Here is a 57,671-nt window from a genome sequence, read left to right on the forward strand (position 1 = left end):
GTACACTAGCCACTGAAGAGACAGCCAACACTTCTCGCCGTCGTAATCGCCGTGCATTGGGTGATGCCAATGATCCAAACTTGATTGGGGATGATGTTGAAGATGCAACTTCAACTCCAAAAGTTGAAAAACCTGGCTTTACAACAAATGTTGATGCCAAATCTATGGCTAGCCAGATCTCATGGTTGGACTTTGGAGATGTAGCTAACTGGACAGGAACTACTACAGTATTAGTTCCTAAAAGTGAAGTTAAACCAACTGAGAACTTAGAAGAAAAATTGGCTCTTCAAGTTGGGTCTACCTATACCAAGGAAATCATGCCTGGTTATGTAGTGACTGTAAAAGTCAAATCCTTGAAACCATTCCAAGCGACTGAAATCTATAAGAAACGGATGGAAAATCAAGGGGCTACAGAAGCAGAAAAAGCAACCTATGATCCAAATGCAAAAAATGGTTATGTAAGTGGAGTCACTTCAAATGCTGCTAAGCAAGCTTTTAACAATGGTGAAGAGGCCAAAATCGTTGCTGATGCGCAAAATAATTGGACTGAAATCAGATTTGAGAATATTGATACGAAAACCAAGAAGACTACCATAAGTTCAGCTTTGAATGGTGGAAATATTGGAGTTCAGTTTGAAATCTCTGCAACCTTCCGTGGTAAGACAGTTAAGCCAGCTATTGTTATGGCTGATGGGGAGTCTGCTAACCCAGGTGAATTAGTTATGTTTACTACCAATGGAGAAGGTTGGCAGCATATTGGAGAATGGAAAAAGTTTACCAGACCAACTACTTCTGTAACATATTCACCACAAGATACTGAAAATCTTTTTGGACCTAATCCTAAATTTAATAATACCAACTTAAACCAACTTCGTAGATCCACTGAAGTTGGACCAGAAAAGAAACCAGTAGCTTGGAAGTATTTTGGAAATCCTGACCAAGTTACAGGTGGTCTAGGAACTGGTATCTTTGGACCAAACATTTCTGAAGGTAATTATACTGTTCCAATCGTTATGACGCGTGGTGCCTCTGAAGTTGGACTTTATGTCGCTTCAGGTGGTAAGCAGTCAGCAATGCTAGGATTCTTCCCAATTGATGAAGGGGATGCTCCTGAGTCATACGGAAAAGCTATGCATACCATTGCAACTGTAGATGGTGTAACTGGTGCTAAAGTAAATCAACCATATATTGGTAATGTGAGCCCAGATATGGATGAGAATACTGTTCTTGACTGGTTCGGTGATGATAAGGCGACTACGGCCGATGAAGGAATTGACCAATTGCTTCCAGATGAGCTTAAAGGTACAACCAATGAGATGATCAAGATGGATCGTACACGCCCAGGTAACTACAAGCTGTCAGTTCAAGCCCATTTGGATGGAGCCTCAGAAGCACATATCTATGGTTGGGTAGACTTTAACCAAAATGGTAAATTTGATGAGGATGAACGCTCAAATCTCGCTACAATCACACAAGATGGCACTGTTGAGTTGACCTTTGCAAACAGCAAGACTTATATCGACCCTAGCGTTAAAGAACTAGGTGCACGTGTTCGTATTGCCAAGAAAGCTACCGAGATTGAGAGCCCAACTGGTATGGCCTTCTCAGGGGAAGTGGAAGACTTCAGAACTCAAATTACGCACCCACCAAAAGGAGAATTCAAAGAAACAAGTGGTCTTCAAGGGGCGAAGCAAACTGCAACTGTAACTTTTACAGCACGTGGAGAACACAAGTATGAGCTTAATTCTAGTGCCGTTATTGACGAAACGGTAGAACCATACATCGTTGATAGAGATGGCAACCGAGCAACTCTTGATGCGGATGGTTACTATGTCGTTCCAGGACAAGGTAAGTACAAGATTACTGCCAACGGTAAGGACGTAGACGTTGAATTTATCCCAGAAGATAACTTCCTAGGAACAGCTGATGGTATTTCTATCCGTCGTTCAGATAACAACGGTTACGATACTGGTTGGTCAACCAAATTCCCAGACCAAGAACCAAACATTGATGGTCAGTTGAATACTATGGATGGTCAATACGTTCCAACAGTCACTCCAATTGAAATCGAAGGAGTTGACAAAACTTCAACTGATGTTCAAGGTGCGACTCAAAAAGAAACTCCGACCTTTAACACAACTGCGACTAACGCAAATGGGGAAAAGATTGCAATCACTCCAAGTGCAGAATATCCTGCTAAGTTGGTGGATCCTGCCACAGGTCTCACTACTGACGCGTCATCTGTAACAGTTGAAGGCGAAGGAACTTATACGATTAATCCTTCAACGGGTGAAGTAACCTTCACTCCAGACCCAAGCTTTACTGGTACAGCCAAAGGTGTGGATGTTTCATTGTCAGCACCAGTTGGTAGAAACAAAGATGGTAAGATCCAACAGGACTACATCAAGACTGCAACAGCTAAGTACACTCCAACTGTCACACCAATCACAGTGACTCCTACAGACAAGGTTTCTGCGGATGTTCAAAATGTTCCTCAAACACAAACACCAACCTTTGATTTGAGTAACGACAAGACTGCTGAAATCACAAGCAAGAAATTGGTGGATCCAGCAACTGGTCAACCAACTGATGAAACAACAGTGACAGTAGCAGGTGAAGGTAGCTATACTATCGACCCTACTACAGGAGCGGTGACTTTCACACCTGAAAAAGACTTTGTTGGTACTGCAAAAGGAGTAACTGTTCAGGCAACTGCTACTATTACAAATGCTAATGGTAAGACTGCAACCATTACTTCAGATGCGACCTACACACCAACTGTTGTGCCAGCAGTTCCAACTGCAAACCCTGCAACTTCAAAAGATATCCAAGGTGCGACTCAAACCGGTACACCAACCTTTGCAGGAACAACTGTTCAAGTAAATGGTGAAGATAAAGCTATTACCATTAAAGACAATAGCTACACATTGCTAGATAAAGATGGTAACGAAGTTTCATCGACACCAGCTTATGCCGCTGATGGTACAACTGAAATTGGTACTTACTCAATTGATTCAGCCACTGGTCAAGTAACTTTCACACCGACTGATAAATCATACACTGGTGCAGTCACACCAGCCAAGGTTCAAGCTGAAAGCTCAAACGGAATCAAGGTGGATACAACTTACACACCAGAAATCGTACCGGTAACACCGACAGCAACACCAGCTGAAACAACTGATATCCAAGGTGCTACTCAAACAGGTAAACCTGAATTCAAGGGTGGAACTGTAACGGTTGATGGCGTTGAGAAGAATGTTGAAATCAATGAAGCTGTTCCAGCAACATTTGACGATGGCTCAACAACTAAGACCGTTGAAGGTGTTGGTACTTACACAGTAGCAGCAGACGGTACTGTTACATTTGTACCAGAAAAATCATTCGTTGGAACTGCACCAGCAGTGACGGTTGTTCGTGAAGATAAGAACGGAACAAAAGCCTCTGCAACTTATACACCAACTGTGACACCAGTAACTCCAACTGCAACACCAGTTGAAACGACAGATATCCAAGGTGCTACACAAACTGGTAAACCTGTATTTACTGAAGGTGATAGCCGTGTGCCAATGAACGATGATGTTCCAGCAACATTTGACGATGGCTCAACGACTAAGACAGTCGACGGTGTTGGTACTTACACAGTAACAGCAGATGGAACAGTAACCTTCGTGCCAGAAAAATCATTCGTCGGAACTGCTCCAGCAGTGACGGTTGTTCGTGAAGATAAGAACGGAACCAAAGCCTCTGCGACTTACACACCAACTGTAACACCAGTCACACCGACAGCTACACCAGTTGAAACAACAGGTAAACAAGGTCAAACCCAAACAGGTAAGCCTGAATTTACTGAAGGTGATAGCCGTGTGCCAATGAACGATGACGTTCCAGCAACATTTGACGATGGCTCAACGACCAAGACAGTAGATGGTGTTGGTACTTACACAGTAGCAGCAGACGGAACTGTAACCTTTGTCCCTGAAAAATCATTCACAGGTAAAGCACCAGCCGTAACGGTTGTTCGTGAAGATAAGAACGGAACCAAAGCTTCTGCAACTTACACACCAACCGTAACTCCAGTAACTCCAACTGCAACACCAGCTGAATCTACTGGACCTCAAGGTTTGGTTCAAACTGGAACTGTAACCTTTACTGAAGGTGACCCAGTTGCACCAATCGATAAGGACACCATTACTCTTCTTGATGAAAATGGTCAACCAGCAGCATCAGTAGAAGCGAAATCACCAGCAGGTGATGTGATCGGTACATACACTGTTGATAAAGAAACAGGTGTTGTGACCTTCACACCAACAGATAAATCTTATTCAGGTGATGTGGTTCCAGTTAAGGTTCAAGCAGCTGATACAAATGGAACATCTGTAGAAACAACTTACACACCGAAGATTACTCCAGTCGTTCCAACTTCTGAAGATGCAACATCGACAGATATCCAAGGTCAAACACAATCTGGTAAACCAACCTTCACCGAAGGAAATCCAAATGTTCCAATCGATGAAGATACACCAGCTACCTTCGAAGATGGCTCAACGACTAAGACTGTCGATGGTGAAGGAACTTACACAGTTGCTCCAGATGGAACCGTAACCTTCGTTCCTGAAAAATCATTCACTGGAACTGCTACAGGCGTAACAGTGAAACGCGTGGATAAGAACGGTACTGAAATCACAGCCAAGTACACACCAACTGTGACACCAGTAACTCCAACTGCAACACCAGTTGAGACTACAGATATCCAAGGTGCTACACAAACTGGCAAACCTGAATTCACCGAAGGCGATAGCCGTGTGCCAATGAACAATGATGTTCCAGCAACATTTGACAATGGTTCAACGACTAAGACTGTAGACGGTGTTGGTACTTACACAGTAGCAGCAGATGGAACAGTAACCTTCGTACCAGAAAAATCATTCGTCGGAACTGCACCAGCTGTAACAGTGGTTCGTGAAGATAAGAACGGAACCAAAGCTTCTGCAACATATACACCAACTGTAACACCGGTTACACCAACTGCAGAAGATACAACATCTACTGACAAACAAGGTCAAACGCAAACAGGTACACCAACCTTCACACCAGGTAATCCAAATGTTCCAATGGATAATGATACACCTGCAACATTTGAAGATGGCTCAACAACCAAGACAATTCCAGGTGAAGGAACTTACACAGTTGCTCCAGACGGAACAGTGACATTTGTTCCAGAAAAATCATTCACTGGAGAAGGTACAGGCGTAACTGTGAAACGTGTCGATAAGAACGGTACTCCAGTTACTGCTAAGTACACACCAACTGTGACACCAGTAACTCCAACAGCAACTCCAGCTGAATCAGAAGGACCTCAAGGTGTGGTTCAAACTGGAACTGTGACCTTCACAGAAGGTGACCCAGTTGCACCAATCGACAAGGATACCATTACTCTTCTTGATGAAAACGGCCAACCAACAGAATCTGTAGTAGCTAAATCACCAGAAGGTAAAGAAATTGGTACTTTCACAGTCGATAAAGAAACAGGTGTTGTAACCTTCACACCAACGGATAAATCATACTCAGGTGATGTAGTTCCAGTTAAAGTTCAAGCTAAAGATACAAACGGAACAGTTGCTGAAACAACTTACACACCGAAGATCACTCCAGTTGTCCCAACTGCTGAACCTGCAACATCTACAGATATCCAAGGTAAAACACAAACAGGTACACCAAGCTTCACACCTGGTAACCCTGCAATCCCAATGGATGATGATGTGCCAGCAACCTTTGAAGATGGTTCAACTACGAAGACCATTCCAGGAGAAGGAACTTACACAGTTGCTCCAGATGGAACAGTAACCTTCGTACCAGAAAAATCATTCACAGGAACAGGTACAGGCGTAACAGTGAAACGTGTTGATAAGAACGGTACTCCAGTTACTGCAACTTACACACCAACTGTAACACCAGTAACCCCAACTGCTGAGCCAGCAACTTCAACTGACAAGCAAGGTCAAACTCAAACAGGTAAACCAACCTTCACAGCTGGTCATGAAAATGTTCCTATGAACGATGCAGTTCCAGCAACCTTTGAAGATGGTTCAACTACTAAGGAAATTCCGACTGTTGGTATCTACACAGTAGCAGCAGATGGAACAGTAACCTTCACACCAGACCCACGCTTTGTAGGTGAAGCACCAGCTGTAACAGTTGTTCGTGAAGATATGAACGGAACAAAAGCTTCTGCAACCTACACACCAACAGTAACTCCAATTACTCCAACAGCAAAACCAGCTACATCAGAAGCACCTCAAGGAATTGTTCAAACAGGTAAACCAACCTTCACAGAAGGGGATCCAATTGCGCCTATGAACCCTTCAACCTTGAAACTTTACGATGATTCTGGTAACCCAACTGATCAATTGAATGCCTTCTCACCTGCAGGAGATATCATCGGTATCTTCACAGTAGATAAAGAGAAAGGTGAAGTGATCTTCACTCCAACTAACAAAGCTTACTCAGGTGAAGTTCTTCCTGTAGGCGTTTCAATGGAAGATGCAAATGGTACCTTTGCACGTACAACGTACACACCATTCATTACTCCAGTTGTTCCAACAGCAAAACCAGCTACATCAACTGATATCCAAGGTGCAACTCAAACAGGTAAACCAAGCTTCACTGAAGGAAATCCTGCAGTACCAATGGATAATGATGTACCTGCAACATTCGTTGATGGCTCAACTACTAAGGTTGTTCCAGGTGAAGGTACATACACAGTTGCTCCAGACGGAACAGTAACCTTCGTACCAGAAAAATCATTTGTTGGAACCGCAGCAGGAATCGTGGTTCAACGCCAAGATAAGAATGGTACAGTTGTGAAAGCTAAGTACACACCAACTGTAACACCAGTTGCTCCAAAGGGTGAACCAGTAACTTCAATTGGTAAGAAGGGTGCTACTCAAACAGGTAAACCAAGCTTCACAGAAGGTGATAGCCGTGTACCAATGAATGATAAGGTTCCAGCAACCTTTGAAGATGGTTCAACTACGAAGACCATTCCAGGTGTTGGTACTTACACAGTGGCAGCAGATGGAACTGTAACCTTCACTCCAGAACCTGAATTTACTGGTACTGCACCAGCAGTGACAGTGGTTCGTGAAGATGTGAACGGAACAAAAGCTTCTGCAACTTACACACCAACTGTTCTTCCAATCACTAAGTTTATTGATAAAGAAGGTAAGGAAATCCCAGGATACCCTACAGTTGATGGAGAAGAGCCTAAAGCTGAAATTCCAGGTTACCGCTTTGTGGAAACGAAGAAATTGCCTAATGGTGATACTGAACACGTCTATGAAAAAGTTACAACTTCATACGTAGACGAAAATGGTAATCCTATCCCAGGTAACCCAACAGAAGATGGGGAACAACCGAAGAAAGATATCCCAGGTTATGACTTCGTGAAGACTGTTGTAGATAAAGATGGAAACATTCAACATATCTACAAGAAGACTGTGACACCAACTCCGACACCAGAGCCACAGCCACAGCCACAGCCTACTCCACAGCCGCAACCACAACCTACTCCACAACCAAAACCAGAAGAGCCAACGATTCCTGTCGTTCCAGAAACGAAAGAAGAAGTGAAGTATATCGATCCACAAAATCCTACTGCACAACTTCCAAATACAGGAACAAAAGAATCTTCTACTGCTGGTCTTGCAATCTTTAGTGCTTTAGCAGGTCTCTCATTGTTTGGATTTGCAAAACGCAAAAAAGAAGACTAAGCTAACTTGTGGCTAAGAAAAACCGCGAAAATCTCGCGGTTTTTTCTGTTTGTATTTGAAAAAATATCCTCCAAACTAGATAGTTGAAATCAGTCTTTTATAAGAAAATTTGATAAAATAGAAGTATCAGTGTAAAGGATGAGAGAATGAAAAAGATTATTGGTATCTGGGCTCAAACTGAAAATGGCATTATTGGAAAGGACCAAATCATGCCTTGGCATCTGCCAGCTGAGCTTCAGCATTTCAAAGAAACGACCATGGGACAAGCAATTCTTATGGGAAGAGTGACCTTTGATGGTATGAAAAAACGGGTTCTACCAGGTCGTACTAGCATTATCTTAACGCAAGATCAGGCTTATGATGCTGAAAATGATGCTGTACTCGTCATGCATAGCAAAGAAGAAGTCTTAGAGTGGTATCAGAATCAAGAGAAGAATCTTTACATTATTGGGGGGAGTCAGATTTTAAGGCTTTTCTCTGATCAGTTAGAAGAGTTGATTCAGACCATGATTCATGCAACGATTGATGGCGATACATTGGCACCAAAATTTGAAGAGAACCACTATGAAAGAGTCCGTCAAGTTCCCCATCTGAAAGATGAGAAAAATCCATATGATTTTAAGGTCAACTATTATAAGAGAAAGGATTTAGACTAATGGAGCGAAGTGTCTTTGGTTTTTTTACAGCTGTCCTGTGTGTCATCTGTTTGATTTGCGCCTTACAAACCTTTCGTAAAAAACGGTTCGGCCTCGCTATTTTATTCTTACTAAATGCTTTTACCAATCTTGTGAATTCCATTCACGCCTTTTACATGACCTTATTTTAAACTAAATAGAAACAGAAAATGACAGAAAGAGGAAATACATGCCAACGAATCAAAACAATGATATGATGGTTTATTGTTCATTTTGCGGAAAGAGTCAAGATGAAGTCCAAAAAATCATTGCAGGAAACAACGCGTTTATCTGTAATGAATGTGTAGAGTTAGCACAAGAAATTATCCGTGAGGAGCTAGCAGAAGAAGTTCTTGCAGACCTTAGCGAAGTTCCAAAACCAATCGAATTGCTCAATATCTTGAACCACTATGTGATCGGTCAAGATCGGGCTAAACGTGCCCTTGCTGTAGCGGTATATAACCACTACAAACGCATTAACTTCCACGATACGCGCGAAGACGAGACAGATGTTGAATTGCAAAAATCAAACATCCTCATGATTGGACCTACTGGTTCAGGTAAGACTTTCTTGGCCCAAACCTTAGCACGTAGCTTGAATGTCCCATTTGCTATTGCTGATGCAACAGCCTTGACAGAAGCCGGTTATGTGGGTGAAGACGTTGAAAATATTCTCTTGAAACTTCTTCAGGCGGCTGATTTCAATATCGAGCGTGCTGAACGAGGCATTATCTACGTCGATGAAATTGATAAGATCGCTAAGAAAAGTGAAAATGTCTCTATCACGCGTGACGTTTCTGGTGAAGGGGTACAACAAGCCCTCTTGAAAATTATCGAAGGAACTGTCGCTAGTGTTCCACCTCAAGGTGGACGCAAACACCCTCAACAAGAGATGATCCAAGTGGATACCAAGAATATTCTCTTCATCGTAGGTGGAGCTTTTGACGGGATCGAAGAAATTGTTAAGCAACGTCTCGGTGAAAAAGTCATTGGTTTCGGTAAGAACAATAAAGCTATCGATGAATCCAGCTCTTACATGCAAGAAATCATTGCAGAAGATATTCAAAAATTTGGAATTATCCCAGAATTGATTGGACGTCTTCCAGTCTTTGCGGCTCTTGAGCAATTGACGGTTGACGACCTTGTCCGTATCCTAAAAGAACCACGTAATGCCTTGGTAAAACAATACCAAACCTTGCTCTCTTATGATAATGTTGAATTGGAATTTGATGATGAAGCCCTTCAAGAGATTGCGAATAAAGCTATCGAAAGAAAAACAGGAGCTCGAGGACTTCGCTCGATTATCGAAGAAACGATGATGGATGTCATGTTTGAAATTCCAAGTCAAGAAGATATCAAACTTATTCGAATCACAAAAGAAGCTGTAGATGGAACTGAAAAACCAATTCTTGAAACAGCCTAGAAAGATAAAATATGGAAATTAACACACATAATGCGGATATCCTCTTAAGCGCTGCAAATAAGAGTCATTATCCTCAAGATGAGATTCCAGAAGTTGCACTTGCCGGTCGATCAAATGTCGGCAAGTCTTCTTTTATTAATACTCTCTTAAATCGAAAAAACCTGGCCAGAACATCTGGTAAACCAGGAAAAACCCAATTGCTAAATTTCTTCAATATAGATGATAAACTCCGTTTGGTAGACGTACCTGGTTATGGCTATGCACGTGTCTCTAAAAAAGAGCGCGAGAAGTGGGGACGGATGATTGAAGAATACCTCACCAGTCGTGAGAACTTAAAAGCAGTGGTTAGTCTAGTCGATTTTCGTCATGAACCTTCTGCAGATGATGTTCAGATGTATGAATTCTTAAAATATTATGAGATCCCTGTGATCTTAGTAGCGACCAAGGCAGATAAGATTCCACGTGGAAAATGGAACAAACATGAATCCATTATTAAGAAAAAACTGGATTTTGATCCAGCAGATACTTTTATTGTCTTTTCTTCGGTAACCAAGGAAGGACTAGAGAAGTCATGGGATGCTATTTTGGAAAATGCGTTTTACGAAATAAATTGAAATGACATGAAAATGTCATTTTTGTTTTGGATTTATCTCGCAATTGTAATACAAGTGTAATATAAGTAGCTTTGTTTTCTTCTATTTATATGATATAATCTCTATAAAGATAAAAGATGATAAAAAATTAATTGGAGATAAATTGTATTATGAAAAATAAAATACGGAATAAAACGAAATTTTTTGGTTTGTTCGTTTCTGTATTAGCAGTGGGGACATTTGCTGCTGCTATGAGCGAGCACGTAACATCTGTTGGTGCTAATGATGGAACTTACCAAGCATACTCAGACCCAACTGAAGCTTTCATCTCACAAATTGGTGAGTCAGCTCGTCAGCTTGGTCAAGAGAATGATTTGTATGCTTCCGTTATGATTGCACAAGCGATCTTGGAAAGTGGATCAGGTCAGTCTGGCTTGTCTTCTTATCCACATTACAACCTTTTTGGGATTAAAGGAAGTTATGCTGGGCAATCTGCAGTGATGCAAACTTGGGAAGATGATGGTACTGGAAATGCCTATACCATTAATGATGCTTTTCGTTCATACCCATCTTATTATGAATCATTGCAAGACTATGTAGCAGTTTTGAAACAAGGACATTTTGCAGGTGCTTGGAAGAGTAACACATCAAGTTATCAAGACGCAACAGCAGCTTTGACAGGTGTTTATGCGACAGATACTAGCTACTACGCAAAGCTCAATCATATCATTGAAACCTATAATTTGACTCAATATGATTCACCAAATGTTCAGGGTGGTATTACTGGTTCGGTATACAATCCATATCGTCAACAGTTCACTTCACAAGAAATCTTGAATTTGGATATCGCTTGGGCGAACCGTTTAAATTATTAAAAAGGAAAAGCAGGCAAATGCCTGTTTTTTATTATTTCCCGGTATATGATTTAAAACGTATATATTGAATTTAAGAATTCTTCCTGAAAACCTTTTCAAACTGTTTTGTCTATGATATAATGATTTTATTCACAAACATTATATAAGGAGAATATTATGTCTGAATCTAATTTTATTCAAAAAGTGGGAGCGGCGTGTAATAAGAAAGAGGATCTTTATCAGAAATCTAAAACTCGCTATGCAGTCCGTTCTATTTTTGCTGGAGGATTTCTTACTTTAAGTACGGCAGTCGGAGCAGTTGCGGCAGACTTATTAAATACTTTTGTACCTGGATCTGGTCGTTTTCTATTTCCATTCATCTTTGCCTGGGGCTTGGTTTACCTCTTATTTTTAAATGCAGAATTAACCACCTCCAATATGATGTATTTGACGGCGGGTACCTATCTAAAGAAGATTCATTGGAAGAAAGCGCTGGAAATTCTTCTTTATTGTACCTTCTTTAACTTAATTGGTGCTTTAATCGTCGCTTTTCTGTTCAATCAAACCACAGCCTTTGCACATATCGATCCAAAAGGATTCCTAGCCACGGTGGCAGAAAATAAACTCCAACGGAGCAATCAAGTGGTTTTCTTTGAAGGTGTCATTGCCAATATCTTTGTAAATATTGCTATTCTTTCTTATCTATATTTCAAAGATGAAACAGCGAAGGTGCTCTTAGCCCTATCTGCTATTTATATGTTTGTCTTTATGACCAATGAACACTTGGCGGCTAATTTTGCTTCTTTCTCATTATTAAGCTTTAATTCAGTATCTAGCCAATTGCCACATTTTGAATTTTTAAATATTTTACGTCACTATGGTGTGACCTTCTTTGCCAACTGGGTAGGAGGAGGAGTCCTAATGGGACTAGCCTATGCTTGGTTGAATAATATCAAGGGTCTTTACAACGATTAAAAAATATAAAAAAAGTTTGCAAAAGTACTTGCATTCTTTTTTTATATGTGATAAACTAGTCTACGGTTTGAAAAAACTGCCTAAGACAGTAGGGGAGCTCGACTCATAAAAATCCTACCGAGGACAAAACGTATCAATTAAAAGAAGCGTATTGTACTTTCGTGTCTAGGTTTGGGCGCGTTTTTCTTTTGGAAAAATTCCCCAAGCAAAATAATTACGGAGGTGAACACACTAATGAGTGAAGCAATTATTGCTAAAAAAGCGGAACTAGTTGACGTAGTAGCTGAAAAAATGAAAGCTGCTGCATCAATCGTCGTTGTAGATTCTCGCGGTTTGACAGTTGAGCAAGATACAGTTCTCCGTCGCAACCTTCGCGAAAGCGAAGTTGAGTTTAAAGTTATCAAAAACTCAATCTTGCGTCGTGCAGCTGAAAAAGCTGGTCTTGAAGATCTTGCATCTGTATTCGTTGGACCTTCTGCAGTAGCATTTTCTAACGAAGATGTTATCGCACCTGCGAAAATCTTGAACGATTTTGCAAAAGACGCTGAAGCACTTGAAATCAAAGGTGGTGCAATCGAAGGCGCTGTCGCATCTAAAGAAGAGATTCTTGCACTTGCAACTCTTCCAAACCGCGAAGGACTTCTTTCTATGCTCCTTTCTGTACTTCAAGCGCCAGTGCGCAACGTTGCTCTTGCAGTCAAAGCGGTTGCAGACAACAAAGAAGACGCAGCTTAATCTTAAGCTACGCAGCGTAGCCTAGCTATAAAAAATAAAAACATAAAATTAAAACTTATTTGGAGGAAATAACAATGGCATTGAACATTGAAAACATTATTGCTGAAATTAAAGAAGCTTCAATCCTTGAATTGAACGACCTTGTAAAAGCTATCGAAGAAGAATTTGGTGTAACTGCAGCTGCTCCTGTAGCTGTTGCTGCAGCTGGTGCTGCTGACGCAGGTGCTGCTAAAGATTCATTCGATATCGAATTGACATCTGCAGGCGACAAGAAAGTCGGCGTTATCAAAGTTGTACGTGAAATCACTGGTCTTGGTCTTAAAGAAGCTAAAGAACTTGTTGATGGTGCACCTGGCGTTATCAAAGAAGGTGTTGCTACAGCTGAAGCTGAAGAAATCAAAGCTAAATTGGAAGAAGCTGGAGCTTCAGTTACTCTTAAATAATAGAGTTTCCAATCAAAATAAAAACCGAGGTTTAGGCCTCGGTTTTTTTGTGCATTCTTTCTTTTATACTTTTTACAAACCCTGTATCATCAAATATTTCATTGAGATATGACAAGATTGTTGCTATAATCAGTTTATCTACGAATAAGGAGAAGATATGAAAAATTTTAAACAGATTCTTTTGCCTTTAGTTGCTGTTTTTGCAGCAGTTCTCTTGGTAGCCTGTGGTCCAAAAAGTGATAATGGGACTTAAGTATTCGAACCCACAACAGAAGAAGTGAGGGAGATGCTACCAAGTGAAGTTGCTTATATTATTTCAAATGATTATAAATTTAGGGTTTCGATTATCATTAAGGACAAAGAAGGCGTTATGAAGGTTCAAATAAAATCAAACGTTCAAAATACCAATCAATCCTATGATTTTAAGGTTGACCAAAAACACAAAATATTTGTAAAGAAGAATGACTACAGTGGGACAAAGTTGACGTATAAAATTTCTAATCATATGCTAACCTTTATGGATGTGAAAGAATCAAACTCGAGTAGTCTTGATATTTTTGTAAACTATATAAAAATGGCTAAGTTTAAAAAAGTTAAATAATTTAGCGAAGGTAGGTACGGATCCTGCCTTTTTAATCGTTTAATATTGGTTGATAAATATATTACAAGAGTATTACATTTGTAATATTTCATTGCCGTGTGTCTGAATTGTTGTTATAATAGGATTAATCTAACTAAAAAGGAGAAGTTATGAAAAACTTTAAACGTATTCTTTTGGCTGTAGTAGCAGTTTTTGCAGTAGTCCTCTTGGTGGCATGTGGTGCTAAAAGTGATAACGGGACTTATGTCTACAAACCATCAAAAACTGAAGTGAAGGAAATCCTTGGAGAACAAGGTGCATCAGACTCAACTATTGAAGCTGTCCTTGATCAAGTTAAATTGGAAGTTACGGTTACTATTAAAGATAAAAAAGGTAGCCTTAGCATCAAAGGGGAAGCAATGGGCAATAAGATGGACCAATCTTATGAAGTGAAAGTTGACCAAAAGGCTAAAACATTCCAATCTAAAACGGGTGACGGTGAAAAAATTAAATACAAAGTTTCAGGCGATGTGTTTACTTTTGATTTATCTGGTGAAGAAAGTAAAGATCACGCAGCAGCTTTGGAAATGTTCAAAAACGCTAAATTCAAACGTACAAAATAAACTAAATGAAGAGCAGGAAAACCTGCTCTTTTGCTTTACTTTTATGACTGGTTTGGTATAATGAATGAGACTACAGATGGGACTGGGGCAGGAATGATTTTCTTTGAAAATAATTTCGTCTCGCTCCCTCTTTTCTGTGTGATCTAGGAAATTATTTATGGAAAAGGAGAATCATCTATGCAATATATTTGGTCTTACTTGAAAAAGTATCCCAAGTGGCTAGCCCTGAATCTATTTTCGGCGGTCCTTTTTGTTATTGTCAATTTAGGTTTGCCAACGATTCTGGCTCGCATGATTGATGAGGGGATTAACCCACGTGATGTGGATCGGCTTTATTTCTGGGGCTGGGTCATGTTTGCGATTATTTTACTAGGGATTGTGGGTCGGATTATCTTGTCTTACGCAGTTGGCCAGCTAACGACGACCATGGTACGCGATATGCGCAATGACCTCTATACCAAGTTACAGGAGTACTCGCATCGTGAGTATGAGCAAATTGGGGTATCGTCATTGGTCACTCGCTTGACTTCGGATGCCTTTGTCTTGATGCAATTTACGGATTCTATGTTGAAGATGGGGGTCATCACACCCTTGATGATGGTTTCCAGTGTTCTCTTGATTTTGACAACCAGTCCTTCTCTAGCATGGATTGTAGCAGTATCTGTACCATTTCTTGCTGTTGTTGTCTGGTATGTAGCAGTCAAGACACGTCCACTTTCTGAGAAGCAACAAAAGACCCTGGACCATCTCAATCAGTTTGCGCGTGAAAATTTGACAGGTCTCCGAGTGATTCGTGCCTTTGCCCGCGAAGAATTCCAAGAGGATAAATTTGCGGCTGAAAATGAAGTCTACGCGGAAAACTCGAATAAATTGTTCAAACTAACTGGTTTGACTGAACCCCTGTTTGTGCAGATCATCATTGCGATGATTGTAGCGATTGTCTGGTTTGCCTTGGATCCTCTTCATGACGGTAGTTTGAAAATTGGGGATTTGGTTGCCTTTATTGAGTATAGCTTCCACGCGCTCTTATCTTTCCTCTTTTTAGCCAATCTCTTTACTATGTATCCTCGGACTGCGGTTTCTAGTCGTCGTCTCAAGGAAATCATGGACATGCCCATTTCGATTGATCCAAATGAGAATGGTATCACAGAGACAGCATCTCGTGGCTATTTGGAATTTGACAATGTCACCTTTGCTTATCCAGGTGAGACAGAAAGTCCAGTTCTCCATAATATTTCCTTTCAGGCCAAACCTGGTGAAACAATTGCCTTTATCGGCTCGACGGGTTCTGGGAAATCTTCACTTGTGCAGTTAATTCCTCGATTCTATGATGTCACCCTAGGGAAGATTTTGGTGGATGGTGTGGATGTCCGTGACTACAATCTGAAAGCCCTTCGCCAAAAGATTGGTTTTATTCCACAAAAGGCCTTGCTCTTTACAGGAACCATTGCTGAAAACCTTCGTTATGGGAAAGAAGATGCCTCTGTACAAGAGCTAGAACAAGCAGCTGAAATTTCCCAAGCCAAGGAATTTATCGACAGCCGTGAGGAACGCTTTGACACGCATTTAGCAGAAGGTGGTAGCAACCTTTCGGGTGGTCAAAAACAACGCTTGTCCATCGCTCGTGCTGTTGTCAAAGATCCAGATGTCTTTATTTTTGATGATTCCTTCTCTGCCTTGGACTACAAGACGGATGCCACTTTGCGGAAGCGTCTCAAAGAAGTCACAGGAGATGCGACCGTCTTGATCGTAGCGCAACGTGTGGGAACCATTATGGATGCGGATCAAATTATTGTCTTGGACCAAGGGGAGATCGTCGGTCGAGGAACCCACGATGAATTGATGAAAAGCAATGAGATCTATCGTGAAATTGCCAATTCGCAGCTCGATAGTCCATCATTAACAGAGGAATAGAAAGGAGAAGCAGATGAAACAAGAACAAAACAGTTTTTCTAGACTATGGACTTACTTGAGAGCCTATCGCTTGGAAGTTTGCTTGTCCATTTTCTTAAAAATCCTGAGTGTCGTCATGAGTGTTATCGAACCCTTTGTTTTGGGGCTTGCCATTACGGAGTTGACAAAAAATCTCATGGATATGGCAAAAGGTCTTGCGGGAGCTGGTCTTAATACCTCCTATATCGCGATCATTATGACGCTCTATCTATTCCGTGGGGTCCTCTATGAGTTGGGATCTTATTATTCCAACTATTTCATGACCAATGCTGTTCAAAAGACCGTTCAGGACATGCGAAATGATTTGTCTCATAAAATCAACCACATTCCTGTTTCTTATTTTGACCGGCATCAGTTCGGAGATTTGCTGGGACGTTTTACTAGTGATGTCGAAACCGTCTCGAATGCCTTGCAACAGTCCTTCTTACAAATTGTTAACGCGATCTTTACCTTGCTTTTTGTCATCAGCATGGTATTATACTTAAACATCCAACTGGGGCTAGTGGTCATTTTGTCCATTCCGATCACTTATTTCAGTGCTCGATTTATCATGAAAAAATCTCAGCCTTACTTTAAAGAGCAGGCAGATGTTTTGGGGGCAATGAACGGCTTTGTGCAAGAAAATTTAACAGGCTTTAACGTCCTTAAGCTCTACGTTCGGGAAAAATCTTCTCAGGAAGAATTTCATGATATTACCCATCACCTTCAAAAAGTAGGGTTCAAGGCTAATTTCATTTCTGGCTTAATGATGCCGATTTTAAATGGGATTTCAGATTTGACTTATCTCATTATCGCTTTGTTTGGTGGCTTGCAAGTGATAGCAGGTCGTTTGACTGTCGGGAATATGCAGGCCTTCGTTCAATATGTTTGGCAGATCAACCAACCGATTCAAAACTTGACCCAATTGGCAGGTCAGCTACAAAGTGCTAAGTCGTCTCTAGACCGGATTTTCCAAATCATGGATGAGCCAGATGAAGTAGCAGATGTGACAGAAACCCTCTCTGGAGATTTGACAGGGCAAGTCAGCTTTAAAAACGTGGATTTCCAATATGTAGCGGACAAACCCTTGATTCGTGATTTCAATCTAGAAGTCAAACCAGGTGAAATGGTGGCCATTGTCGGACCAACCGGAGCAGGGAAAACAACCCTGATTAATTTGCTGATGCGCTTTTACGATGTGACTGCAGGATCGATTACGGTGGATGGTCATGATATTCGTCATCTATCTCGCCAAGATTACCGCAAGCAATTTGGAATGGTGCTTCAGGATGCTTGGTTATATGAAGGAACCATCAAAGAAAACCTTCGCTTTGGTAATCTCGAGGCAACGGATGAAGAAATTGTTGAAGCCGCAAAGGCAGCCAATGTCGATCACTTTATCCGGACACTCCCTGGTGGTTACAATATGGAAATGAACCAGGAGTCTAGCAATATTTCTCTAGGGCAAAAGCAGCTCCTAACCATTGCGCGTGCGCTCCTAGCGGATCCTAAAATCTTGATTTTGGATGAAGCGACGTCTTCTGTCGATACGCGTTTAGAACTCTTGATTCAAAAAGCCATGAAGAATTTGATGAAAGGGCGGACTAGCTTTGTCATTGCTCACCGCCTGTCTACCATTCAAGAAGCAGATAAAATCCTTGTACTCAAAGATGGCCAAATCATCGAGCAAGGAAATCACCAATCCTTGTTAGCAGATAAAGGATTCTACTATGAGCTCTACAATAGCCAATTTTCAAATAAAAAAGCGGAATAAGCTCGTGTCATCAAAAGAGGTTTGAGAAAGCATTCTCAGCCTCTTTTTTCTTACTCACTTTTATTACTACATAAAAAGGTTAACATTTCTGCAACAAATTGATACAGAATATTCACACAATTCACCTTGTTTGTCATGATAATTTTTATTAGGATAGAATCGTTGTAAAAAATATAAGGAGAAATGTGTGATGAATCATTTAAACAAAGATATCATTTTTGGCATTCGTAAGTCTAAGCTTGGAGTCTTTTCTGTCGTGATTGCGATCATGGGGGCTTGTTTTTTAACTGGACAATCTGTGGCAGCTGATCAAGTTGGAGAGCAGGCACAAGTCCAAACACAAGGGCAAGAAGCGACAACTTCTGATCCCGCAAGCTCTCAAGTAGATACCAGCCAATATGGAGCATCTATGCCTTACACCCGTTATGAGGCAGACAAAGGGAACCTCCTTGGAAAGGCAGAGGTAGAGCAGTCTCAAGACAGTCACTCAACAGCTATTGAAGCTTCTGATCAGACTTATGTCGCTTTAAAAGAAAAAGGAGATGGTGTCTCCTTTAAGGTAAATGAACCAGCCAATGCTTTAACCGTACGCTACACGGTACCAGATGGAGCCAGTGGACAACTCGATGTTCAGGTGAATGGTCACAGTGTTCAACAATTGGATCTTTCATCTACGTCTAACTGGCAGTATTTGAATGACAAAGGTGTTTATGATAGTGCTCAGGCGGATACACGCGCTCGGTTCCAATTTGATGAAGTACACAGCCTCCTTCCAGGACTTCAGCTTCAAAAAGGAGATGTGGTTTCACTGGTGAAAAACAGGTCAGACGACGTCCATTATGGTCTTGACTTTGTGGAATTTGAGCAAGCTCCAGACCTGATTGCTCAAGGGGATAACGCTATCAATATTGTTTCTAAAGGAGCTACGCCAAACGACGATACTGATGACAGCCAGGCCCTCTATGATGCGATTTATGAAGCTAAACAAACCGGAAAGAATGTCTATATCCCAGCTGGGCGATTTAATCTCAATCGAAAAGTCGGTATCGATGCTTCCGATATGAAGATTTCAGGGGCTGGTATCTGGCATACCCAACTGCATTTTACTAGTGACCAAGCTGGTGGCGGTGGATTTGACTTCCTTCACCAAGACAACCATGTTGAATTTAGCGATGTCTATCTGTCCTCCAACCTTCGTTCACGCTATGGTGAAAACGCTCAGTACAAGGCCATTTCTGGAACGCCAGGGAAGAATTCTCATATTCACGATATTTGGGCTGAACATTTTGAAGTCGGCATGTGGATTGGCGATTATGCTAGCAAAAATGATATGAAGTACACAGATGGTCTAGTAGTAGAAAATGTCCGTTTGCGAAACAACCTGGCTGACGGAGTCAACTTTGCCCAAGGGACTAAGAATTCGATTGTCCGCAATTCTAGTATTCGTGGAAATGGAGATGACGGACTAGCCAGCTGGTCAAGTATTGCGGATGGAACAGAATCAGCAGTAGCAGAAAACAATAAATTCTTGCACAATACGATTGAACTTGGTTGGCGTGCTGGTGGTGTTGGGATCTTTGGTGGAAAAGGCCATGAGATTGCCTACAATCGGATTAAAGACAATATCGGGGATGCCGGAATTCGCTTGACGACTGTCTTTAAGGGTCATAACTTTGATCTGAATGAAGAAGGAATTCGGGTTCACCACAATCTCTTGGAGCGTACAGGGACGAAGAGCGATATCTACAACAAGCATCGTGGATCGATTGATGTTGAAACGCGCTATGGAGATATTAAAAATGTCACCATTGAGGACAATGTATTTGTAGCGCCATTTGATACAGGTGTGACTGATCACCTCAATCCAAATGGAGGTATCCTAAACCATGTCGAAGTCAGTAACAATCAAACCATGAGTCAACTCTCTCATCCAGCTCAAGCAGGATTATCTGCCTCTACTTCAAAATCAGCTGGACAAGCCTTGAAAGTGAAAGAAAAACCCCTTCAAGTAAGCGCAGTGAAAGCTTCCCTTCAACCATCGAAAGTTCAACCGTCTAAAAAACAAACCGGTCTGAATCTTAAACAAGCAAAGACAATCACTAAAACAGTCAAACCTAACTATGTTCTAAAACCAACAAATTCCAAGCAAAAGAGCTTTTTAAAGGCTCCGAGTGCTTTATTCCTTTACCGGATGATGGGGTTACGTCAAACGGTTTAAGAAGGATGGAAATCCTGGATACAATTCCAGGATTTTTTTGCTTGCTGCTAGTCCTTCATTGACAGTGAGAAGGCATATCGGTATACTAGGTATATTCTAATTAGGAGGCCACCATGATGATTCGACCCGTTCAGCTCAGCGATGCAGCAGCTATCCGAGCGATTTACCAACCTTATGTGACAGAGACAGCCATTACCTTTGAGGTTGATGTGCCGACTGTCCAGGAATTTGAAAGTCGCATCACAAAAACGCTGACCAAATTTCCTTATTTGGTCGCAGAAGTGGATGGGAAAGTTGTGGGCTATGCCTATGCCTCGACCTATTATGCACGCGCTGCCTATGATTGGACCACTGAATTGTCTATTTATGTAGCAAAAGAAGCGCGTGGAAAAGGGATTGGATCAGCTCTTTATAGTGCCTTAGAAGTGGAGTTGCAAGCACGAGGCTACTTACGCTTTCTGGCTTGTATCGCAGTTCCAAATGAAGCGAGCATTTCCATGCATGAAAAGCGGGGCTATGTCCAAGTCGCTCATTTCCCAAAGATTGGCTATAAGTTTAACAAATGGCATGATATCGTCTGGATGCAAAAGACGATCGAAGGGCCAGTGTCAACCTTGAAAGAGCAATGAAAAGTTTTTGTATGTCTTGAAAGAAAGCAAGCTCTCGTTTCTTGACAGATGCAGAACTCCATGGTAAACTAGATTTATGCGATGAGTCGATTGGCTCTTAGGAGCCTTTTGCGCTGAGGAGGTCTACATTCAATTGTAACGCAGGAGCGGACCTTGAACAGTTGTGTGAACCGGCTGTTCTCACCGAAAGGTGCCTCGAATCCTGATCTTCGGATCAGGATTTTTTTGTTTCTTCAAAGAATTGCAAACTATTATAATACAATTGCTACAAAGTTACGTTGGTGTTATAATATAGTAAAGTGCCTCGTGTCAGAAAGGAGTTGAGTTGATTGGGAGATTTCTATCATTCTAATGATCCAGCATCTACAGACTATTCGCATAAAATTGAGGAGCTAGAAAACTCCAAACAATTTCAGGATGCAATCGGATTAATCCGAGAACAAATGAAGAACAATTTACAATGGAATGTTTTGCGATCTTTTGGTATTGTTTGTGCCATATTGTCTCTCATTTTATTGCGTTTTGCAGCTATTCCTTTGATACTTTTAGTTGTTGGTTTGTATTATTGGCCACAATATAAAAAACGAAAAGCCTTGTTTGGGGATCGAATTCGATCGAACGATGAGATCTATCTCGATGATATCTTATCTCCTGTATTAAAGGAAGTTTTTCCTAAGGCTTCGATAAAAGAGGATGGTTCCATCCCTTCTGAAGCTCTCTCGCATTTATGTCCTCGGTCGACTGATTTTCTATGTTTCAAACAGCTCTCGTTTCATGATGACAAAGAGCTGACGGTGTCAAATCTCTATGCCCATCATACGGAGACTCGTTACCGGACGTCCAATGGACATACAAGGACGGAACATGTGGAAGTTACAGATTTCCTTGGACAAGTGTTCTCTTTATGTCTACCGATCAATTTCTCCGGTCATCTTCGGGTTGTGCCAACCAAGAAATCCTTTCTATTTAAGAGGGAGGTGAATGGGGGTTATCCTGGAGCCAGAGGAGATGAAGTTCAGATTGAAACCGAGGATATTCGCAATAACGAGAATTACAATATCTACTGTACAGATGAACTGTCTGCCCGTAAATTTCTCACCCCTAAGATGTTAGAATGGTTTGATCGACAAATTTCTCAAAATGCCATGTGTGTATTTTTGAAAGAAAAGAAACTCTATATTTCTTTGTATACCGATCGTTATATCTTTCCGACTCCCCAAAAACCGGAAGATATTGATCAGCTATCCTTGGTATCTGAATATCATAAATTATGCAAAGAACTGGATTTAATTAAAGAAATAACAGCAATTTTTGAAGGAGAAACATCATGAATCTCATTATCGGCTTAATCATATTTGTTGGCCTATTGGCTATTTGGTTTATTAGTGTAGGAAATCGTCTCAATCGTTATCTTGTGACCATTGAAGAATCAAAGATAACGGTCGATATCGTCCTCGTAAAACGCTATGATACCATTTCGGAAATGCTAAAAGTAGCGAAAGCTTATGCAAAACATGAACAAGACCTTTTTACCGATTTAGTTGCTTTACGCCAAGGAGCGAGCATTCAAGAATCCAACCAAGTCATAACCAATCAAAACGATGTCTTGGCACAAATTCGTGCAGTTGGTGAAAATTATCCAGAGCTCTTGTCTTCTAACCAATTCTTGGCCTTGCAAAAGGAAATTGCTGATGAAAATGAAGATCTTGCTGCAGCGAAGAGAATTGTCAACAGTAATATTAGCCACATCAATCAAGAAATTGTTTCATTTCCGGCGTCTATCGTAGCAGGTGTAAAGGGGATCCATCAAGTTCCATTTCTTACTGAAGAAACACAAGGTAAGAAAGATTTAAGTGATTTGAACTATGACCTTAACTAAAAAGCTATTTATGATTAATAACCATCAAAAATCCTGGTCTTGTTATCAGGATTTTTTCCTACTTTTGGTACTTTTCATTTATGCCAAAAAATTGTATAATAGTACAAATACTCAATTTTTAGAAAATTTTGAAAGAGGATTTACTATGGGATATACAGTTGCTGTTGTCGGTGCGACAGGTGCCGTTGGTGCTCAAATGATCAAAATGTTGGAAGAATCAACTCTTCCAATCGATAAAATTCGCTACCTTGCCTCTGCACGTTCTGCAGGGAAGGTCTTGCAATTCAAGGGGCAAGATGTGACTATTGAAGAAACGACTGAAGATGCTTTCGAAGGGGTTGATATTGCCCTTTTCTCAGCTGGCGGTTCAACATCTGCTAAATATGCACCATACGCTGTGAAAGCAGGCGCAGTAGTGGTGGATAACACTTCTTATTTCCGTCAAAATCCGGATGTCCCATTGGTTGTTCCTGAAGTGAATGCACATGCGCTAGATGCTCATAACGGCATTATCTCTTGTCCAAACTGTTCAACGATCCAAATGATGGTCGCTCTTGAGCCAGTCCGTCAAAAATGGGGCTTGGAACGTATTATCGTGTCTACTTACCAAGCTGTTTCAGGTGCTGGTATGGGAGCTATTCTTGAAACCCAACGTGAGTTGAAAGAAGTCTTAAACGACGGCGTTAATCCACGTGATGTTAAAGCTGAAATCTTGCCTTCAGGTGGAGATAAGAAACATTATCCAATCGCCTTCAACGCTCTTCCTCAAATTGATGTCTTCACAGATAATGACTACACATACGAAGAAATGAAGATGACGAATGAAACCAAGAAAATCATGGAAGATGATAGCATTGCTGTTTCAGCAACTTGCGTGCGTATTCCTGTTTTGTCAGCTCACTCTGAGTCTGTTTACATTGAAACAAAAGAAGTGGCTCCAATCGACGAAGTCAAAGCTGCGATCGCTGCCTTTCCAGGTGCAGTTCTTGAAGACGATGTGGCTCACCAAATCTATCCTCAAGCAGTCAATGCTGTCGGTTCACGTGATACATTTGTCGGACGTATCCGTAAAGACTTGGATGCTGAAAAAGGTATTCATATGTGGGTAGTATCTGATAACCTTCTCAAGGGTGCTGCTTGGAACTCAGTTCAAATTGCAGAAACCCTTCATGAACGTGGGCTCGTCCGCCCGACAGCTGAATTGAAGTTTGAGTTGAAATGATTCATTAACTAAATAATTTGTATAGGGGACAGCTATCAACTTTTGGTGCTGTCCCTCTTCCCTATGATTGTCTCAAGAAGGAGTATGTATGTCTTATCAAGATTTAAAAAATTGTAGAATGATCACTGCATTTATCACCCCCTTTCATGAAGATGGTTCGATTAACTTCGATGCTATTCCGCCCTTAATTGAACATCTACTAGCCCATCATACAGATGGGATTCTCTTAGCTGGTACCACGGCAGAAAGCCCAACTCTGACCCACGATGAAGAATTGGAACTCTTTGCGGCGGTGCAAAAGGTAGTTAATGGACGGGTTCCTTTGATCGCTGGTGTCGGAACCAATGAAACCCGCGACTCAATTGAGTTCGTTAAAGAAGTGGATGCTTTTGGTGGCTTTGTAGCAGGTTTGGCTATCGTCCCTTACTACAATAAACCATCTCAAGAAGGAATGTACCAACACTTTAAAGCGATTGCGGATGCATCTAATCTTCCGATTATTATCTACAATATTCCAGGGCGCGTGGTAGTAGAAATGACACCTGAAACCATGCTTCGTTTGGCAGAACACCCAAATATCATTGGGGTCAAAGAGTGTACAACCTTGGCTAATATGGCTTACTTGATTGAACACAAGCCAGAAGAATTTCTCGTCTACACAGGGGAAGACGGAGATGCCTTCCACGCGATGAACCTTGGGGCTGATGGGGTAATCTCAGTGGCTTCTCATACAAATGGAGATGAAATGCATGAGATGTTCCAAGCCATTGAACACAACGATATTAAAAAGGCTGCGGCTATCCAACGTCAGTTTATCCCTAAAGTCAATGCTCTCTTCTCTTATCCGAGTCCAGCTCCTGTCAAAGCTGTCTTGAACTATATGGGATTTGAAGCAGGGCCAACTCGTTTGCCATTGGTGCCAGCACCGGCAGAAGAAGCGAAACGGATCATCAAGGTTGTAGTAGATGGGGATTACCATGCAACCAAAGAGATTATTACGGGTGTTTTGAGACCAGATTATTAAAAAATGTCATGAGGAATGTATGTCAGAGTTAGAGAAAACAGAGTTAGAAAAAACGGATTCAGAAAAATCTGAACTAGAAAAATTTAAAGAACGTCATAGTCTTGAAAAGTTAGAAGGTGTGATGATATACGATAAACCGACCATTAAAACAGGAGAAAAAGCTGGATGCATCGGTGCACTCTTACTTTTAATTGGATTTGGTACAGGAATTATTTTGTTCCTAGTTCATTTCATATTTGATTTCGATTCCAAGCTACTCAATCTTCTTTGGGAATCGATAGCGGCTTTAGGATTTGTTTTTAGTTTAGCAGGGGCTTTTCAAATCGGCCCGCTTACAATACACCGCTACTCAAGAGAAGCCGACAAGGATAAACATTTTGAAATTGATAGAGCCTATAATCTCTATAATGTTCTCTATAAACCGACTAAAACAGTCCTTCTCCAATATGATAGTGACGTAGATCAGCTGATTGCTGTCAATGCTGGTGGTGAACTACTCGTGGAACTCCTTAGAAAAGTAGAGATGGAGAAGTTACCTCTGAAGAAGATTTTGAAGACTTTCCGTTTGGACCATGTCTCTGACCATCTTTGGAGATTGACCTACAGCTATAAAAAAGAAGATGTGGTCATGGAGAAAAGTGATCGTTAGATTTTTTCATCCAATCAACCACGGTGATTCCTGAAAAGAGCTTTGATTCTTGGCAAAAAAATTATATAATAAAGTAGTAGGTCTTCATTTCTTTATAAAGGAAATGGAGTATTCATGAATATTTAAAATAAAGGAGACTCCGATGGAAGTCATTAAACGTAGTGGAGAAGTGGTTGAATTCAACCCAGATAAAATTTACCAAGCTATTTTGAAAGCTGCGCAAGTTGTCTATGTTTTGACAGATGATTTGCGACAAAACCTAGCTCAAGTGACCAAGAAAGTTGCTATGGACTTGGATGAAGCCCAAGTAGAACGCGCAACCATCAGTATGATCCAATCGTTAGTGGAACAACGTTTGCTGGGAGCAGGCTATATTACCATTGCAGAACACTACATTTCTTATCGCTTGCAACGCGATTTGGAACGGAGTGGTTATGGTGATCACATCGCCGTACATTTGCATTTTGAGCAAATTCGCTAAGCTAGAGTAGTGCTCGCGAGGTAACGCCATCGTGTTTGAACCACCCTTATAGGGTGGTTTTGACTGTCTAGCAAATTCGTTTATTTCGAAAGGTTTACTTATATGCAAAACCCAACCATCTATACCTATCTCAATCAGGATTTTACAGCTATTCCACTTTTTGATGGATTGAGCGTCGATGGTATTTCTCAAGAAAGTCAGGCAGATTTGCATTTGGCTGATGATTTTCAGTCCCCCTCTGAAGCTGTTTTCCATTTTCTAAACGGTCAATGGTTTCTTGAATGTTTATCTGGGATGATCGAGGTGGATGGTGTCACCTATCCGAAAAATCAACGTGTTTTATTAAATCATCGTTCCATTATCCATCTTTGTGACGCTGACGGCCATGTTTTTCGCTCAAAATTCATCATTGTTGAAATGCAATCTCTAGAATGGAAGACCATTGCAAAAGATGCTTTTCCGATGGATCTGTCCTCGCTTGCTAGGATTGATTGTGCAGTCTTATCAAATCAGTTGGTTGTCCAACTAGGAGACCAGATCATTTACCAAGAGCTTCAAGCAGGACCTGTCAGTTCTTCTCAATCATCTGCTGAGGGATCGCAGTTTTCTCATTCATCACTAACGATTGCTATTCAAGATGTAACAGTCGGAAATCTCTTAAATCGGAAAACCATTCTTAAGGATATTCAGGTAGAATTTAAACCCAAGGAAATGATCTTCATTCTGGGTGGTTCTGGTGCTGGAAAATCTACCTTTATGGAAGCAGTGACAGGACTCGTTCATTCAAATACCAGTGCTTATTTTAATGGGGTAGATCTGTTAAATGATGGGGTGAAACAAGGTGTCATCACCCTGGCTCCTCAATCCCCTGACGAGCATTACCGTATGGAAGACACGGTCTATAAGAATCTAGAAGATGCAGCAAAGCTCTACGGCCCATCCGAATTAGCAGACAATCCTGAACTTCGAAAAGAAGAAGTGCTATCTGTTCTGAAAAAGCTGGATTTAGAATCTGTCAAAGGATCCAAGTGTTCTTCTCTATCCGGTGGACAAAAGAAAAAACTCACGATAGCCATGGAATACATCACGCGCCCTGAAATCCTCTTTATGGATGAGCCAGATTCCGGTGTGGATGGAAGCATGGTTATGGAGGTCATGACCACATTGAGAGAGATTACAGATGAAGGAAAGATCTTATGTGTCATCACGCATACGCCTGATCGTATTCGTCATCTCTTTAACAAGGTCATGGTGGTCGGAAAGAGTTCGGAAGGCTGTGGTAGACTGTGTTACTTTGGCTCAGTAGACAATGCTCTGAAAGTCTTTGCTGCTAATAGTTTAGAAGAAATTGTTCATAAAATTTCAGGTGCTGAAAATGCAGCTCTTGTTGACCAATATGTTCAATGGTTTGAAAATGAAAGGAGAGGTGGCCATGCTGGATAAGAAGCAAGTCTCGATTTATTTTAGAAAATTCCTTCGACTCCTTATCAACAAAAAATCTCTGTTTTTTGTGTTAGAAGCGATTCTTCTTCCTTTCATCATTTCGATCGCTTTTAATGCCAATGAAGTTTTTGATAAATACCATATTACGAGAACTTCTTCGATTATGTTTATTTCTGCAGCACTCTGGATTGGTCTCTTTAATTCAGTGACCAGTATTTGTAATGAGCGTAAAGTCATCAAGTTTGAGTACCAAATTAAAGGTTTGTCCTTACCTTCTTATGTTACGGCGCGCGTGCTAACAGAGTTGGTTCTCTGTTTTGCTGAATCGATCTTAATGATTGGAACCATTGTTGTGCGCTATCCACATATCCAAGGAAACGGTAGCCAGATATTCCTTTTTGGGATCACTTTGTTTTTAGTGATCTTTACTTCAGATATGTTGGCCTTATTGATTTCAGCCTTTGTTAAAAAATCATCACAAGCGATGACAGCCATGCCGCTTGTATTGATGGTTCAATTGCTGTTTTCCAATTTTCTCCAATCCTTGGATGAGAAAATTCCGTTTTTAGTATGGATCTCACATGCGACTATTACGAGATGGGGAACAATGGCCTTCTTTCGGATTGCAAATATGAATAATATGGTCCCGTCTCAAGGTCATACTGACTGGCAAGTTTATCAAAAAGATGGGGTAGGAACCTATGCTTATGATCTACTTGCGATTCTTGGAAATTGGGGAGTCTTGCTTGCTTTTGCAGCTCTATTTATAGTCGCAACTTCCCTCGTATTGACTTCTGTCCGTAAGGACGCTCGATAAACATAAGGAGATGTTTTATGAAAAACTGTACCAATTGCCAGGCACCCATCAATGCTGGTGATGTCTTTTGTTCTAAATGTGGAGCTAAAGTTCAAGTAGCTGCCCAAGCTGAACGAAAAGCTGTTGCTTTTCAACCAAAGACAGTACAATTAGGGCCAAGTCCAACTCAAGCCCCAGCACCTAATAAACCAAAAAGAAACATGAAAGGAATTTTAGCCGGTATTTTTGTCCTTCTTGCTGTCATTACTGTTGCAGGTTATTTCTTATTAAACCGTGGTAGCAGTGACACCATTAATTTAGAGGACTATGTGAAGCTGGAAATTGAAGGGACTGATGGTGAAGGCTATTTTGCTGAGAAGTCGCCTAGTTTGAACAAGGAAAGATTAGACGGGGATATCAAGAAAAAGATAGAAGCAGAAGGCTTGAATACCGAGAGTTCAAACTACAATATCGATCAGCTAGTTTCAAAAGTAAAATTTAGTGTTTATAAAGGCGATGAACTGATCGATGTAAAAGAACGCAAGAACCTAAACAATCACGATAAAATTACAGTCAAATTACTTTACGATAAAAGTGATCTTGAAGACATGATACCTGGCCTTCATTTTACTGGTACATCTGTAACTCAGGAGGCGGATCTAATCCCGCTTGTAGGTATTGACCCCTTTAAGGGTTTTTATCCAAAGATCAAGGGCATTTCTCCAAATGGAAGTTTATCAAAACCGTCTCAATTTGAAGGAAAAGACTTAGAATTTGTTGCAAAAGCAACCGCTAACGATGGCTTCCCGTTTGATTATTATCTGAATGGAAAAGAAGTTTCAAGTAATGATCCTATTGCAGTTGGTGATGAAATCGAAATTCGTCTCAATGAAAGTGGTAAAAATGCATTGAAAAAAGATGGTAAAACTGTTGAGAAAGGAAAAGACAGTAAGAAATACAAGGTCACCTTGGCTGATTTTGAGGAAGGGGCTTATGTGACTTCCTTGTCAAAAGTGGATGAGGATACACAAGAAGCCATCTCTAAGAATGTAGAGGATGCAGCAAAGGCCTATGCAGCTGACCGCAACTATAAAGACCTTCCAAAATTTGAAGGGATGGCTTTTGCGGCAATCAAAGATGGAGTTGATTGGGGAGGTACATTTGATTCCAAAATCCCGCAATTGGTCTATGTTTACTCTATTACCGATACATCTTATGGCAAATCAAAAACAAGTTATTTTGTCATTTCCAAGATAGCGGTTATTGAACAGGTCGAAAACCATGGAAAAGCCAACGTTCATAAAAAACCTGGAAAAACCATTCAAACCTTTGAGAAAAATGCTAAGAAGTACGATTTCCAAAGCATGTCTGATGAAAATGACTTGAAGAACTACTTTACTAGAAATATCGATACCTATACCTATACAATGGACGATCAATTGAAATCGTTGATCAATTGGACGGAATAGAGCGAAAATGAAGTTACCTAGGTGGCTTCATTTTTTGTATTCTCATTTAAGGCTGAGAATTCAAGAAAACATGGTATAATAGAGGAGATTGAACTGGAAAGGAATGGAGAACATGGCAACTATTCAATGGTTTCCTGGACATATGTCCAAAGCTAGAAGACAAGTACAAGAAAATTTAAAATTTGTGGATTTTGTGACGGTTTTGGTAGATGCTCGTTTGCCCCTATCAAGCCAAAATCCCATGTTGACAAAAATTGTTGGTGAAAAGCCTAAATTGATGATTTTGAACAAGGTAGACCTGGCAGATCCTGTGGCAACAAAAGAATGGCAGGATTATTTTGAATCGCAAGGCATCAAAACCTTGGCGATCAACTCCAAAGAGCAATCGACGGTTAAGAAGGTCACAGATGCTGCTAAGAGCTTGATGGCCGATAAAATTGCTCGCCAAAAGGAACGTGGGATTCAAATTGAAACCCTTCGGACCATGATTATCGGGATTCCAAATGCTGGGAAATCAACGCTGATGAATCGTTTAGCAGGGAAAAAGATTGCTGTTGTTGGCAATAAACCAGGGGTGACCAAGGGGCAACAATGGTTGAAAACCAATAAGGATCTCGAAATCTTGGATACTCCTGGGATTCTTTGGCCCAAGTTTGAAGATGAAGAAGTGGCCTTAAAGCTCGCCTTAACAGGAGCTATCAAGGATCAGTTGCTTCCAATGGATGAAGTGACCATCTTTGGCCTTAACTATTTTAAAGATCACTATCCAGCAGTTTTACAAGAGCGTTTTAAACAAATGGACCTGGAGCAAGAAGCTCCTGAAATTATTATGGAGATGACGCAGAAATTGGGATTTCGCGAGGATTATGACCGTTTTTACCAACTCTTTGTTAAAGATGTGCGCGATGGGAAATTAGGACGGTATACGCTGGATCGCGTAGGGGAAATTGATGGCAACCATTAAGGAAATTAAAGAACAATTAGCAAACATCCAGCAGTTAAACGATCCATTGTTTGCTGAATTGGAAAAGGATGATCGATCTGGTGTTATCCAAGCAATCGCAAAGCGAAAAAGGGAAATCCAAAAACGTTTAGATGAAGATGAGCGCTTGGAAGGAATGCTGGCCTATGAAAAAGAATGCTATGCGCGTGGGATGGAGCTCATTGCAGGAGTGGATGAAGTGGGACGTGGCCCATTAGCGGGTCCGGTTGTTGCAGCTGCTGTGATCTTACCCAAAGGCTCTAAGATTCCAGGACTCAATGATAGTAAAAAGATTCCGAAATCCAAACACAAGGAAATCTATGAAGCTGTGCTCAAAGAAGCTATTGCGATCGGCATCGGCGTCAAGGACAATCAAGTGATTGACCAGGTCAATATCTATGAAGCTACGAAACTAGCCATGATGGAGGCTATTGGTCAGCTAGATCCTCAACCCCAGCATCTTTTGATTGATGCCATGAAGTTGGATCTTTCTATTCCTCAAACTAGTATCATCAAAGGAGATGCTAATTCCTTATCCATTGCTGCTGCCTCTATCGTAGCCAAGGTGACTCGGGATCAAATGATGGAAGACTTGGATCAGTTATATCCAGGCTATGATTTTGCACAGAACGCTGGCTATGGGACGGCTAACCACCTTGCTGGTCTACACAAGCTGGGAGTGACGCCTATCCATCGGCGTTCATTTGAACCCGTCAAATCAATGTGTGAGGACTAAAAACTGTGTAGGAGCATTGTTAGATCACTAAAAACAGAAAAGGTTCTAGAAATAGAACTTTTTTTCATTTCTTTTGCGAATAAATAAGTAAGAGAACAAAGAGGTGACTATGGAATTATTTGAAATTTATAAATTAAAAGCAGCAGGATTGACGAATGAACAGGTCTTGAGAATTTTAGGATTTTACCAGGACGGAAACTCTCTTCCTACTCTAGAAGAAATGGCAAAAATCGCACGTTGTCGCAGTATCATTCGGTTTGTGGAGGAATATCGACAGCTTGATGAAAAGCATTTGCGAACAGAATTTGAGCGTTTTCCCTGCCTGTCAATTTTTGATTCAGACTATCCCGAATCATTGATGCAGATATACAATCCCCCTGTTTTACTCTTTTACCAAGGAAATCTGAATTTGTTAGCAGAACCGAAGATTGCAGTCGTTGGAGCTCGTGAGACCACGCGAGAAGGGGTACGATCTGTAGAGAAAATTATTAAGGAACTTGGGAATGAACTGGTTATTGTTAGTGGACTTGCTAAGGGAATTGATGCGACAGCGCATTATGCTAGCATTCGCAATGGTGGCAAGACCATCGGAGTGATAGGAACGGGGCTGGATGTTTTTTATCCCAAGAGTAACCAAAGACTACAGATGCACATGGGAGAACACCATCTTGTCTTGAGCGAATATGGCCCAGGACAAGGGCCGCTGAAGTTTCATTTTCCTGAGAGAAATCGCATCATTGCAGGACTCTGTCAAGCTGTCATTGTGGCAGAGGCACGACTTCGTTCAGGAAGTTTAATTACTTGTGAGCGTGCTATGGAGGAAGGACGAGATGTTTTTGCTATTCCAGGAAATATTTTAGATGGAAAATCTGCAGGCTGCCATCACTTGATTCAAGAAGGTGCAAAGCTTGTCACATCAGGGCAGGACATTCTTGATGAATTGAAATACGAATTGTGATTTTCCTATAGGAGAAGTTCCTAGTTGACATCTTTCTTAAAATGTATTAAACTCAATGAGATTTATACAATACAGAGGGATAAAACGTGGTAACAAAAAAGAAAAGCAGTACAACCAAGAAAAATTTGGTGATTGTGGAGTCTCCTGCTAAGGCCAAAACAATCGAAAAATACCTTGGTCGTAACTATAAAGTCATGGCCAGTGTTGGTCATATTCGGGACCTGAAAAAATCAACCATGTCGATTGATTTCGACAATAACTATGAACCGGAGTATATCAATATTCGCGGAAAAGGTCCCTTGATCAATGATTTGAAAAAAGAAGCTAAAAAAGCCAAACAAGTCTTTCTCGCAAGTGACCCGGACCGAGAAGGAGAAGCTATTTCTTGGCATTTGGCTCATATTTTGAGCTTGGATGCCAAAGAAAAGAACCGTGTGGTTTTTAACGAAATCACTAAGGATGCCGTTAAAAACGCCTTTAAAGAACCGCGTCAAATCGATATGGACTTGGTTGATGCCCAACAAGCACGTCGGGTCTTGGACCGGATTGTAGGGTATTCGATTTCACCTATTCTTTGGAAAAAGGTCAAAAAAGGGCTTTCTGCAGGGCGCGTGCAATCTGTTGCCCTCAAATTAATCATTGATCGCGAAAATGAAATCAATGATTTCAAGCCGGAAGAATACTGGACCATTGATGGTGTCTTCAAAAAAGGGACCAAACAATTCCAAGCCAGCTTCTATGGGATTGATGGCAAGAAGATGAAGCTCAACAACAATGAAGAGGTGAAAGCTGTTCTTGAACGCTTAGATGGCAAAGATTTTACCGTTGAAAAGGTGGAAAAGAAAGAGCGTCGTCGGAATGCGCCACTTCCATACACAACCTCTTCTATGCAGATGGATGCTGCCAATAAGATCAACTTCCGTACACGCAAGACCATGATGGTAGCGCAGCAGTTGTACGAAGGAATCAATATTGGCTCTGGTGTTCAAGGTTTGATTACCTATATGCGTACCGATTCCACACGGATTAGTCCAGTTGCGCAAAATGAGGCAGCTAACTTTATCGTGGATCGCTTTGGTGAGAAATATTCTAAGCATGGAAGCCGTGTGAAGAATGCTTCTGGTGCCCAAGATGCCCACGAAGCGATTCGTCCATCTAGCGTCTTCAATACTCCTGAGAGCATTGCTAAATACTTGGACAAAGACCAATTGAAACTCTACACCTTGATTTGGAATCGTTTTGTTGCTAGCCAGATGACGGCAGCTGTCTTTGATACTATGAATGTCCGTTTAGGTCAAAATGGGGTTCAGTATACGGCAAATGGGAGCCAGGTGAAGTTTGATGGTTATTTGGCGATTTATAATGATTCAGATAAGAACAAGATGTTGCCGGACATGGTAGAAGGCGATATCGTCAAGCAGGTCAATAGCAAGCCGGAGCAACACTTTACCCAACCACCTGCTCGATATTCTGAAGCGACTTTGATTAAGACGTTGGAGGAAAATGGGGTAGGTCGCCCTTCAACCTATGCTCCGACGATTGAGACCATTCAAAAACGCTATTATGTGAAGCTGGTAGCTAAACGCTTTGAACCAACGGAATTAGGGGAGATCGTTAATAAACTGATTGTTGAATTTTTCCCAGATATCGTTAATGTGACCTTCACAGCGGAGATGGAAGGGAAACTCGATGATGTCGAACTCGGAAAAGAAGAGTGGCAAAAGGTCATTGATGCTTTCTACAAACCATTCTCTAAAGAAGTCGCCAAGGCAGAAGAAGAGATGGAAAAAATCCAAATCAAAGACGAACCAGCTGGTTTTGATTGTGAAGTTTGTGGCAGCCCGATGGTGATTAAATTAGGACGTTTTGGCAAGTTCTATGCTTGTAGTAATTTCCCAGATTGTCGCCACACTCAAGCCATCGTTAAGGAAATTGGAGTGGAATGTCCAAACTGTCACCAGGGACAAATCATCGAGCGTAAAACCAAACGAAATCGTATTTTCTATGGCTGTAATCGCTACCCAGACTGTGAATTCACTTCTTGGGACAAGCCAATCGGCCGGGATTGTCCAAAATGTGGTCATTACTTAGTTGAGAAGAAAGTCCGTGGCGGTGGCAAACAAGTCGTTTGTAGCAATGGGGACTACGAAGAAGAAAAAGTGAAATAATCTTTTAAATGATTTAATGTCTATTATAACGGCAATTTTTTAAAATGTCTATTATAATAGACATTTTTGTTTTTTTTCGTTATAATAGACACAAGGAGGTGGGCTTATGTATCTTGCTTTGATTGCAGATGTCATCGATTCCAAAATGGTACAAGAACGTTTTGACCTGCAAAAACAGGTAGAAAAAACGCTTCAAAAGATGAACGAATTATTTGGAGATTACCTGGTATCCCGTTTTACTTTGACCTTGGGGGATGAGTTTCAGGCACTTTTAAAAGTGGGTGCTCCTATTTTTCAAATCATTGATACCCTGCGTTCAGAACTGACCCCCACTCAACTTCGTTTTGGGATTGGCCTCGGGGAGATTGTAACAGCTATTGATCCCTTGCAAAGTGTTGGAGCAGACGGTCCAGCTTATTGGAATGCACGCGCAGCCATCAATTTTGTTCATCAGAAAAATGACTATGGCAATACCCAGATTTATTTTTCAAGCGGGAAGGAAAACCAAGACTTTTTTGTGAACGCCCTCATCGCTTCTGGAGAAGCCATTCGTTCAGGTTGGCGGGATAGTCAAGAAGAGATCTTGCTCAATCTTCTAAAGAGATCCGTATATAGCGAGTCCTTTAGTCAGCAGGATTTAGCTCAATCACTATCTATCAACCCAAGTGCCCTCTCTAAACGGTTAAAGAGTAGCAGTATCCGTGTTTATTTACGGGGGAGAGCAGCTGCCCTGGCTAGTATACAAAGCACAGTGAAAGGAGAGGAAGATGAGCGGATTGTCTAGTATCGTAGTGAATCCATACTTGATTCTCTTGTTGATTTGTCATTTACTATCAGATTATTATTTTCAAAGCCAAAACATGGCGGATCGCAAGGATCAGGATAAGAAGGTGCTAGGGCTTCACATTTTATATGTAGCTCTGCCTCTGATCGTCGTTTCCCTCTGTCATCTGGACTTGTGGTGGATTTGCTTGGTCATTTTACTGACCCATGCGGGAATAGATTTCTTAAAACCTATAGTTCAGAAACAATTGAAATTACCAACCGCATGGACCTTTGCCTTGGATCAAGTCTTGCATATTGGTATCATTACTTGTCTAGTCCTTTTTGAAGCTAAAAACGGCACGACCTATCTACCCTTGGACCCTTTAAATCTGATCTTTTATGTTCTCCTAGTTGGGAAACCAAGCAATATCGCCTTTAAAATTCTGTTTACTAAATATCAACCCACCAGCAAGAAGAAAATGGATACGATCACTGGGGCTGGATCCATGATTGGCTTTTTAGAGCGTTTGGTGATTGGAGCCTGTCTGCTCTATGGACAATTTGCTTCGATCGGCCTAGTATTTACGGCCAAATCTATCGCCCGCTACAATAAAATTTCGGAGGATCCAGCCTTTGCGGAGTATTACTTGATTGGATCCTTATTCAGTATCCTCTCTGCCCTCTTAGCAGCTTGGTTGTGTCTATGAATCTGGAAGGATGCTATGTCAAAAAAATATAGATAATTTTATAAGATCACCAATCAACTGGAAATTGATCCCTTTAAGATTCTAACTGTAACGAAAATAAGGATTTTGTTTAAATTGCATGCTAGGAGGAGAAATGAAAAGAAAAGCGATTAAGAAAGTAATTAGTGTACTCTTACCTATGCTGACATTATTAATTTTGTCATCATGTAACAACGGAGTAGATAATGATTTAGCGAATGCGGCTATATCAAATATTCGTTCCGTAGTAGAAGCTGCAGGGCTAAAAGCGGAAGGATACTCGACAGCTGATACGTTCGGCTATCAGGGATCTCCAATTTACATTGAAGGAACTGAAAAATTTGTTGATGTCTATGTAGATTTTGAAAAAGATTATGTTGAGAAAACTCCAGTCCTCAGATATAATCCGAAACTTAAAGAAGTCGAGAAGAAAATTTTCCTAGGTTTTTCGAAGAAAAAAGTCTATCGCCTAGAAATGGAGTATGTTTCTGGTGATGACAATTATGATAGGCTAGACGAAGCATACAATAAGCTAGTTCAAAGTGATAGTTTGATTTCGACATTTTTAAGCGATGATGCGATTAGGAAACTTTATATTAAAAACTCTGTTGAATTAGACTCATTTGACTCCTATTATTCTTTGGTGCCAAAAAAAGAATATAGTGGAAATCCAGAAACTTATCTTGAGGAGCAAGAAAAAAGAGAGTCTATTTTAAAAACAGATGTCAAAGAACTCACTCCCTTAATTGAGGACCTAGACCCAAGTAGAGTCAACAATCTTGATGAAGAAACGCTTGTTCGCAATCGAGATCTACTTTTAAAAAGGGTTGCTGAAAATCGTTCGACCTTTAGAATTGATATAGACATTGATATAAAAGAGCTACGAAGACAAAACCTACAAGTAACTAATGAAGATATTGAAAATTGGACGGATTCTGATTTTCAATACTTACTTGCTCAAATACTTCAAGTTGATAAACTACCTAGGAATACAGAAGTGGGCTTTAGCATTAGTTACGAAGACAAAAATCAGCTGAATGCTTATAGATCATTCAGCTTCAATAAACAATGATTTTCGAAGACAGTCAGGGTTTTTCCTGTTTGTCTTTTTACTTGGCTTTTTGGTATAATAGACCAAGTAGAAAATTAGAAAGATTTGTGGGTGTCTAACAGTCCAGTGGGGTGTTTTGATACCCAAAGAGGTATTAGTGTCATGTCTCAATCTTATATCAATGTTATCGGTGCGGGCCTTGCGGGCTCGGAAGCGGCTTTCCAAATTGCCCAACAAGGTATTCCGGTCAAGCTTTATGAAATGCGTGGAGTCAAATCTACTCCGCAACACAAAACAGACAATTTTGCTGAGCTAGTTTGTTCCAACTCTCTTCGTGGGGATTCTCTAACCAATGCTGTCGGGCTCCTCAAAGAAGAAATGCGCCGTTTGGGTTCTGTCATTCTTGAAGCAGCGGAAGCGACTCGTGTGCCAGCCGGTGGAGCACTTGCTGTGGACCGAGAAGGTTTTGCTACTCGAGTGACGGAGAAGGTATCCCAACATCCGCTCATCGAAGTGATTCGCGATGAAATCACTGAATTGCCGACAAATGCTATCACAGTGGTCGCAACGGGGCCTCTAACCAGCGATGCCTTGGCAGAAAAGATCCATGCCCTTAATGGTGGCGATGGTTTCTATTTCTATGATGCAGCAGCTCCAATCATCGATGTCAATACTGTCGATATGAACAAGGTTTATCTCAAGTCTCGTTATGACAAGGGAGAAGCGGCGTATCTCAACTGCCCAATGACCAAACAAGAATTTATGGATTTTCACGATGCCTTGGTTAATGCAGAAGAAGCCCCGCTCAACTCTTTTGAAAAAGAAAAGTATTTTGAAGGTTGTATGCCCATTGAAGTCATGGCTAAACGAGGCATCAAAACCATGCTCTATGGTCCTATGAAGCCAGTCGGACTCGAGTATCCAGATGACTACAAAGGGCCACGTGATGGGGAGTTTAAGACACCCTATGCAGTTGTTCAGTTACGTCAAGACAATGCGGCAGCTAGCCTATACAATATCGTCGGCTTCCAAACTCACCTTAAATGGGGTGAGCAAAAACGGGTTTTCCAAATGATTCCAGGTTTGGAACATGCGGAGTTTGTGAGATACGGCGTCATGCACCGCAATTCCTACATGGATTCTCCAAATCTGCTTGAACAAACTTATCGTTCTAAGAAACAAGCTAATCTCTTCTTTGCAGGTCAAATGACAGGGGTAGAAGGCTATGTGGAGTCAGCTGCCTCAGGTTTGGTAGCTGGAATCAATGCAGCTCGCCTTTTCAAAGGAGAAGAAGCAGCGATTTTCCCTGAAACGACAGCCATCGGAAGTCTGGCTCACTATATCACTCATGCCGACAGCAAGCATTTCCAACCCATGAATGTCAACTTCGGGATTATCAAAGAGCTAGAAGGACCACGCATTCGGGATAAAAAGGAACGTTATGAGAAAATTGCCGAACGTTCTTTACAAGATTTGGCTCAGTTTATGGAAAAATAACCCAATAAAGGAAAAAGTTTGGAGAAAATCCAGACTTTTTCTTCTAAAAATGGTATAATGAATAAAATTTAGAATATAGAGAGTTTTCTGACAATGAACAAATCCTATTTTTATTTAGATATGAAGACACACGAGTTGAAAGTGCCTTATACCGGAAAACTCCGTCGTGTGCGAGTCTTATTACCTAAGAATTATGAAACGGATACAGATAGACGTTACCCTGTGGTTTATTTCCACGATGGGCAAAACGTTTTGTACAGCAAGGAAGCTTATGCGGGTCATTCCTGGAAAGTCATTCCAGCCATTAAGCGGAATCCAGATATTAGTCGCATGATTGTTGTTGCGATCGATAATGATGGTTTCCAACGCATGAACGAATACTCTGCCTGGAAGTACAAGGAATCCAATATTCCTGGCATGCAATTTGGTGGCAAGGGAGTTGAGTACGGCGAATTTGTCATGGAGGTGGTGAAACCTTTTATCGACCAAGAATACCGGACTCTTGCTGATCGAGAACATACGGCCATGATTGGTTCTTCCTTGGGGGGAAATATTACTCAATTCTTGGGATTAGAGTACCAAGATCAAATCGGTTGTTTAGGGGTCTTTTCATCCGCTAACTGGCTACACCAAGATGCCTTCAATCATTATATCGAACGCAAAAAATTATATGCAGATCAACGCATCTACATCTATGTGGGGACTGAAGAGGCGGATGATACAGATAAAACTTTGATGGCAGGAAACATCAAGCAAGCCTATATTGATTCATCTCTTCGTTACTATCATGATGTCATTCAACAAGGAGTAGCTTTAGAAAATATCGCCATTCGGATTCAGTCTGGGGCTATCCACCATGAAGAAGCCTGGGCAGAGCATTTACCGGAATGTCTTCGTTTCTTAGCAGAGAAGTGGGACTAGAAGCTTTTAAAGTTTTATAATAAAGAAAGAGGGAACCTATGAATATTGAACATCTAAGCCACTGGAGTGGCCAACTGAACCGCGAAATGTATCTAAACCGTTATGGACATGCAGGGATTCCTGTAGTGGTCTTTGCTTCATCAGGTGGAAGTCATAACGAATACTATGACTTTGGTATGATTGATGCCTGTGCTCAGTTCATCGAAGAAGGACGGGTTCAATTCTTCACCCTTTCCAGTGTCGATAGTGAAAGCTGGCTTTGTGATTGGAAAAACCCACACGATCGAGCTGAAATGCATCGCACTTATGAACGCTATGTGATTGAAGAAGCCATTCCTTTTATCAAACACAAAACAGGCTGGTTTGACCCGATGATGACAACTGGCTGTTCTATGGGGGCTTACCACGCGCTCAATTTCTTCTTGCAACATCCAGATGTCTTCAACAAAGTGATTGCCTTGAGTGGTATCTATGACGCTCGTTTCTTTGTTGGTGAGTTTGGAGGGGATGAAGCTATTTACCAAAACTCTCCATCTGATTATATCTGGAACCAAAATGATGGTTGGTTTATCGATCGTTACCGTCAGGCTGAAATCGTTGTTTGTACTGGTTTAGGGGCTTGGGAGCAAGACGGGCTTCCATCTTTCTACAAACTGAAAGAAGCCTTTGATCACAAAAACATTCCCGCTTGGTTCGCTGAATGGGGACATGATGTAGCCCACGATTGGGAATGGTGGCGCAAACAAATGCCATATTTCCTAGGCCAAATGTATCTATAAGTGAAAAGGGAGGAGACCTCAATGAATTATATCGTTATTTCACCATATTACCCACAAAACTTCCAACAATTTACAATCGAACTGGCTAATAAAGGGATCACTGTCTTGGGAATTGGTCAAGAGCCATATGAACAGTTAGATGAGCCATTGCGCAATAGCTTGACAGAGTATTTCCGAGTTGAAAATTTGGAAAATCTGGACGAAGTGAAGCGTGCGGTAGCCTTTCTCTTTTACAAACATGGTCCAATCGATCGTATCGAATCCCACAATGAGTATTGGTTGGAATTGGATGCGGCGCTTCGGGAGCAATTCAATGTCTTTGGTGCCAAGCCAAAAGATCTGAAGAAAACCAAGTTTAAATCCGAAATGAAGAAACTCTTCAAGAAGGCTGGAGTTCCTGTCGTTCCAGGTGCTGTGGTAAAAGCAGAAAAAGATATCGACAAGGCTGTGAAGAAGATTGGGTTGCCATTGATTGCCAAACCTGACAATGGAGTAGGTGCAGCAGCGACCTTTAAACTTGAAACACCAGAAGATGTAGATCATTTCAAGGCAGAATGGGATGGACATACGGAGTACTTCTTTGAGAAATTTGTCACTTCTAGCGAGATTTGTACCTTTGATGGTCTGGTCGATCGTGATGGCAACATTGTTTTCTCAACGACTTTTGACTATGCTTATACGCCACTCGATTTGATGCTCTACAAGATGGATAACTCTTATTATGTCCTTAAAGAGATGGATCCAAAATTGCGTCAATACGGGGAAGCCATTGTCAAAGCCTTTGGCATGAAGGAACGTTTCTTCCACATTGAGTTCTTCCGCGATGGGGATGACTATATTGCGATCGAGTACAATAATCGCCCTGCAGGTGGCTTTACCATTGATGTCTACAATTATGCACATTCTATCGATTTGTACCGTGGCTATGCTGCCATCGTAGCAGGGGAACCCTTCCCAGCTTCTGAGTTTGAGCCCCTTTATTGCTTGGCAACTTCTCGTCGTGCCAATGCAGCCTATGCTCTGTCAGAAGAAGAAGTTTTGGCTAAATACCGTGATCAATTCCGTGTGAAAAAAGACATGCCAGCGGCCTTTGCGGAACTTCAGGGAGATTACCTCTATATGCTTACAACACCTAGTCGTGAAGTAATGGAACAAATGATTCATGACTTTGGTCAACGCCAATCATAAGATAACGACCGGTAGGATAGGATCCTATCGGTTTTTTGCTTATCCGTATTAAAAAACGACTTTGTGAATCTTTTATATAACAGTTTGGGAATTCATATCTATCAGTATTCTAGACGGATTAGTTTGTGAAAGGAAATGAGCATTTGTTTTGACAGTGTTTTCATAGTGAGATAGAATAAAATAGTATGAATAATTGCTTAGAAAGGCGAAATAATGGCAACATTAGATAAAAGTCTCTTATTGGAAATGTTCCGTAAAATGGAAGAAATCCGTCGCATGGACTTAAAAATTGCACAGTTAGTAAAAAAAGGGAAAGTGCCAGGAATGACGCACTTTTCTGTTGGGGAAGAAGCAGCTAACGTTGGAGCGATGTTGGCTTTAAACGACGATGATTTGCTGACATCTAACCACCGTGGTCACGGTCAAGCGATCGCTAAAGGTATCGACCTGAATGGCATGATGGCTGAAATCCTTGGCAAGTATACTGGTACTTGTAAAGGGAAGGGTGGCTCTATGCATATCGCTGACCTTGATGCTGGTAACCTCGGTGCCAACGGTATCGTCGGTGGTGGTATGGGGATTGCTGTAGGGGCTGCCCTTACTCAACAAATGCATAAGACTGGTAAGATTGTTGTCTGCTTCTTTGGGGATGGTGCAACCAATGAAGGTGTCTTCCACGAAGCGGTCAATATGGCTTCCATCTGGAACCTACCAGTAATTTTCTACTGTATTAATAATGGTTACGGAATCTCTGCTGACATTAAGAAAATGACCAATATCCAGCACATTCATGAGCGTAGTGCTGCTTACGGCATTCCTGGAATGTTTATTCCTGATGGTAACAACGTCATTGATGTCTATGAAGGATTCCAAAAAGCTGTTGAACACGTCCGCTCCGGTAAAGGTCCTGTCTTGATCGAAAGTGTCACCTATCGTTGGCTTGGTCACTCTTCATCTGACCCTGGTAAATACCGGACTCGTGAAGAAGTCGAAGAGTGGAAGAAGAAAGATCCGATTGAAAATCTTCGCAAGTATCTCCTTGAAAATGAAATTGCGAGCGCAGAAGAATTGGATCAGATTCAAGAAGAAGTGAAAGAAGCCGTTGAAGCTTCAGTGAAATTTGCGGAAGAAAGCCCATTCCCTCCACTCGAATCAGCTTTCGAAGATATTTACGCAGACTAAGGGGGAGTAGAGAATTATGGAAACTAAATTAATGTCTTTCCGCGATACCATTATCCTTGCTATGTCTGAGGAAATGCGTCGCGACGAAAATGTATTGTTGATGGGGGAAGATGTCGGAGTTTTTGGTGGAGACTTCGGAACTTCCGTAGGGATGCTAGAGGAATTCGGTCCAGAACGTGTTCGTGACTGTCCAATTTCGGAGGCTGCTATCTCAGGTGCTGCAGCTGGTGCAGCCATGACCGGACTTCGTCCAATCGTTGATATGACCTTCATGGATTTCTCAGTGATTGCCATGGATGCTATTGTCAACCAAGCTGCGAAGACGCGTTACATGTTTGGTGGAAAAGGGCAAGTACCGATGACCATTCGCTGTGCTGCCGGTAACGGAGTTGGATCTGCAGCTCAACACTCCCAATCTTTGGAATCATGGTTCACCCATATTCCTGGTTTGAAAGTTGTTGCTCCAGGAACTCCAGCGGATATGAAAGGACTTCTCAAGTCTTCTATCCGTGATAACAACCCCGTTATCATTCTTGAGTACAAATCAGAATTCAACCAAAAAGGGGAAGTTCCTGTTGATCCCGACTATACTATTCCACTTGGTGTCGGAGAAATCAAACGTGAGGGTACTGATGTCACTGTCGTAACTTACGGGAAAATGCTTCGTCGTGTCATGCAAGCAGCAGAAGAATTAGCTGAAGAAGGCATTTCAGTAGAAGTAGTAGACCCACGTACCTTGGTTCCACTTGATAAAGAGATTATTATTAATTCTGTTAAGAAAACAGGGAAAGTCGTCCTTGTCAATGACGCCCATAAAACAAGTGGTTATATCGGTGAAATCTCAGCTATCATTTCTGAATCAGAAGCATTTGATTACCTGGATGCACCCATCCGTCGTTGTGCGGGGGAAGATGTGCCAATGCCTTACGCACAAAACCTTGAAAATGCAATGATTCCAACAGTTGAAAGCATCAAAGATGCCATTCGGAAAACGTATAATAAAGAATAGTACATAACATAAATTATTTTATGTGAATGAAATTCGTTTTTCTTTCTCGTTTTTTATCTGAAAAATGCGACATGAGAGAGTCGAATCGATGGTATTCGACGAACGAATTAGTAAGTCTACTAGGTTGACCGCCTGATAGCGGCAACCGTAGCAACTTGAGATACGCATGTATCCAAGTTGCTTGTAGAACTGAACTCGGGCTAAAGTCTGTGTGAAAAAGATAAACTTTCCTAGAAACTAAAGTTTCTTCGTCAAGTTTCCTATTTTCACTTTGACTTTTGACGCCCTTAGTATCTTATAATTGAATCCGGACGGAGGCCTGTGAAAAAAAGATAGATTTCCTTGTGTTCATCGAACACATCGTCAATCTCCTATTTTTTCTTTGTCCTCTTCGTCCTTGATATCTTAGTATAGAATAGGAGAGGTCATGGCTGATGAAAAGCTAAGAGCGACTCCTGCGGCTAGAAAATTAGCGGATGATCTAGGGATCAACCTCTATGATGTTTCTGGTTCAGGCGCAAACGGTCGTGTCCACAAAGAAGACGTGGAAACATATAAAGACACAAATGTGGTTCGCATTTCACCACTTGCAAAACGAATTGCTTTAGAACACAATATTGCTTGGCAAGAAATCCAAGGAACTGGTCATCGTGGCAAGATCATGAAGAAGGACGTCCTTGCTTTCCTTCCTGAAAATATTGAGAAGGATACCATTAAGTCACCTGCTCAAATCGAGAAGGTGGAGGAAGCTCCAGATAATGTGACACCTTATGGTGAAATCGAGCGAATTCCGATGACACCAATGCGTAAGGTAATCGCTCAACGGATGGTAGAATCTTACTTGACAGCACCAACCTTTACATTGAACTATGACGTTGATATGTCTCAAATGTTGGCCCTTCGTAAGAAGGTATTGGATCCAATCATGGAAGCAACTGGCAAGAAAGTCACTGTAACAGATTTGCTTTCTCTTGCGGTTGTTAAGACCTTGATGAAACACCCATACATCAATGCGTCATTGACGGAAGATGGCAAAACCATCATCACTCACAACTATGTCAACTTGGCTATGGCGGTTGGGATGGACAATGGTCTGATGACACCTGTTGTCTATAACGCAGAAAAGATGACTTTATCAGAGTTGGTGGTAGCCTTCAAGGACGTTATCGGACGTACCTTGGATGGTAAGCTTGCTCCAAGCGAATTGCAAAATTCAACTTTTACCATCAGTAACTTGGGGATGTTTGGTGTTCAATCTTTTGGACCGATTATCAACCAACCAAACTCTGCCATTCTTGGGGTTAGCGCAACTGTTGAAAAACCAGTTGTAGTTAATGGTGAAATCGTCATTCGTCCAATCATGAGCTTGGGCTTGACCATTGACCACCGTGTTGTCGATGGTATGGCTGGTGCCAAATTCATGAAAGACTTGAAAGCCTTGATTGAAGACCCGATTTCAATGTTGGTCTAATCAACGAGAGAGAATAGAAACAAGAAAAAGAGGGAAATAAAATGGCCTTAGAAGTAATTATGCCAAAAGCCGGCGTAGATATGACCGAAGGACAAATCGTTCAGTGGAATAAAAAAGTCGGCGAATTTGTAAAAGAAGGAGAAATTCTCCTTGAAATCATGACAGATAAAGTTAGCATGGAATTGGAAGCTGAAGAAGATGGCTACTTGATTGCTATCTTAAAAGGGGACGGCGAGACTGTTCCTGTAACAGAAGTTATCGGTTATCTTGGTGAAGAAGGGGAGAACATCCCAACAGCTGGTGCAGCACCAGAAGCGAGTCCTGCACCAGCTGCAACAAGTGCTTCAAATGATGACAATAAGAGCGATGATGCTTATGATATCGTAGTGATCGGTGGTGGTCCTGCTGGTTATGTATCTGCTATCAAGGCAGCTCAATTGGGTGGTAAGGTTGCCCTTGTTGAAAAATCTGAACTTGGTGGAACTTGCTTGAACCGCGGATGTATCCCAACTAAGACTTACCTACACAACGCTGAAATCATTGAAAATATCGGTCATGCGGCAAACCGTGGGATCATCATTGACAATCCTAGCTTCACGGTTGATATGGACAAGGTTCTTGAAACTAAGAACAAGGTCGTAAATACTTTGGTTGGTGGTGTTGCAGGACTTCTTCGTAGCTACGGAGTTGATGTTCATAAGGGGATTGGTACCATTACGAAAGATAAGAATGTCTTGGTCAATGGTTCTGAATTGCTTGAAACGAAGAAGATTATCCTTGCTGGTGGTTCTAAAGTCAGCAAGATTAACGTTCCTGGTATGGAGTCCTCCCTTGTCATGACGAGTGATGACATCTTGGATATGAATGAAGTCCCAGAAAGCCTTGTGATCATTGGTGGTGGGGTTGTCGGTATCGAGCTTGGTCAAGCCTTTATGACCTTTGGTTCAAAAGTAACTGTTATTGAAATGATGGACCGCATTGTTCCAGCTATGGATGCGGAAGTATCTAAGAACCTTCGCTTGATCCTCGAACGCAAAGGTATGACGATCTTGACAGATACTAAACTGCAAGAAATCATTGAAGAAGATGGCAAACTCCGTATCAAGGTTGAAGGAAAAGACGATATCATTGCAAACAAAGCTCTTCTTTCAATCGGACGTGTTCCAGATCTTGAAGGAATTGGTGAAGTGGAGTTTGAATTAGACCGTGGTCGTATCAAGGTCAATGAATACATGGAAACATCTGTTCCAGGTATCTATGCGCCAGGTGATATCAATGGTACGAAGATGTTGGCCCACGCTGCCTTCCGTATGGGTGAAGTAGCGGCTGAAAATGCCCTTAAAGGAAACCACGCTGTTGCCAAATTGAACTTAACTCCTGCAGCCATCTACACACTTCCAGAAGTTGCCGCTGTTGGTTTGACAGAAGAACAAGCTCGTGAGAAATATGATGTCCAAATCGGTAAGTTTAACTTTGCGGCGAACGGACGTGCCATTGCATCAGATGCAGCTCAAGGATTCGTTAAGGTCATTGCAGACAAGAAATATGGTGAAGTTCTTGGAGTTCACATCATTGGTCCAGCAGCAGCTGAATTGATCAACGAAGCTTCTACCATCATTGAGATGGAAATCACTGTAGAAGAAATGCTCAAGACCATTCATGGTCACCCAACCTTCTCAGAAGTGATGTACGAAGCCTTTGCGGATGTACTTGGAATGGCAGTTCACTCACCTAAGAAGAAATAATATTATTCTTTCAATTAGATTTTCTTAAAGTAGTACGGACGGCAGCGACCTCTCATAGAGTTCCATGCCTAAAAATTGAGCCACTTGTCTCAATTTTTCCGAGAAATGTAACGAGTTATCGTTACATTTCTTTTTACTACTTCAGAAAATTTAAGTGAAATTCAACTATTTCTGTCTAATGCTCATCTTGCTATGAGTAGGATTTATAAAACGAATTTTTGGAATTACTATGAAATACATTATTAATTATTCAAATGATACAGCTTTTAATATTGCTTTAGAAGAGTATACTTTTAAGCATCTATTGGATGAGGATCAAATCTTCCTTCTTTGGATTAACAAACCATCGATCATTGTTGGTCGCCACCAAAATACCATCGAAGAAATTAACCGTGACTATGTTCGTGAAAATGGAATTGAAGTAGTCCGTCGAATCAGTGGTGGTGGAGCTGTTTACCATGATTTGAACAACCTTAACTATACCATCATTTCGAAAGAAGATGAAAACAAGGCCTTTGACTTCAAGAGCTTCTCTACTCCAGTTATCAATACTTTAGCTGAACTTGGTGTTAAAGCTGAATTTACAGGCCGTAACGACTTGGAAATCGACGGTAAGAAATTCTGTGGGAATGCCCAAGCCTATATCAATGGCCGGATTATGCACCATGGTTGCCTTCTTTTTGATGTGGATTTGTCTGTCCTTGCCAATGCTCTCAAGGTGTCTAAAGACAAGTTTGAGTCTAAAGGGGTTAAATCGGTTCGTGCTCGTGTGACCAATATCATCGACGAGTTGCCAGAAAAGATCACGGTTGAAGAGTTCCGTGACCTGCTTTTAGACTACATGAAGAAAGAATACCCTGAGATGACTGAGTATGTCTTCTCAGATGAAGAATTGGCAGAGATCAACCGTATCAAAGATACTAAGTTTGGAACTTGGGACTGGAACTATGGGAAGTCACCTGAATATAACGTTCGTCGTGGCACTAAATTCCCTAGCGGTAAGGTGGAAATCTTCGCGAATGTCATTGAATCCAAAATCCAGGACATCAAGATTTATGGAGACTTCTTTGGTATCGAAGACGTAGCAGCAGTAGAAGATGTCCTTCGTGGTGTCAAATACGAACGCGAAGACGTTCTTAAAGCCCTACAAACCATTAACCTAGGTCGTTACTTCGCAGGAATCACTGCAGAAGAAATTGCTGAGGCAGTGGTGGAATAAAGTCATAAGAGATTCGCAGAAGCGGATCTTTTTTTGAAACTAGTTTCACATAAAAATTATTGTTTTACTAAGGATTTTGTAGTATAGTAAAGGTGGAAAAGTGTATTCGCTTACAGAGAATGTAACTGTAATTTGTAAAACTCAGTAATTATTAAACAACGAAATTAATTGACTAGCTAGGTATTACTTTCCTTTTCTGCTTTAGAAAGTGTGATGATATGAAACGTGTCTTTATTATTTTATCAAACCTTTTCATCTCTAGCTTTTTGATTTGGATTGCCTTTATTTCTCCAAATATGGTTATCCACCGCAGTCTTCCGGTAGTAGGTGTGGTAAGACAAGATAAGAGCGTCACATATGAAGAGTTATCTTCCAGTTTAGACCGCTTGGCAAGGGAAAATCATAGTATAATTGCTAGTCAGATACAAAGAACAGATTCTAAGGGTCAGGTTGTTTTCACCTATGATATCTACGGAGAGGGAAAACTTCCTCTTGGAATTAAAAGAGAGAAGAAAGAACTGGCTGCCAAAGAAAGCCTGCTAACGAATTATTATGTATTAACAGGTGAATTGGAAACTGAAAAGCTGGATCAAACTCTTCATACTCTTGGTTTCTCACAAACTTTTATTGAGAAACCGAATCCTCTGCAGACCTTAATTGCCTTTTTTGGCTCAGGTTCACAATCACTTGCCTTGGTTATTTTTATCATTAGTTTTAGCTCTTTGACGATTATACAAAAAACACTTGAAATGAGAAGTGCTGGGATTCGATATATTTCAGGAATGAGACGCTTGCAAGTTCTCGGACATTCTCTAAAAGATGATAGTATAGAGTTGCTTTTGGGATGTATTGGCGCAAGTATAATGGGTGCTGTTCTGATTTATTGTTTTCAATTGACACCTTTTTCCTATTCCATCGTCATTTTCAGTAGTATTATTTACAATGGTATTTTACTAATTTTATCTGTTTTCTTATCCTTCCTCTTTGCATATAGTATTCAAACGATTCATTTAGTTCCCCTTTTAAAAGGGAAGGTTCCATTGAAGCGAATTTTGGTTTTCCTCTTTATTTGTCAATTTCTCGCTGTGGCATTAATTGGCCTTGCGATTCATCGAATCAGTATTTATGGATCAGTCTGGCAAACTCACCAAGAGGGAAGTGAGGCTTGGTCAAAACAGTCGAATTGGGTCCAAATTAGTACAAGTCGGGAGGATTTTTCACAGAAAACAAACAAAGAGACGCAAATTGAGGACAGAGCAAAATGGTCTAAGCTCATCGAGTCTGGTATTGAAAATGGTGGTCTTTTAGCTTACCATCACCTCGTATTTTTTAGTCCAAAAGGAGTTATGACGGATCCTAGTACAGGTAAAGAGTTTTCAATCACAGATTACGATCCTCTTGCCAATAGCCTGTATGTCACTCCAAATTATCTTGATATCCAAAGGATCTCAGTTTCCCCTGAGGAAAAAGAGCGCTTGAATCACTTGCAAGCTGGAGAATTTGGACTCTTGCTCCCTGAAAAGTTGAAGGGTCAAGAAGAGGAGCTGAAAAAACGGTATGAAGATTATCTGACTCCTAAAGATGAACAAGGAAAGGGTCAGTTGCCCATGAAAGCACGGGTGACCTATCTTCCTAACAACCGAAAACGCTTTATTTATAACAATACCCCTATGAACTATCAGCAATTCTTGACCGATCCGATTTTAGTGGTTATTCAACCTGAAAGTTTTGGAGGCTATGTGAATCCATATTTCACCGATCTAAATTCCTACCTTTATTTTAATGGACTTCAGAATAGTAAGAAGCTAATCGCTGAGTATAATCTTGAAAAAAGTGTTAGTCAGTACGACTATGCAGTGGACGTTTACCAGCAAATGGCCCAAAACATACAAATAGAAAATCTCATGGCGATTGCAGGAGGAGTCTTTGGTATAGCAACATCTGTTCTTCTTTTTAACACTATGAATTTCCTATATTTTGAAGAGTTTAGAAAACAAATCTTCTTGAAGAAGATTGCAGGTCTGGGATTTGTAAACATTCACCAAACGATTTTGCTCTCAGAAAGTGTCCTCTTACTATTAGGAAGCTTCCTGGTATTCATTCTCACTTCAGAATGGTGGATTGCTCTTGTCACTCTCTTGCTATTTCTTACTAATGCTTGGTTTATTCTCCTGTACCGGTCTCATAAAGAAGACCACTTGTTAGCCACTGTACTGAAAGGAGCCTAATATGATTAGCGTAGAACATTTAACCAAATCATTTGGCCAACGAACGGTCTTTCAAGATTTGAGCTTGCAATTTACAGAAGGTAAGGTCTATGCTCTGATCGGAAATAGCGGGTGTGGTAAAACAACCTTGCTTAATATTTTGGCGAAGATAGAGCCTTATGAAGAAGGGAGTATAAGCTATCAAGGGCAAGAACTGAAACAAATCAAACAGCATCACTTCTTTAAGCGTGAATTAGGTTATCTCTTTCAAAACTTTGGCCTACTTGAAAACGAGACGATCGCTACAAATTTAGATTTGGGATTGATTGGGCAAAAATTAACGAAAAAAGAGAAGAAGCAGCAGGAAGAAGAAGTGCTCAAAAAAGTAGGATTGGCTTACCTTGCTCTGGATCAAAAGATTTATGAATTATCTGGGGGAGAGGCGCAACGTGTCGCATTAGCTAAAGTTATTTTAAAAGATCCACCTTTAATTTTGGCAGATGAACTAACTGCAGCACTGGATCCAGAAACCTCACAAGAGGTGATGGACTTGCTCTTAATGTTAAAGAATCAAGAGCGTATAATCATTATTGCAACCCATAATCCAGTAATTTGGGAAAAAGCTGACGAAGTGGTAAAACTCAACTAGTCCATGGCTGAAGAATGGTAGAATTTTTTATATTAACTAGGTTGCAAATAATAAAGATGTTTCATTTACCTTTGAAAATAAAAAACATAAGAAGATATTTTCTACTTCACAGGCAGAAACCTCCATATATCGCAATATTTATCTCACATATATGGGAGAAAGAAGAAGTGAGGAGCGTGTTAAATCTCAATATTATTTGTGGGATTTAAGACATCAGATTCATTATTTATATGATCATGGACCAATTTTGCTATCAGATAAAGGAATTTTATGGATTCAATTCAAAAAGAAGTATAGTGAGATTCCAAAAGGTGAAATCTATCGAAATGAATACTCCGTAATGCGCTATCAGGAATGGTAGAAAGGAGAAAAATCATGAGAAAAGTTCATTTATTTCTTGTATTTCTAGCTTTGCTTGGTTTATCTGGCTGTACAGAGACACCAAAAGAAAGTAAAACAAGTCCTTCCAGCTCTCGTAAGGTCACATCTGCTTCATCAACAAGAGTCAGTGTAGAAACAAAGGAACGTACAGAACCTAATCCTCCAATGCCAGCAGAGGTAGCAGAGCGATTAAAAATTAAGGAAGGTGGCGCAGAAGCAGGAACTCAGCAAACTTTGCCATCTTCAAGCGAGGAACAAGCCTCATCGCAAGAGAATACGCAACCTTCTCAGTCGGTCAAACAAGAAACATCGTCAAAAGAGAATCAAGGGGTCCGAAAACTATTGCCTATTCCTCTAAAACTTCAAGAAGAATGGTATTTCTGTGCTCCGGCGACAGTCCATATGATGCTGGCTAGTCGAGGGGTTAGCGTCTCTCAACATCAATTGGCTAAGGAAATGGGGACTTATAATCCCTATGGGACTCATAATCGAGATGCGATTCGAGTCTTGAATCAGAATCTATTTGGCTATCCAGAACCAAGTAGAAACCAAGCAGGTTATCGACTAGCTACTGTAACAGACGCTCGTCCAGATTCTGAAGATATCCGAATCTTTAAAGAACGCGTGCGCAAAGATATTGATGATGGCTATCCTCTCTATTACACCTTCAATGTGGCACAAATCTATCCTGGAAAAAGTGGGGAACATAATGTTGTTGGAGTTGGCTATGAATTGACAGCAGATGGCAAGGACATCTCAGCAATCTATTATTTAGACCCCGATAAACATGTACAGGATCCTAGCTATGGAGGTTTGAAGAAGCTGACACCAGAGGAGTTGTTAGCAGCAATGGCTACGTGTGGTGAGAAAAATTATGCCTGGTGAGAAAATATAGTCGTAAAACGAAAGTTAGTTCATGACACGGTCTCTTTTCTTGATATTCAAAAATAATGAGAGTAAAATATAGAGGAAATCTGAACAAAAAAGAGGATCATATTCGATGATGAAAATTCCAGTGGAAAAACTTGGTCTATTTGAACAGTTAGATCGTATAGTAGTGGCTTTTTTTAGCAAGCAACAATCTTCCAGTCCTTACGATTTAAATGTCAGTATTACACAAGAACACCTTGACCGGAAAAAGCAAGAGCTCGAACCATTAGGCTATCAAGCTGTCCAACTACCATTAGGAATGGCTTTAGATAATATCATCCAGCAACTTCATTATCAAAATTTAATCCTTGGCGGACTTGCTCCCGACGAAATTATAGTCAGCAAAGAAGAATTAATGCCTTTGAAAGATATTGTGGACAGTTTTTGTATTATGTACGCTGCAGCGAATAACAGACTGGAAAATAGTAAGGCTTATGAATTAATGAAAGATAAGACAGTTTATTTTATTGGTAAACTATTTACAGATATTCCAAAAGCCGGTGATGAAATTGCTTATTTAGGAATTGATCGAATAGCGAGCGATGGCACACCATATGAAGCAGTTAAATGCTTTTTAACGGAAGAGAGTGCAGAGAAGTTCAATGGTGAAAAAAGACCGGTCACCCCTGCAAACTTGGCCTATCTAAAATCATTCTGGGGAAAACCAGTCATTATTGAGCCACACCGTAATTATTGGATCGAATTTTTATAGAAAGAATAAAAGAGCGTAAGATACCATAAAAAAGTCCTACGCTCTTTTTCTAACACCAAAATATTACATAATTTATATTATGTACCTTATAAACTATCCAAGGCATTTTTCTGCTCATCATTAACGATATGCGTATACAAGTCGGTAACTTGTGTGCTAGCATGTCCTAGTTGATGGCTGACCAAAACTTGGGATTTGGTTGCATCATAGAGGCGAGTTGCTAGTGTATGGCGCAGTTTGTGGGGGGTCACGCGCACTTTGAAGTCCTCTGAATACTTGGCGACCATTTTTTCAACACTAGAAGCATCAATTCGGTTTGGAACACCTCGATACAAGGTTAAGAATAGAGCTGTATCAGTCTTTTCTGTCTTGTAACGTTTGTCTCGGATAGCAAGATATTGCTCCAGATAAGGCTTAGCAAAGGCAGCAACATTGACTGAGTCTCGTTTTCCACCTTTTCGAGTGACGTCAATGACCATCATCTTAAGATTGAGGTCACGAAGGTCTAGGTTAACGGCTTCAGAGAGACGGACGCCAGAGGCGAGAAGGAGTGCGATAATGGCTAAATCTCGCTCTTTATTCTTATTAAAGGAGGATAAGGCGCGATTTGAGAGTGTTTGCGGGTACTCCTGGTCGATGTAGTTAAGAAAACCTTCTGTTTCATCCCCTAAAAAGAGCTTTTGTTTGATATTTTCAGCTCGGGCCGCCAGGGTTTCTTTCTTTTTCTTGGTAGCAACCTTCTTCATGACGTTGCGGTAGAAATAAGGTTCTCCTTGCTCATTTTCAACTTCCTCAGTCAAATACTTATAGAGACTAGATAGTGCAGAGAGGGTACGGTTAATGGTCGTTTGGGAAACCCCGTTTTTCGTTGTATTGGCATTGAGCAGAGGACGTTCACGTAAGTAAAGAATAAAGGATTCCATGTCTTTCTTGGTCATGTGCTCCAGAACGTCTAAAGGGATCTCGGCCATGGTATCAGCATCCGATATACCAGATTCCAAAACCCAGGTGAAAAATCGATCGTATTCCTTTAAGTATTCGTACAAGGTCGTAAAACTGTAGGGAACGGCCAGTTTCGATTGGTAATATTCCAATACGTACCAGGGCATGACTTGTTTGAGTTTATCAATCCGTTCTAATAAGATCTCGCGTTTCATGTTTTTCTCCAAATCTTTCTATACTAGTAGTATAGCATAGCCAGATATATTTTTCAAGAAAATTATAGTTTTTCGGAAAGATGTTATAGGGGATCTATAGGAATGTTTTGTATCGCTTTCTATAACGAAGATAACCAAAAAAATTTTTTAAGCCAATTATACTTAATTATGTACTTTATTTAAGTGAAAACTAAATATTTTTTCAAATGTACATTTTCTTATGTTATTCAATAACTAATCGTAAAAAAGAGTTCTACATATAAATAGAACTCTTATAATCTGGCATATTTCGCTTACTCTCTAGTTATTCTTTAATGCTTCTTTAATTTCACCGATTGTTGCTGATACAGTTTTATCTTGAAATGATTTTACTTCTTTATTGCCATCTTTATCAATTGTTTCAACTGGGTTACTGTAATCGTTGGTTGAGCTAGTTGAAAATCCACCTGAATCGTCCGCAATAATTAGTTGATCATCGGGTAGGTTTAAGAAATATTCGTTAATTTCTTTTTCTGACTTGTTTTTTAGAAGTTCCTTATAAATTTCAATTGTTTGATTTTCTTTTTGAGCACTTCCTAACGAATTGGCAATAACAGGGTTTAATAAAGCAAATGAAATTAATCCCACAGTCAAAATAGTTAATGTTAAAGGTAAAATTTTTTTAGTCATTTTTTAAACCTTCTTTCTTTTAATTTATTAAGAGTATACTAACCAGTTGGTTTCTTACTTAGAATGCTTATGTTACAGCAAATCTCCTTTCTGGGTAAATCTCTACCCTACCCAACTTAATTATATTCATGAATACGTTAGAATTCAATTTATTGTATGTGAAACTAGTTCCACATTTTGAACTTTCAATTTTTTTTACATTAATTATTATTGAAAAAAATGTACAAATAGATTTCTTAGATTAGATGATATAATGTACTAAATAACATACAAAATAACACTCTAAAATAATGCACAAAACAAAAATAAAGTACACTACTTAAAGAATATACTTTATGCTTCTATTTCAGTTGTATCAATCGTTTAAGCCTTGTTAAGTCAATTGTACATAAACTTTTAGTTTTACTGTATGTCTTTTTTAACAAAACAATCAGCAAATCTCACGGATCTACTGATTTTTTTCTTCTGTATCTTATTTTTCTACATATCGAAAGGAAATCTTGCTACCACAAAGCCAATTGTACACACGATCATTGACTTGAACATTCATAGCTTCATGGGCATATTCTGGCATGATTAAATGCTCTTTTGGACCTTCTAATCGATTATAAATGGCAAACTGCGTCTCAGGATAACAAACATCATCATCTAGCCCTGTAATCATGTGAACCTGTCCTTTAATGCGATGGGCAAAATTTTTCACATCAATATAGGCTAATGTCTCCATGATTTGGTTTTCCGTTTCATGGAATGGATCATGGAATTTGAAATAACGGAAAAGCTCGTCATAGGCTTCACTGGTGTTTCCAATCTCTATTACACGTCTGAAATCCGATAAGTATGGATAAATAGCTACCGTTCGCTGAATTCTTTGATTCAATCCGGCAGCTACCAGGGCCAAGGCACCACCTTGAGAGGCTCCATAGCTGGCGAGTTTGCTGTTGTCAACTTGAGGAAAGCTAGCTACAATTTCAATTAACTGGTAAAGATCTAAGTAGACATCCTTATAAAATAGCTCATCTGGACCTTCCACAGCTCCGCGGATAATCTGTCCTTTAACAGTATTTCCAAGTGGTGATCGATCTCCGTCTGTTGAATAGCCTGATTGACCTCTTACGTCCATAGATACAACACCATAGCCGGCTACTGTATAAGGCAGCATATCAGCCCAATCCCAACAACGGCCCATATAACCATGAAAATGGAAGATAACTGGAACCTTTTGATCTGTTTTTGGGAAAACAACCCGCGCATAAACAAGACCATCTCGTGTTCCTTTAAAGGTTAATTCATAACAAACAACATTTGGAATGCTGAAATTTTGCTCTTTGAGCTTGTATTCAGGAAGTTCAGCAATGTTTGCTAAGGATTGATCCCAAAAAGCATCAAAGTCTGCGGGAACTTCATCACGCCCCCTGTAATCCTTCATTAATTCTAGTAATTTAGGATCTTTCATAAAATCCTCCATAGGTATATGTAATCGCTACCAAGAATGTACCATATTTACTTAAGGATTGCAAGAGACAAACAAAAATTACATAACCGAAATTATGTAATTTACTTATAGATTCAAAAATAGACTTAATTGTTTCACTAGATCTGGATTAGTGGGTAAAGCTGAATGATGAGCCTTGCGTCCTTTTAAATTCACTTCTGTATAGGCTTGTTTCTCAAAAATAGATTGTGCTGCTTGAGCACTAGAGAGGGGAACGATACCATCTGATGTTCCAGAAAAGCTACCGACAAAATTAAGGACCTCTACTTCTTTTTCTAAGCGATGCTTCCGTGTCTGAAACTCGTCATACATTTCTTGATTGAATTGGTATGGACTACCAATAATAACCAGCTTCCTTACGGTCAGCTTTTTCTTTTCTAAAAAGCCACTTTCCAATAAACCAGTCAAAACCAGTCCCCCATTGGAGTGCCCGACTGCCTTGAACTCTGTAAAATAATAGTGATCAAGAAGATAGGTAAGAGCGATCTTAAGGGATTCGATTTGCTGCTTGATATTGCTGTAGCCATCTCGATTGTTCTCAAAGCCAATCACAATCATCGGATTCGGCTCTTTCGTATTCAGTCTTCCTTCCATCTCTATAGACTCATCTTTATTGACTTTTATTTTTAAGAGACTCTGTTTTTTTCTAGAAAAGCGATGGAGCATACGAATTGTTCCATTGAAACGCTGAATACTAGCTGAACTTCCAGGTACAAAGATGATCGGTCTGATCGGTGGTTTCTTCGACCCTTTAGGAAATTCAAAGGGCTTTCTGTGCGAAGAAAACAGTCTTACAAAGAAGCGAATGACTTGTTGAAATAGTTTTTTTAACATCTTTCCTCTAGTAGCAGTTTCTAAAAGAACCCAGAACAGTGTGTTCCAGGCCCTTA

General features: G+C 40.6%; 46 protein-coding genes, 1 pseudogene and 1 other annotated feature. Of the genes and pseudogenes, 42 read left to right on the top strand and 5 right to left on the bottom strand.

Translation table 11 applies throughout. From position 1 onward, the window contains the following. From AB5Y61_RS06100 to dapA, 18 genes are all read left to right on the top strand, one after another. On the top strand, positions 1-7,769 hold a 7,769-nt coding region (locus AB5Y61_RS06100), incomplete at its 5' end, for a CshA/CshB family fibrillar adhesin-related protein (protein ID WP_368403513.1). A gap of 146 nt (positions 7,770-7,915) precedes the next feature. Next, on the top strand, positions 7,916-8,425 hold the full coding sequence (locus AB5Y61_RS06105; RefSeq protein WP_368403514.1) for a dihydrofolate reductase: 510 nt from the start codon (positions 7,916-7,918) through the stop codon (positions 8,423-8,425). Positions 8,426-8,633: 208 nt separating this feature from the next. Beyond that, a complete protein-coding gene (clpX, locus tag AB5Y61_RS06110) occupies positions 8,634-9,866 on the top strand; it encodes an ATP-dependent Clp protease ATP-binding subunit ClpX (RefSeq protein WP_368403515.1) in 1,233 nt (410 codons plus the stop codon). Between the two features lie 11 nt (positions 9,867-9,877). Beyond that, positions 9,878-10,480 carry a ribosome biogenesis GTP-binding protein YihA/YsxC gene (gene yihA, locus AB5Y61_RS06115; protein WP_070662235.1) on the top strand — a complete coding sequence of 201 codons (603 nt, stop codon included), beginning with the start codon at positions 9,878-9,880 and terminating at the stop codon, positions 10,478-10,480. A 149-nt stretch (positions 10,481-10,629) separates the two neighbouring features. Beyond that, positions 10,630-11,334 (top strand): glucosaminidase domain-containing protein, encoded by a 705-nt coding sequence (locus AB5Y61_RS06120; protein WP_368403516.1) that lies wholly within the window; start codon positions 10,630-10,632, stop codon positions 11,332-11,334. A 156-nt stretch (positions 11,335-11,490) separates the two neighbouring features. Further along, positions 11,491-12,288 carry a formate/nitrite transporter family protein gene (locus AB5Y61_RS06125; protein WP_368403517.1) on the top strand — a complete coding sequence of 266 codons (798 nt, stop codon included), beginning with the start codon at positions 11,491-11,493 and terminating at the stop codon, positions 12,286-12,288. Positions 12,289-12,349: 61 nt separating this feature from the next. Then, positions 12,350-12,484, top strand: a sequence feature (ribosomal protein L10 leader region). 38 nt (positions 12,485-12,522) lie between these two features. After that, complete coding sequence (rplJ, locus tag AB5Y61_RS06130) at positions 12,523-13,023, top strand: 50S ribosomal protein L10 (RefSeq protein WP_223141857.1); 501 nt, start codon at positions 12,523-12,525, stop codon at positions 13,021-13,023. A 74-nt stretch (positions 13,024-13,097) separates the two neighbouring features. Then, a complete protein-coding gene (gene rplL / locus AB5Y61_RS06135; protein WP_003016256.1) occupies positions 13,098-13,466 on the top strand; it encodes a 50S ribosomal protein L7/L12 in 369 nt (122 codons plus the stop codon). 286 nt (positions 13,467-13,752) lie between these two features. Continuing rightward, positions 13,753-14,067 (top strand): hypothetical protein, encoded by a 315-nt coding sequence (locus AB5Y61_RS06140; RefSeq protein WP_368403518.1) that lies wholly within the window; start codon positions 13,753-13,755, stop codon positions 14,065-14,067. 149 nt (positions 14,068-14,216) lie between these two features. Continuing rightward, positions 14,217-14,669 carry a hypothetical protein gene (locus AB5Y61_RS06145; protein WP_368403519.1) on the top strand — a complete coding sequence of 151 codons (453 nt, stop codon included), beginning with the start codon at positions 14,217-14,219 and terminating at the stop codon, positions 14,667-14,669. Positions 14,670-14,846: 177 nt separating this feature from the next. Beyond that, complete coding sequence (locus tag AB5Y61_RS06150) at positions 14,847-16,583, top strand: ABC transporter ATP-binding protein (RefSeq protein WP_368403520.1); 1,737 nt, start codon at positions 14,847-14,849, stop codon at positions 16,581-16,583. Positions 16,584-16,596: 13 nt separating this feature from the next. Next, a complete protein-coding gene (locus AB5Y61_RS06155) occupies positions 16,597-18,375 on the top strand; it encodes an ABC transporter ATP-binding protein (RefSeq protein WP_368403521.1) in 1,779 nt (592 codons plus the stop codon). A gap of 190 nt (positions 18,376-18,565) precedes the next feature. Beyond that, positions 18,566-20,593, top strand: a complete 2,028-nt coding sequence (locus AB5Y61_RS06160) for a glycosyl hydrolase family 28-related protein (protein WP_277838704.1) — start codon at positions 18,566-18,568, stop codon at positions 20,591-20,593. A 113-nt stretch (positions 20,594-20,706) separates the two neighbouring features. Then, positions 20,707-21,222, top strand: a complete 516-nt coding sequence (locus tag AB5Y61_RS06165; protein ID WP_368403522.1) for an N-acetyltransferase family protein — start codon at positions 20,707-20,709, stop codon at positions 21,220-21,222. Between the two features lie 329 nt (positions 21,223-21,551). Next, positions 21,552-22,553, top strand: coding sequence for a DUF3137 domain-containing protein (locus AB5Y61_RS06170; RefSeq protein WP_368403523.1), 1,002 nt, complete (start codon positions 21,552-21,554; stop codon positions 22,551-22,553). Beyond that, on the top strand, positions 22,550-23,101 hold the full coding sequence (locus AB5Y61_RS06175; protein ID WP_368403524.1) for a LemA family protein: 552 nt from the start codon (positions 22,550-22,552) through the stop codon (positions 23,099-23,101). Before AB5Y61_RS06170 ends, AB5Y61_RS06175 begins: the two co-directional genes overlap by 4 nt. A 145-nt stretch (positions 23,102-23,246) precedes the next feature. Continuing rightward, positions 23,247-24,323 carry an aspartate-semialdehyde dehydrogenase gene (locus tag AB5Y61_RS06180; protein WP_368403525.1) on the top strand — a complete coding sequence of 359 codons (1,077 nt, stop codon included), beginning with the start codon at positions 23,247-23,249 and terminating at the stop codon, positions 24,321-24,323. An 88-nt stretch (positions 24,324-24,411) separates the two neighbouring features. After that, positions 24,412-25,347, top strand: coding sequence for a 4-hydroxy-tetrahydrodipicolinate synthase (dapA, locus tag AB5Y61_RS06185; protein ID WP_368403526.1), 936 nt, complete (start codon positions 24,412-24,414; stop codon positions 25,345-25,347). Between the two features lie 6 nt (positions 25,348-25,353). Here dapA and AB5Y61_RS06190 read toward each other — a convergent pair. Continuing rightward, positions 25,354-25,401 (bottom strand): annotated as a pseudogene (locus tag AB5Y61_RS06190) (hypothetical protein); the annotation flags it as partial. Positions 25,402-26,138: 737 nt separating this feature from the next. Between AB5Y61_RS06190 and AB5Y61_RS06195 the strand changes: the two are divergent. The 24 genes from AB5Y61_RS06195 to AB5Y61_RS06310 all read left to right on the top strand — a co-directional run bounded on the left by AB5Y61_RS06195 (position 26,139) and on the right by AB5Y61_RS06310 (position 53,460). Continuing rightward, complete coding sequence (locus tag AB5Y61_RS06195) at positions 26,139-26,477, top strand: ATP cone domain-containing protein (RefSeq protein ID WP_003001449.1); 339 nt, start codon at positions 26,139-26,141, stop codon at positions 26,475-26,477. 102 nt (positions 26,478-26,579) lie between these two features. Beyond that, the gene (locus AB5Y61_RS06200; protein ID WP_368403527.1) at positions 26,580-27,920 is read left to right on the top strand and encodes an ATP-binding cassette domain-containing protein; all 1,341 of its coding nucleotides are present in this window, start codon (positions 26,580-26,582) and stop codon (positions 27,918-27,920) included. Then, positions 27,910-28,737 carry an ABC transporter permease gene (locus AB5Y61_RS06205; RefSeq protein WP_368403528.1) on the top strand — a complete coding sequence of 276 codons (828 nt, stop codon included), beginning with the start codon at positions 27,910-27,912 and terminating at the stop codon, positions 28,735-28,737. Before AB5Y61_RS06200 ends, AB5Y61_RS06205 begins: the two co-directional genes overlap by 11 nt. A gap of 17 nt (positions 28,738-28,754) precedes the next feature. Beyond that, positions 28,755-30,185 carry a zinc-ribbon domain-containing protein gene (locus AB5Y61_RS06210; RefSeq protein ID WP_368403529.1) on the top strand — a complete coding sequence of 477 codons (1,431 nt, stop codon included), beginning with the start codon at positions 28,755-28,757 and terminating at the stop codon, positions 30,183-30,185. 112 nt (positions 30,186-30,297) lie between these two features. After that, positions 30,298-31,149, top strand: coding sequence for a ribosome biogenesis GTPase YlqF (ylqF, locus tag AB5Y61_RS06215; protein WP_368403530.1), 852 nt, complete (start codon positions 30,298-30,300; stop codon positions 31,147-31,149). Beyond that, positions 31,136-31,903 (top strand): ribonuclease HII, encoded by a 768-nt coding sequence (locus tag AB5Y61_RS06220; protein WP_368403531.1) that lies wholly within the window; start codon positions 31,136-31,138, stop codon positions 31,901-31,903. Before ylqF ends, AB5Y61_RS06220 begins: the two co-directional genes overlap by 14 nt. A 109-nt stretch (positions 31,904-32,012) precedes the next feature. Then, positions 32,013-32,861: a DNA-processing protein DprA gene (dprA, locus tag AB5Y61_RS06225; protein ID WP_368403532.1), complete on the top strand. Its 849-nt coding sequence runs from the start codon at positions 32,013-32,015 to the stop codon at positions 32,859-32,861. 86 nt (positions 32,862-32,947) lie between these two features. After that, positions 32,948-35,029, top strand: a complete 2,082-nt coding sequence (gene topA / locus AB5Y61_RS06230) for a type I DNA topoisomerase (protein ID WP_368403533.1) — start codon at positions 32,948-32,950, stop codon at positions 35,027-35,029. Positions 35,030-35,135: 106 nt separating this feature from the next. Next, entirely contained in the window at positions 35,136-35,813 is a 678-nt protein-coding gene (locus tag AB5Y61_RS06235) for a SatD family protein (RefSeq protein ID WP_368403534.1), read from the top strand. Then, positions 35,797-36,501, top strand: a complete 705-nt coding sequence (locus AB5Y61_RS06240; protein WP_368403535.1) for a DUF3307 domain-containing protein — start codon at positions 35,797-35,799, stop codon at positions 36,499-36,501. The genes AB5Y61_RS06235 and AB5Y61_RS06240 overlap by 17 nt, the downstream gene beginning before the upstream one ends. 133 nt (positions 36,502-36,634) lie before the next feature. Next, positions 36,635-37,591, top strand: coding sequence for a hypothetical protein (locus tag AB5Y61_RS06245; RefSeq protein ID WP_368403536.1), 957 nt, complete (start codon positions 36,635-36,637; stop codon positions 37,589-37,591). A gap of 141 nt (positions 37,592-37,732) precedes the next feature. After that, complete coding sequence (gene trmFO, locus AB5Y61_RS06250) at positions 37,733-39,067, top strand: methylenetetrahydrofolate--tRNA-(uracil(54)-C(5))-methyltransferase (FADH(2)-oxidizing) TrmFO (RefSeq protein WP_368403537.1); 1,335 nt, start codon at positions 37,733-37,735, stop codon at positions 39,065-39,067. Between the two features lie 93 nt (positions 39,068-39,160). Next, positions 39,161-39,988, top strand: coding sequence for an alpha/beta hydrolase (locus AB5Y61_RS06255; protein ID WP_031573204.1), 828 nt, complete (start codon positions 39,161-39,163; stop codon positions 39,986-39,988). 38 nt (positions 39,989-40,026) lie between these two features. Further along, complete coding sequence (locus AB5Y61_RS06260; RefSeq protein WP_368403538.1) at positions 40,027-40,767, top strand: esterase family protein; 741 nt, start codon at positions 40,027-40,029, stop codon at positions 40,765-40,767. Positions 40,768-40,788: 21 nt separating this feature from the next. Further along, a complete protein-coding gene (locus AB5Y61_RS06265) occupies positions 40,789-41,955 on the top strand; it encodes an acetyl-CoA carboxylase biotin carboxylase subunit family protein (protein ID WP_368403539.1) in 1,167 nt (388 codons plus the stop codon). 213 nt (positions 41,956-42,168) lie between these two features. Further along, positions 42,169-43,137: a thiamine pyrophosphate-dependent dehydrogenase E1 component subunit alpha gene (locus tag AB5Y61_RS06270; RefSeq protein ID WP_049497866.1), complete on the top strand. Its 969-nt coding sequence runs from the start codon at positions 42,169-42,171 to the stop codon at positions 43,135-43,137. 16 nt (positions 43,138-43,153) lie between these two features. Next, positions 43,154-44,146 (top strand): alpha-ketoacid dehydrogenase subunit beta, encoded by a 993-nt coding sequence (locus AB5Y61_RS06275; protein WP_003011072.1) that lies wholly within the window; start codon positions 43,154-43,156, stop codon positions 44,144-44,146. Between the two features lie 427 nt (positions 44,147-44,573). After that, entirely contained in the window at positions 44,574-45,617 is a 1,044-nt protein-coding gene (locus AB5Y61_RS06280; RefSeq protein ID WP_368403540.1) for a dihydrolipoamide acetyltransferase, read from the top strand. Positions 45,618-45,658: 41 nt separating this feature from the next. Further along, positions 45,659-47,362, top strand: coding sequence for a dihydrolipoyl dehydrogenase (lpdA, locus tag AB5Y61_RS06285; protein WP_368403541.1), 1,704 nt, complete (start codon positions 45,659-45,661; stop codon positions 47,360-47,362). 229 nt (positions 47,363-47,591) lie between these two features. Then, entirely contained in the window at positions 47,592-48,581 is a 990-nt protein-coding gene (locus AB5Y61_RS06290; protein WP_368403542.1) for a lipoate--protein ligase, read from the top strand. A 218-nt stretch (positions 48,582-48,799) separates the two neighbouring features. Beyond that, positions 48,800-50,809, top strand: coding sequence for a DUF1430 domain-containing protein (locus AB5Y61_RS06295; protein WP_368403543.1), 2,010 nt, complete (start codon positions 48,800-48,802; stop codon positions 50,807-50,809). A gap of 1 nt (position 50,810) precedes the next feature. Then, the gene (locus AB5Y61_RS06300; RefSeq protein ID WP_368403544.1) at positions 50,811-51,437 is read left to right on the top strand and encodes a putative bacteriocin export ABC transporter; all 627 of its coding nucleotides are present in this window, start codon (positions 50,811-50,813) and stop codon (positions 51,435-51,437) included. A 375-nt stretch (positions 51,438-51,812) separates the two neighbouring features. Continuing rightward, positions 51,813-52,703, top strand: coding sequence for a C39 family peptidase (locus AB5Y61_RS06305; RefSeq protein ID WP_368403545.1), 891 nt, complete (start codon positions 51,813-51,815; stop codon positions 52,701-52,703). 115 nt (positions 52,704-52,818) lie between these two features. Next, on the top strand, positions 52,819-53,460 hold the full coding sequence (locus AB5Y61_RS06310) for a hypothetical protein (protein ID WP_368403546.1): 642 nt from the start codon (positions 52,819-52,821) through the stop codon (positions 53,458-53,460). An 86-nt stretch (positions 53,461-53,546) separates the two neighbouring features. On the opposite strand, the gene xerS is transcribed toward AB5Y61_RS06310, so the two are convergent. From xerS to AB5Y61_RS06330, 4 genes are all read right to left on the bottom strand, one after another. Continuing rightward, positions 53,547-54,617 carry a tyrosine recombinase XerS gene (gene xerS, locus AB5Y61_RS06315; RefSeq protein WP_003001539.1) on the bottom strand — a complete coding sequence of 357 codons (1,071 nt, stop codon included), beginning with the start codon at positions 54,615-54,617 and terminating at the stop codon, positions 53,547-53,549. 300 nt (positions 54,618-54,917) lie between these two features. Continuing rightward, positions 54,918-55,286, bottom strand: a complete 369-nt coding sequence (locus AB5Y61_RS06320) for a hypothetical protein (RefSeq protein WP_006596364.1) — start codon at positions 55,284-55,286, stop codon at positions 54,918-54,920. Positions 55,287-55,758: 472 nt separating this feature from the next. Continuing rightward, complete coding sequence (locus tag AB5Y61_RS06325) at positions 55,759-56,742, bottom strand: acetylxylan esterase (RefSeq protein WP_368403547.1); 984 nt, start codon at positions 56,740-56,742, stop codon at positions 55,759-55,761. 105 nt (positions 56,743-56,847) lie between these two features. After that, positions 56,848-57,615 carry an alpha/beta hydrolase gene (locus tag AB5Y61_RS06330; RefSeq protein WP_368403548.1) on the bottom strand — a complete coding sequence of 256 codons (768 nt, stop codon included), beginning with the start codon at positions 57,613-57,615 and terminating at the stop codon, positions 56,848-56,850. Between the last annotated feature and the right edge of the window lie 56 nt (positions 57,616-57,671).

Origin of the sequence: Streptococcus parasanguinis (assembly GCF_040908565.1) — a bacterium.
GTDB classification, from domain to species: domain Bacteria; phylum Bacillota; class Bacilli; order Lactobacillales; family Streptococcaceae; genus Streptococcus; species Streptococcus parasanguinis_AC.

What these genes read in the sequence shown, in the direction of transcription:
- AB5Y61_RS06105 (WP_368403514.1), top strand. Translation starts at nt 7,916, where the DNA reads ATGAAAAAGATTATTGGTATCTGGGCTCAAACTGAAAATGGCATTATT.
- clpX (WP_368403515.1), top strand. Translation starts at nt 8,634, where the DNA reads ATGCCAACGAATCAAAACAATGATATGATGGTTTATTGTTCATTTTGC.
- yihA (WP_070662235.1), top strand. Translation starts at nt 9,878, where the DNA reads ATGGAAATTAACACACATAATGCGGATATCCTCTTAAGCGCTGCAAAT.
- AB5Y61_RS06120 (WP_368403516.1), top strand. Translation starts at nt 10,630, where the DNA reads ATGAAAAATAAAATACGGAATAAAACGAAATTTTTTGGTTTGTTCGTT.
- AB5Y61_RS06125 (WP_368403517.1), top strand. Translation starts at nt 11,491, where the DNA reads ATGTCTGAATCTAATTTTATTCAAAAAGTGGGAGCGGCGTGTAATAAG.
- rplJ (WP_223141857.1), top strand. Translation starts at nt 12,523, where the DNA reads ATGAGTGAAGCAATTATTGCTAAAAAAGCGGAACTAGTTGACGTAGTA.
- rplL (WP_003016256.1), top strand. Translation starts at nt 13,098, where the DNA reads ATGGCATTGAACATTGAAAACATTATTGCTGAAATTAAAGAAGCTTCA.
- AB5Y61_RS06140 (WP_368403518.1), top strand. Translation starts at nt 13,753, where the DNA reads ATGCTACCAAGTGAAGTTGCTTATATTATTTCAAATGATTATAAATTT.
- AB5Y61_RS06145 (WP_368403519.1), top strand. Translation starts at nt 14,217, where the DNA reads ATGAAAAACTTTAAACGTATTCTTTTGGCTGTAGTAGCAGTTTTTGCA.
- AB5Y61_RS06150 (WP_368403520.1), top strand. Translation starts at nt 14,847, where the DNA reads ATGCAATATATTTGGTCTTACTTGAAAAAGTATCCCAAGTGGCTAGCC.
- AB5Y61_RS06155 (WP_368403521.1), top strand. Translation starts at nt 16,597, where the DNA reads ATGAAACAAGAACAAAACAGTTTTTCTAGACTATGGACTTACTTGAGA.
- AB5Y61_RS06160 (WP_277838704.1), top strand. Translation starts at nt 18,566, where the DNA reads ATGAATCATTTAAACAAAGATATCATTTTTGGCATTCGTAAGTCTAAG.
- AB5Y61_RS06165 (WP_368403522.1), top strand. Translation starts at nt 20,707, where the DNA reads ATGATGATTCGACCCGTTCAGCTCAGCGATGCAGCAGCTATCCGAGCG.
- AB5Y61_RS06175 (WP_368403524.1), top strand. Translation starts at nt 22,550, where the DNA reads ATGAATCTCATTATCGGCTTAATCATATTTGTTGGCCTATTGGCTATT.
- AB5Y61_RS06180 (WP_368403525.1), top strand. Translation starts at nt 23,247, where the DNA reads ATGGGATATACAGTTGCTGTTGTCGGTGCGACAGGTGCCGTTGGTGCT.
- dapA (WP_368403526.1), top strand. Translation starts at nt 24,412, where the DNA reads ATGTCTTATCAAGATTTAAAAAATTGTAGAATGATCACTGCATTTATC.
- AB5Y61_RS06195 (WP_003001449.1), top strand. Translation starts at nt 26,139, where the DNA reads ATGGAAGTCATTAAACGTAGTGGAGAAGTGGTTGAATTCAACCCAGAT.
- AB5Y61_RS06200 (WP_368403527.1), top strand. Translation starts at nt 26,580, where the DNA reads ATGCAAAACCCAACCATCTATACCTATCTCAATCAGGATTTTACAGCT.
- AB5Y61_RS06205 (WP_368403528.1), top strand. Translation starts at nt 27,910, where the DNA reads ATGCTGGATAAGAAGCAAGTCTCGATTTATTTTAGAAAATTCCTTCGA.
- AB5Y61_RS06210 (WP_368403529.1), top strand. Translation starts at nt 28,755, where the DNA reads ATGAAAAACTGTACCAATTGCCAGGCACCCATCAATGCTGGTGATGTC.
- ylqF (WP_368403530.1), top strand. Translation starts at nt 30,298, where the DNA reads ATGGCAACTATTCAATGGTTTCCTGGACATATGTCCAAAGCTAGAAGA.
- AB5Y61_RS06220 (WP_368403531.1), top strand. Translation starts at nt 31,136, where the DNA reads ATGGCAACCATTAAGGAAATTAAAGAACAATTAGCAAACATCCAGCAG.
- dprA (WP_368403532.1), top strand. Translation starts at nt 32,013, where the DNA reads ATGGAATTATTTGAAATTTATAAATTAAAAGCAGCAGGATTGACGAAT.
- AB5Y61_RS06235 (WP_368403534.1), top strand. Translation starts at nt 35,136, where the DNA reads ATGTATCTTGCTTTGATTGCAGATGTCATCGATTCCAAAATGGTACAA.
- AB5Y61_RS06240 (WP_368403535.1), top strand. Translation starts at nt 35,797, where the DNA reads ATGAGCGGATTGTCTAGTATCGTAGTGAATCCATACTTGATTCTCTTG.
- AB5Y61_RS06245 (WP_368403536.1), top strand. Translation starts at nt 36,635, where the DNA reads ATGAAAAGAAAAGCGATTAAGAAAGTAATTAGTGTACTCTTACCTATG.
- trmFO (WP_368403537.1), top strand. Translation starts at nt 37,733, where the DNA reads ATGTCTCAATCTTATATCAATGTTATCGGTGCGGGCCTTGCGGGCTCG.
- AB5Y61_RS06255 (WP_031573204.1), top strand. Translation starts at nt 39,161, where the DNA reads ATGAACAAATCCTATTTTTATTTAGATATGAAGACACACGAGTTGAAA.
- AB5Y61_RS06260 (WP_368403538.1), top strand. Translation starts at nt 40,027, where the DNA reads ATGAATATTGAACATCTAAGCCACTGGAGTGGCCAACTGAACCGCGAA.
- AB5Y61_RS06265 (WP_368403539.1), top strand. Translation starts at nt 40,789, where the DNA reads ATGAATTATATCGTTATTTCACCATATTACCCACAAAACTTCCAACAA.
- AB5Y61_RS06270 (WP_049497866.1), top strand. Translation starts at nt 42,169, where the DNA reads ATGGCAACATTAGATAAAAGTCTCTTATTGGAAATGTTCCGTAAAATG.
- AB5Y61_RS06275 (WP_003011072.1), top strand. Translation starts at nt 43,154, where the DNA reads ATGGAAACTAAATTAATGTCTTTCCGCGATACCATTATCCTTGCTATG.
- AB5Y61_RS06280 (WP_368403540.1), top strand. Translation starts at nt 44,574, where the DNA reads ATGGCTGATGAAAAGCTAAGAGCGACTCCTGCGGCTAGAAAATTAGCG.
- lpdA (WP_368403541.1), top strand. Translation starts at nt 45,659, where the DNA reads ATGGCCTTAGAAGTAATTATGCCAAAAGCCGGCGTAGATATGACCGAA.
- AB5Y61_RS06290 (WP_368403542.1), top strand. Translation starts at nt 47,592, where the DNA reads ATGAAATACATTATTAATTATTCAAATGATACAGCTTTTAATATTGCT.
- AB5Y61_RS06295 (WP_368403543.1), top strand. Translation starts at nt 48,800, where the DNA reads ATGAAACGTGTCTTTATTATTTTATCAAACCTTTTCATCTCTAGCTTT.
- AB5Y61_RS06300 (WP_368403544.1), top strand. Translation starts at nt 50,811, where the DNA reads ATGATTAGCGTAGAACATTTAACCAAATCATTTGGCCAACGAACGGTC.
- AB5Y61_RS06305 (WP_368403545.1), top strand. Translation starts at nt 51,813, where the DNA reads ATGAGAAAAGTTCATTTATTTCTTGTATTTCTAGCTTTGCTTGGTTTA.
- AB5Y61_RS06310 (WP_368403546.1), top strand. Translation starts at nt 52,819, where the DNA reads ATGATGAAAATTCCAGTGGAAAAACTTGGTCTATTTGAACAGTTAGAT.
- xerS (WP_003001539.1), bottom strand. Translation starts at nt 54,617, where the DNA reads ATGAAACGCGAGATCTTATTAGAACGGATTGATAAACTCAAACAAGTC.
- AB5Y61_RS06320 (WP_006596364.1), bottom strand. Translation starts at nt 55,286, where the DNA reads ATGACTAAAAAAATTTTACCTTTAACATTAACTATTTTGACTGTGGGA.
- AB5Y61_RS06325 (WP_368403547.1), bottom strand. Translation starts at nt 56,742, where the DNA reads ATGAAAGATCCTAAATTACTAGAATTAATGAAGGATTACAGGGGGCGT.
- AB5Y61_RS06330 (WP_368403548.1), bottom strand. Translation starts at nt 57,615, where the DNA reads ATGTTAAAAAAACTATTTCAACAAGTCATTCGCTTCTTTGTAAGACTG.